The 57,671-nt window shown below is 41.6% G+C and carries 55 protein-coding genes, 1 tRNA gene and 1 pseudogene (2 of these 57 cut by a window edge); 37 read left to right on the top strand and 20 right to left on the bottom strand.

Annotated features, from left to right (window positions below):
- Positions 1-864: pseudogene (locus ACYVIL_RS04560) on the top strand (alginate lyase family protein) (it extends 1,334 nt beyond the left edge of the window).
- 258 nt (positions 865-1,122) lie between these two features.
- Positions 1,123-2,262 carry a serine hydrolase domain-containing protein gene (locus ACYVIL_RS04565; protein ID WP_460311734.1) on the top strand — a complete coding sequence of 380 codons (1,140 nt, stop codon included), beginning with the start codon at positions 1,123-1,125 and terminating at the stop codon, positions 2,260-2,262.
- Positions 2,263-2,682: 420 nt separating this feature from the next.
- Here ACYVIL_RS04565 and ACYVIL_RS04570 read toward each other — a convergent pair whose 3' ends face one another.
- Positions 2,683-3,243 carry a hypothetical protein gene (locus tag ACYVIL_RS04570; RefSeq protein ID WP_303476941.1) on the bottom strand — a complete coding sequence of 187 codons (561 nt, stop codon included), beginning with the start codon at positions 3,241-3,243 and terminating at the stop codon, positions 2,683-2,685.
- A gap of 480 nt (positions 3,244-3,723) precedes the next feature.
- A complete protein-coding gene (gene zapE / locus ACYVIL_RS04575; RefSeq protein ID WP_460311735.1) occupies positions 3,724-4,911 on the bottom strand; it encodes a cell division protein ZapE in 1,188 nt (395 codons plus the stop codon).
- 574 nt (positions 4,912-5,485) lie between these two features.
- On the opposite strand from zapE, the gene ACYVIL_RS04580 reads away from it, so the two are divergent.
- Positions 5,486-6,013, top strand: a complete 528-nt coding sequence (locus tag ACYVIL_RS04580; RefSeq protein WP_460311736.1) for a hypothetical protein — start codon at positions 5,486-5,488, stop codon at positions 6,011-6,013.
- 48 nt (positions 6,014-6,061) lie between these two features.
- On the opposite strand, the gene rlmF is transcribed toward ACYVIL_RS04580, so the two are convergent.
- The 4 genes from rlmF to ACYVIL_RS04600 all read right to left on the bottom strand — a co-directional run bounded on the left by rlmF (position 6,062) and on the right by ACYVIL_RS04600 (position 9,866).
- Positions 6,062-6,967 (bottom strand): 23S rRNA (adenine(1618)-N(6))-methyltransferase RlmF, encoded by a 906-nt coding sequence (gene rlmF / locus ACYVIL_RS04585; protein ID WP_460311737.1) that lies wholly within the window; start codon positions 6,965-6,967, stop codon positions 6,062-6,064.
- A gap of 351 nt (positions 6,968-7,318) precedes the next feature.
- Positions 7,319-7,747, bottom strand: a complete 429-nt coding sequence (locus ACYVIL_RS04590) for a hypothetical protein (protein WP_303476875.1) — start codon at positions 7,745-7,747, stop codon at positions 7,319-7,321.
- Positions 7,748-7,749: 2 nt separating this feature from the next.
- Complete coding sequence (locus ACYVIL_RS04595) at positions 7,750-8,832, bottom strand: hypothetical protein (RefSeq protein ID WP_460311738.1); 1,083 nt, start codon at positions 8,830-8,832, stop codon at positions 7,750-7,752.
- Positions 8,829-9,866: a hypothetical protein gene (locus ACYVIL_RS04600; protein WP_460311739.1), complete on the bottom strand. Its 1,038-nt coding sequence runs from the start codon at positions 9,864-9,866 to the stop codon at positions 8,829-8,831. Before ACYVIL_RS04600 ends, ACYVIL_RS04595 begins: the two co-directional genes overlap by 4 nt.
- A 449-nt stretch (positions 9,867-10,315) precedes the next feature.
- On the opposite strand from ACYVIL_RS04600, the gene ACYVIL_RS04605 reads away from it, so the two are divergent.
- On the top strand, positions 10,316-11,104 hold the full coding sequence (locus ACYVIL_RS04605; RefSeq protein ID WP_303476883.1) for a caspase family protein: 789 nt from the start codon (positions 10,316-10,318) through the stop codon (positions 11,102-11,104).
- A gap of 6 nt (positions 11,105-11,110) precedes the next feature.
- Here the strand turns inward: ACYVIL_RS04605 and ACYVIL_RS04610 are convergent, their stop codons facing one another.
- Positions 11,111-11,893: a hypothetical protein gene (locus tag ACYVIL_RS04610; protein ID WP_303476885.1), complete on the bottom strand. Its 783-nt coding sequence runs from the start codon at positions 11,891-11,893 to the stop codon at positions 11,111-11,113.
- A gap of 85 nt (positions 11,894-11,978) precedes the next feature.
- Here ACYVIL_RS04610 and ACYVIL_RS04615 point away from each other — a divergent pair, with 85 nt between their 5' ends.
- Together ACYVIL_RS04615 and ACYVIL_RS04620 are read left to right on the top strand one after the other, a co-directional pair.
- A complete protein-coding gene (locus ACYVIL_RS04615; protein WP_303476888.1) occupies positions 11,979-12,191 on the top strand; it encodes a hypothetical protein in 213 nt (70 codons plus the stop codon).
- Positions 12,191-12,748: a hypothetical protein gene (locus ACYVIL_RS04620; protein WP_303476890.1), complete on the top strand. Its 558-nt coding sequence runs from the start codon at positions 12,191-12,193 to the stop codon at positions 12,746-12,748. Before ACYVIL_RS04615 ends, ACYVIL_RS04620 begins: the two co-directional genes overlap by 1 nt.
- Before the next feature lie 61 nt (positions 12,749-12,809).
- Here ACYVIL_RS04620 and ACYVIL_RS04625 read toward each other — a convergent pair whose 3' ends face one another.
- Positions 12,810-13,808: an alpha/beta hydrolase gene (locus tag ACYVIL_RS04625; RefSeq protein ID WP_460311740.1), complete on the bottom strand. Its 999-nt coding sequence runs from the start codon at positions 13,806-13,808 to the stop codon at positions 12,810-12,812.
- Between the two features lie 277 nt (positions 13,809-14,085).
- On the opposite strand from ACYVIL_RS04625, the gene pilM reads away from it, so the two are divergent.
- The 26 genes from pilM (at position 14,086) to tldD (ending at position 43,464) form a co-directional block, all read left to right on the top strand.
- On the top strand, positions 14,086-15,021 hold the full coding sequence (gene pilM, locus ACYVIL_RS04630; protein WP_303476894.1) for a type IV pilus biogenesis protein PilM: 936 nt from the start codon (positions 14,086-14,088) through the stop codon (positions 15,019-15,021).
- Complete coding sequence (locus tag ACYVIL_RS04635) at positions 15,011-15,616, top strand: PilN domain-containing protein (RefSeq protein WP_460311741.1); 606 nt, start codon at positions 15,011-15,013, stop codon at positions 15,614-15,616. Before pilM ends, ACYVIL_RS04635 begins: the two co-directional genes overlap by 11 nt.
- Positions 15,613-16,293 (top strand): type II secretion system protein GspM, encoded by a 681-nt coding sequence (gene gspM, locus ACYVIL_RS04640; protein ID WP_303476899.1) that lies wholly within the window; start codon positions 15,613-15,615, stop codon positions 16,291-16,293. The genes ACYVIL_RS04635 and gspM overlap by 4 nt, the downstream gene beginning before the upstream one ends.
- Positions 16,283-16,627 (top strand): hypothetical protein, encoded by a 345-nt coding sequence (locus ACYVIL_RS04645; RefSeq protein ID WP_460311742.1) that lies wholly within the window; start codon positions 16,283-16,285, stop codon positions 16,625-16,627. Before gspM ends, ACYVIL_RS04645 begins: the two co-directional genes overlap by 11 nt.
- Positions 16,617-18,272: a pilus (MSHA type) biogenesis protein MshL gene (mshL, locus tag ACYVIL_RS04650; RefSeq protein WP_303476904.1), complete on the top strand. Its 1,656-nt coding sequence runs from the start codon at positions 16,617-16,619 to the stop codon at positions 18,270-18,272. Before ACYVIL_RS04645 ends, mshL begins: the two co-directional genes overlap by 11 nt.
- 4 nt (positions 18,273-18,276) lie before the next feature.
- Entirely contained in the window at positions 18,277-19,182 is a 906-nt protein-coding gene (locus ACYVIL_RS04655) for an ExeA family protein (RefSeq protein ID WP_303476906.1), read from the top strand.
- Positions 19,179-20,393 carry a tetratricopeptide repeat protein gene (locus ACYVIL_RS04660; RefSeq protein ID WP_460311743.1) on the top strand — a complete coding sequence of 405 codons (1,215 nt, stop codon included), beginning with the start codon at positions 19,179-19,181 and terminating at the stop codon, positions 20,391-20,393. Before ACYVIL_RS04655 ends, ACYVIL_RS04660 begins: the two co-directional genes overlap by 4 nt.
- Entirely contained in the window at positions 20,393-22,168 is a 1,776-nt protein-coding gene (locus ACYVIL_RS04665; protein ID WP_303476909.1) for a GspE/PulE family protein, read from the top strand. The genes ACYVIL_RS04660 and ACYVIL_RS04665 overlap by 1 nt, the downstream gene beginning before the upstream one ends.
- Positions 22,155-23,384 carry a type II secretion system F family protein gene (locus ACYVIL_RS04670; protein ID WP_303476913.1) on the top strand — a complete coding sequence of 410 codons (1,230 nt, stop codon included), beginning with the start codon at positions 22,155-22,157 and terminating at the stop codon, positions 23,382-23,384. The genes ACYVIL_RS04665 and ACYVIL_RS04670 overlap by 14 nt, the downstream gene beginning before the upstream one ends.
- 32 nt (positions 23,385-23,416) lie before the next feature.
- Positions 23,417-23,947, top strand: coding sequence for a hypothetical protein (locus ACYVIL_RS04675; protein ID WP_460311744.1), 531 nt, complete (start codon positions 23,417-23,419; stop codon positions 23,945-23,947).
- Positions 23,948-24,120: 173 nt separating this feature from the next.
- Entirely contained in the window at positions 24,121-24,714 is a 594-nt protein-coding gene (locus tag ACYVIL_RS04680) for a prepilin-type N-terminal cleavage/methylation domain-containing protein (RefSeq protein WP_303476918.1), read from the top strand.
- A gap of 112 nt (positions 24,715-24,826) precedes the next feature.
- A complete protein-coding gene (locus ACYVIL_RS04685) occupies positions 24,827-25,339 on the top strand; it encodes a prepilin-type N-terminal cleavage/methylation domain-containing protein (protein ID WP_303476920.1) in 513 nt (170 codons plus the stop codon).
- A gap of 43 nt (positions 25,340-25,382) precedes the next feature.
- Positions 25,383-25,916, top strand: coding sequence for a prepilin-type N-terminal cleavage/methylation domain-containing protein (locus tag ACYVIL_RS04690; protein ID WP_303476923.1), 534 nt, complete (start codon positions 25,383-25,385; stop codon positions 25,914-25,916).
- A complete protein-coding gene (locus tag ACYVIL_RS04695; protein ID WP_460311745.1) occupies positions 25,903-26,508 on the top strand; it encodes a type IV pilus modification PilV family protein in 606 nt (201 codons plus the stop codon). Before ACYVIL_RS04690 ends, ACYVIL_RS04695 begins: the two co-directional genes overlap by 14 nt.
- Positions 26,508-27,329: a prepilin-type N-terminal cleavage/methylation domain-containing protein gene (locus ACYVIL_RS04700; protein ID WP_460311746.1), complete on the top strand. Its 822-nt coding sequence runs from the start codon at positions 26,508-26,510 to the stop codon at positions 27,327-27,329. Before ACYVIL_RS04695 ends, ACYVIL_RS04700 begins: the two co-directional genes overlap by 1 nt.
- On the top strand, positions 27,319-27,753 hold the full coding sequence (locus ACYVIL_RS04705) for a pilus assembly PilX family protein (RefSeq protein WP_460311747.1): 435 nt from the start codon (positions 27,319-27,321) through the stop codon (positions 27,751-27,753). Before ACYVIL_RS04700 ends, ACYVIL_RS04705 begins: the two co-directional genes overlap by 11 nt.
- Positions 27,754-27,755: 2 nt before the next feature.
- A complete protein-coding gene (locus ACYVIL_RS04710; protein WP_460311748.1) occupies positions 27,756-30,764 on the top strand; it encodes a LamG domain-containing protein in 3,009 nt (1,002 codons plus the stop codon).
- Complete coding sequence (locus tag ACYVIL_RS04715; RefSeq protein WP_460311749.1) at positions 30,745-32,094, top strand: DUF6701 domain-containing protein; 1,350 nt, start codon at positions 30,745-30,747, stop codon at positions 32,092-32,094. Before ACYVIL_RS04710 ends, ACYVIL_RS04715 begins: the two co-directional genes overlap by 20 nt.
- A gap of 760 nt (positions 32,095-32,854) precedes the next feature.
- On the top strand, positions 32,855-33,898 hold the full coding sequence (locus ACYVIL_RS04720) for a rod shape-determining protein (protein WP_008843593.1): 1,044 nt from the start codon (positions 32,855-32,857) through the stop codon (positions 33,896-33,898).
- A 73-nt stretch (positions 33,899-33,971) separates the two neighbouring features.
- Entirely contained in the window at positions 33,972-34,844 is an 873-nt protein-coding gene (gene mreC, locus ACYVIL_RS04725) for a rod shape-determining protein MreC (protein ID WP_303477556.1), read from the top strand.
- Positions 34,841-35,317 (top strand): rod shape-determining protein MreD, encoded by a 477-nt coding sequence (gene mreD, locus ACYVIL_RS04730; RefSeq protein ID WP_303477559.1) that lies wholly within the window; start codon positions 34,841-34,843, stop codon positions 35,315-35,317. The genes mreC and mreD overlap by 4 nt, the downstream gene beginning before the upstream one ends.
- A gap of 8 nt (positions 35,318-35,325) precedes the next feature.
- Positions 35,326-35,910, top strand: coding sequence for a Maf family protein (locus tag ACYVIL_RS04735; protein WP_303477562.1), 585 nt, complete (start codon positions 35,326-35,328; stop codon positions 35,908-35,910).
- A complete protein-coding gene (gene rng / locus ACYVIL_RS04740; protein ID WP_303477564.1) occupies positions 35,900-37,366 on the top strand; it encodes a ribonuclease G in 1,467 nt (488 codons plus the stop codon). The genes ACYVIL_RS04735 and rng overlap by 11 nt, the downstream gene beginning before the upstream one ends.
- Positions 37,363-41,214 (top strand): YhdP family protein, encoded by a 3,852-nt coding sequence (locus ACYVIL_RS04745; RefSeq protein WP_460311750.1) that lies wholly within the window; start codon positions 37,363-37,365, stop codon positions 41,212-41,214. The genes rng and ACYVIL_RS04745 overlap by 4 nt, the downstream gene beginning before the upstream one ends.
- Positions 41,214-42,026, top strand: coding sequence for a carbon-nitrogen hydrolase family protein (locus tag ACYVIL_RS04750; RefSeq protein ID WP_303477569.1), 813 nt, complete (start codon positions 41,214-41,216; stop codon positions 42,024-42,026). Before ACYVIL_RS04745 ends, ACYVIL_RS04750 begins: the two co-directional genes overlap by 1 nt.
- Positions 42,019-43,464: a metalloprotease TldD gene (tldD, locus tag ACYVIL_RS04755; protein ID WP_303477572.1), complete on the top strand. Its 1,446-nt coding sequence runs from the start codon at positions 42,019-42,021 to the stop codon at positions 43,462-43,464. Before ACYVIL_RS04750 ends, tldD begins: the two co-directional genes overlap by 8 nt.
- Before the next feature lie 252 nt (positions 43,465-43,716).
- On the opposite strand, the gene yjgA is transcribed toward tldD, so the two are convergent.
- Complete coding sequence (gene yjgA, locus ACYVIL_RS04760) at positions 43,717-44,226, bottom strand: ribosome biogenesis factor YjgA (protein WP_303477574.1); 510 nt, start codon at positions 44,224-44,226, stop codon at positions 43,717-43,719.
- Positions 44,227-44,314: 88 nt separating this feature from the next.
- On the opposite strand from yjgA, the gene pmbA reads away from it, so the two are divergent.
- On the top strand, positions 44,315-45,646 hold the full coding sequence (pmbA, locus tag ACYVIL_RS04765) for a metalloprotease PmbA (protein WP_460311751.1): 1,332 nt from the start codon (positions 44,315-44,317) through the stop codon (positions 45,644-45,646).
- Positions 45,647-45,755: 109 nt separating this feature from the next.
- Here pmbA and arcA read toward each other — a convergent pair whose 3' ends face one another.
- From arcA to ACYVIL_RS04805, 8 genes are all read right to left on the bottom strand, one after another.
- Positions 45,756-46,460, bottom strand: a complete 705-nt coding sequence (gene arcA, locus ACYVIL_RS04770; RefSeq protein ID WP_303477578.1) for a two-component system response regulator ArcA — start codon at positions 46,458-46,460, stop codon at positions 45,756-45,758.
- Between the two features lie 62 nt (positions 46,461-46,522).
- A complete protein-coding gene (locus tag ACYVIL_RS04775; RefSeq protein ID WP_460311752.1) occupies positions 46,523-47,053 on the bottom strand; it encodes a YfiR family protein in 531 nt (176 codons plus the stop codon).
- Positions 47,054-48,697: an ATP-binding protein gene (locus tag ACYVIL_RS04780; protein ID WP_460311753.1), complete on the bottom strand. Its 1,644-nt coding sequence runs from the start codon at positions 48,695-48,697 to the stop codon at positions 47,054-47,056.
- Between the two features lie 129 nt (positions 48,698-48,826).
- Entirely contained in the window at positions 48,827-49,189 is a 363-nt protein-coding gene (locus tag ACYVIL_RS04785) for a hypothetical protein (protein ID WP_460311754.1), read from the bottom strand.
- A complete protein-coding gene (glgA, locus tag ACYVIL_RS04790) occupies positions 49,183-50,601 on the bottom strand; it encodes a glycogen synthase GlgA (RefSeq protein WP_303477588.1) in 1,419 nt (472 codons plus the stop codon). Before glgA ends, ACYVIL_RS04785 begins: the two co-directional genes overlap by 7 nt.
- 159 nt (positions 50,602-50,760) lie before the next feature.
- The gene (locus ACYVIL_RS04795; protein WP_460311755.1) at positions 50,761-51,789 is read right to left on the bottom strand and encodes a methyltransferase; all 1,029 of its coding nucleotides are present in this window, start codon (positions 51,787-51,789) and stop codon (positions 50,761-50,763) included.
- Complete coding sequence (gene trmB, locus ACYVIL_RS04800; RefSeq protein WP_303477593.1) at positions 51,789-52,508, bottom strand: tRNA (guanosine(46)-N7)-methyltransferase TrmB; 720 nt, start codon at positions 52,506-52,508, stop codon at positions 51,789-51,791. Before trmB ends, ACYVIL_RS04795 begins: the two co-directional genes overlap by 1 nt.
- A 142-nt stretch (positions 52,509-52,650) precedes the next feature.
- Entirely contained in the window at positions 52,651-53,361 is a 711-nt protein-coding gene (locus ACYVIL_RS04805) for an alpha/beta fold hydrolase (RefSeq protein WP_460311756.1), read from the bottom strand.
- A 77-nt stretch (positions 53,362-53,438) separates the two neighbouring features.
- Between ACYVIL_RS04805 and mutY the strand changes: the two genes are divergently transcribed.
- The 3 genes from mutY to ACYVIL_RS04820 all read left to right on the top strand — a co-directional run bounded on the left by mutY (position 53,439) and on the right by ACYVIL_RS04820 (position 55,049).
- A complete protein-coding gene (gene mutY, locus ACYVIL_RS04810; protein WP_460311757.1) occupies positions 53,439-54,500 on the top strand; it encodes an A/G-specific adenine glycosylase in 1,062 nt (353 codons plus the stop codon).
- Between the two features lie 24 nt (positions 54,501-54,524).
- Complete coding sequence (locus ACYVIL_RS04815) at positions 54,525-54,797, top strand: oxidative damage protection protein (protein ID WP_303477601.1); 273 nt, start codon at positions 54,525-54,527, stop codon at positions 54,795-54,797.
- A gap of 176 nt (positions 54,798-54,973) precedes the next feature.
- Positions 54,974-55,049: transfer RNA gene (locus tag ACYVIL_RS04820), tRNA-Phe, on the top strand.
- Positions 55,050-55,150: 101 nt separating this feature from the next.
- On the opposite strand, the gene ACYVIL_RS04825 is transcribed toward ACYVIL_RS04820, so the two are convergent.
- Positions 55,151-55,783, bottom strand: a complete 633-nt coding sequence (locus tag ACYVIL_RS04825) for an SDR family oxidoreductase (RefSeq protein WP_460311758.1) — start codon at positions 55,781-55,783, stop codon at positions 55,151-55,153.
- Positions 55,784-56,002: 219 nt separating this feature from the next.
- The gene (locus tag ACYVIL_RS04830) at positions 56,003-56,431 is read right to left on the bottom strand and encodes an organic hydroperoxide resistance protein (RefSeq protein ID WP_460311759.1); all 429 of its coding nucleotides are present in this window, start codon (positions 56,429-56,431) and stop codon (positions 56,003-56,005) included.
- Positions 56,432-56,568: 137 nt separating this feature from the next.
- Here ACYVIL_RS04830 and ACYVIL_RS04835 point away from each other — a divergent pair, with 137 nt between their 5' ends.
- A complete protein-coding gene (locus tag ACYVIL_RS04835) occupies positions 56,569-57,021 on the top strand; it encodes a MarR family winged helix-turn-helix transcriptional regulator (protein WP_460311760.1) in 453 nt (150 codons plus the stop codon).
- A 253-nt stretch (positions 57,022-57,274) separates the two neighbouring features.
- Here the strand turns inward: ACYVIL_RS04835 and ACYVIL_RS04840 are convergent, their stop codons facing one another.
- Positions 57,275-57,671 carry the end of a methyl-accepting chemotaxis protein gene (locus tag ACYVIL_RS04840; RefSeq protein ID WP_460311761.1) on the bottom strand. It continues 1,526 nt past the right edge of the window, so only the last 397 of its 1,923 coding nucleotides appear in the window; its start codon lies off the right edge, out of view; it ends in the stop codon at positions 57,275-57,277.

Genomic DNA, 57,671 nt, shown 5'->3' on the forward strand with positions numbered 1-57,671 from the left:
TTTACAGGATTACGGATTAGCCCGCTTTGTTAATATTGAACAAAAAGGCGGCGGTAACTATCTTAAAGAGAACACGACTTGGGCAAAAACAACCATTGCTCACAATACCTTATCTGTAAATGAGAAAAAGCACTTTAATGGTAGCTATGATATTGCCAGTCAACATCATTCTGAGTTGTTTACCTTCGATGCTGAAAAAGACAATGTTCAGGTGGTGAGTGCCACAGAAAGCAATGCTTACCCTGGCACATCTATGCATCGCACTATGGCAATGATTAAGGATGAAAGCTTTGAGAAAGCCTTTTTACTCGATATCATGCGTGTTAAATCAGATAGCAAAAATCAATATGATCTCCCGTATTACTTTATGGGACAGGTTTTGGATATGAACTTTGCTTATGACTCTCCTAAAGTCCTGCGTCCGTTAGGAGAAGATAATGGTTATCAACATCTTTTCGTTGAAGGCAAAGGCAATGGAGTGAACGGAAATTCAAAATTTTCATGGTTAGGTAATGGCAAGTATTACACCTTAACGGCCGTGACGGATAACGATGATGAGTTGCTTTTCACCCGCATTGGCGCTAATGATCCTGAATTTAACTTGCGCCGTGATGCCTCTTTGTTATTGAGCCCCATGGCTCCTACGGACCTGTGACTGAGTTATCACAAAATTCAAAAAGTAATATCGCAGATTTAAACGTAGTAGTGGATAACAAGAACTACACTGGAGTGACTATTACAGACTTGGCAGGTAATCAGCAGTTATTCATTATTGCCAACGATAATGCCTCAAAAACTGCCAAGCATAGCTTGAAAGTTAATGGCAAAAAATATAGTTGGACGGGGCCTTATTTCTACCAATAAAAAATAAGCATCAACCATATTAAACACCAGCCGTAGGATTCTCTGTTGCAATCCAGTGATATTGCAAAAATATGCACAGAGATGAAGACGGCTTTTTTAATTGAAATCGCCTTCTCCTCGTCTCTACCTCTATCAATACTCCTCTACTGTAAATCTACCGTGTTTTTTAGGCGCTTTTTTGGTATTTGTTTAAAAAATGACTTATCTTTGGTTCAGTGAAGTATCCATTTAATCGCAAAACATCCCAAGGAAGGCACTATGAACTTTATTTTACCTTTAACTATTGTCGTTTCCCTGTGCTTTTCTAGCTCATCTGTTGCTAACGAGTTTAATGATGCCATTGATTCCATTATGCAGGGGGCGATCGAAGATGGTGCGCCAGGGTGTAATCTGGGAGTTATCCACAAAGGAAGCTTTATCCATAAAAAAGGTTATGGATTGAGTAATCTTGAACTCGACACGCCCTTAGACGGGACACAAGTGCATCGAATGGCTTCTGTTTCTAAACAATTTACTGCCTTGGCTGTGCTACTACTTGCTGAAGAAGGCAAGATAGCCTTAGACGACGATATTCGTAAACATCTTCCATCTTTGCCCGATTACGGACACACAATAACCATTAACGGAATGCTGGGACACGTTTCTGGGATGGGAGACTATGATCTGATCAGCTCTTTTGACCAAGAAGAAAAAAATCCAAAGTCCATAGAATTGAAGTCTGCTGCTGGTGGCTTGTTTCGTCTTGGGAACGAGGATTATCTGACTATTGCGGAATTCTTCGAGGTTGTCAGCACTGTGCCCCTTGCTTTAGAGCCAGAAACTGAATTTAGTTATAGCAACCTGGCTTATTTTTTACTGTCGATGTTAGTGGAAAACGTTTCTGGACAGTCCCTTCGAGATTATTCCCATGAGCATATCTTTAAGCCCCTAGGTATGAAAAACACCTTCTTTAGTGATGACCCTGTAGAGATAGTGAAAAACCGTGCCTATGGTTACAAAAAACGTGAAGATGGCACCTATGTAACCGATATGACAAACTTATTCTGGGTAGGCGACGGCGGTTTACACACCAATTTAGATGATTTGTTGATATGGAATAGTTACTTTTATTCCCCGAAACTGGGTAAAGATCCCAAGCAATTGCTCGCGGATATGAACACTCCCAATAGCAAGTTTGAGGCCCGTGAGGGTATTTTGTATGCGAACGGGCAATTTGTTAGTGAAGAAAATGATCAGCTAGTATTCTTCCACTCTGGCGGTTGGCTGGGCACTTATACCTTTTTTAGCCGAATTCCAGACAAAGACCTTGCCATTGCTTGGATGTGCAATGATATTTCTAATCAAGAGTTGGCTGCTAGTCTGAAAAAAGTGTTGAAACTAGCGAAAAAGGCGTTTTAGTAAACAAAGCTTGGAAAAGATGCCAACCGGCATCTTTCCAGTCTACTCTCTGTCGACGTCTACGAGGTTCATGCATTGGGTGACCATAGTTTGAAATGCTAAACAGCAATCTAGTCTGCGCGCTTTAGTGTCGAACTATGATTTTTCCTCAAGTTAATCGTTGATTACAAATCAACGATTCCGCCATGGTCGAGTTCTTTATTACGCCAAATATTCTGGTAATGAGTGTCCTTAAACACCGCGCCTCCTTGCACAGTATAGTCAATCCATATATTTGGACAGTCAATCGGGCACAACCCCTTCACAATATCGGCAAAGGAGTTTGGTCGACAAGGCAAATTAAACCCAGTAATCGCTCCGGAATTGAGAAATACCCCCTTCGGCCTATGCACCTTGCCATATCTATTTGTTGGAGAATGTCTAGTCTTGATAACCCCATGGCGCGGGCGGCGTATCAATTTCTTGAGTTAAATCGAAATCCACCCTGAACTCTCTTCCCTCGCGGATCAAACGGTAAGTAAATACCTCAGGGTAGATATACATTTGCCAGATATTGGTGCTCGACTGGGGATTGCCCGCTTTTGCGAACAATTCTTTAGAATACTGATCAACAGGGAAGGATTGAGCCTGTGGCCAGCCGGCATCTTGAGTATGGCCGCCGTACATGGTTGATTCTGAATAAGAGCCATCAGCATGGCGATGGTCATGTTTCAAAGAGAGACCTGAGCCGGTTTTGGTGATTATCCAAGTGCGTGACGCGTCATCGCCTACGTGAAAGGGGATTTGCAATTGTTGTTCAGTACAGCGCCTTACGTGCATAACCAAAGGTTGCTCCGACATAGCGCTTGGACCTTGATTGTCGATGGTTACCTTACCAGAAAAGGCTTTTCCGCAAAGTGCTTTTAAACTGTTGAAAAAACTATCTTGAGTGGCTATGGATACTAAAGGGGCAGGTTGAATAACTTGTTTTGCGCTAACCATTGTACTAACCCAAAGAGAGTTGCCAAGCAGTAGGCTGGTGATTGTTAGGGGAGTTAGAATTCGCTTTATCATGGTGTTTCCTTTATTAAACGTCCATTTACTTATTGCTTAACGCTACCACATTAGTAGGTTTGTGCGCACCCTCCCATCAAATTGACGCTTTGCTGAGTTTGAATAGAAAGTTAAACATGGGAGAAAGTTAAACATGGGTGTCTCATTAGCATGGCTGTCTTCATAATGATTAACATGGGTGTCTCATTAGAGTTTTAGCGTCTCTAGCATGGGTGTCTCATTAGCGCTCTTTGCTTAACGCTACCACATTAGTGGGTTTGTGCGCACCCTCCCATCAAATTGACGCTTTGCTGAGTATGAATAGAAAGTTAAACATGGGTGTCTCATTAGAGTTATTAGAGTTAAGCATGGGTGTCTTCATAGCCTTTCATAGCCTTGGATTTAACATGTCCCTCGCGGATCTATAGGTTAGCCTCGACTCATTTCCATTAGGCGACTGTAAGTTCGGCGAAATTCAAATTTCAATGCGCCTTCTAAATACAACTCGGTAAGCGGCACATTTGTGCTCAAGTATATTTTGACGTCTTGGTCGTAAAACTCGTCAATTAAACTTATAAAGCGTCGTGCCATATCATCTTTTACAGCATAAGAAACCACGCGCTCACCTGTGCTAGCTGCTTGGTTGTCACCTATACCATCTTCGGTACCCCGGGCTTTAATCCAGCCTCGAACTTTACCGCCTAATTGAGGGACCTGGCTGATCATTACGGTATTAAATCGTGATGCGATTTCCATGTAATCGAGTTGCGAGCGAGGCCCTTCACATAAAGCATGAAAATCGAACCAGGCGACAGAATTTGTGACTGTCTCTATAGCGCGGACAACTGGGATCTGTCGATGGCAAATGGTGACATGAGTTTGATTTATTTCTGAGTTGGATACTTGCTCTGTTAATTGGTCAAAAATAGCAGAGAAGTTCATATCTGAGTTCATGCCGATATTATGTGATTTGGATGCAAAGTTAGCTATGTCCTTGAGTGACGGCACTGAACGTAACCGGTGATCTTGTTCTCCGGCGAGATGAATTGATTGGGTTTGTTGTTGAAGAAGGGCAATGCAGGGTAAAAACTTATGACGGGCTAAACCGTTTTCATATAAGCGATCGATGGGAATATTAGAGGTTGCCACTAACACAACGCCGAGTTCAAATAGGCTGGTAAATAAACCCGCTAAAATCATGGCGTCACCTATGTCTGATACAAAAAATTCATCAAAACACAAAATGTGATATTCATTAGCAAGGTCTTGAGCAACCTTGACTAAAGGATCTTGTTGTCCCTCATGTTCTTTCAAAGCCTGATGTATGCGAGCCATAAAGCGATGAAAATGAAGTCTTAATTTACCTTCTGACGGCAGACAATCGTAAAACAAATCCATTAAAAAAGTTTTGCCGCGCCCAACATCCCCCCACAGATAGATACCCTTAGGTTTAAGCCCTTGACTGTCTCGATAGGTTGGCAAACGCTCAAATAGATTATGAAGCGCATCTACTGCTTGAATTTGTGCTGGGTCTTCTACCAGGCTTGAGCCCAAAAGCGATTGATAACGACTTCGAGGGGAGTGCATCGCAAGTTTGAGTGTTGTGCCGTCAGGCATCGCAATCTATTCCTAGGTTGTATGAGGTGGCGTTACTTTACTTTTTTTGCCAGCGTAATCCAAGATCATATAGACCAACTCAAGATTAAAGCCGCTAAGTTATTTAAGGGCTGCAAGATAGCACTATCCTATCTTTCGTCTTTGAATTTTTCGGGTAAAAATTACACAGTGTGAAAATGTTTCACATTTTTATCTGCTCGCAGTTTTCTGCTTCCACTTCCACTGACAACGTGTAATTGCTTTCTAAGTTTACAAATTCTAAATGCCAGTGTTGATTCCAGCCACCATTTGAACATTGCTATAGCCTATTCTGAATTGATAAATTTAATGAGATACAAGTAGTTAGCCAGTCTGCTCACCCCATAAAGATGATAACTTTCTAAACTTTTTAATAGTTGCAGGGGTGATCTATCTCTCCTTTAGCTCGCAAACTTAACATCCTTTAAATGGATTCTGAGGGTTGGCATTCACCTTGCTCCTTTAAGTAACACAAGTCATAAAAAACACAGAATCAGGGAACTCAAAAATGTTTAGTTCCCGATGAAATCGTAGTTAATGCAGTAGGAGAATGATGATGAAACCGAATATTATTGAAGAGCAACATCCTAGTAAGATTGTCGCTGTGTATGAAAACGAATTTAAGGCGAAGCAGGCCGCAGAGAAGCTTATTAATACAGCTGAGATTTCAGAAGATCAGTTCAATATAGTCGCACCGGAAGATCGCCAATTTGAACGTAAAATAGAGCCAGAAACCCAGGCAGTTGGTAAAACGCTTCTCGCTTCTCATTTGATGCTGGGGTTAATTGGTATGGTTACAGGACTGCTCGTCGCCTCATCTTTAATCATAGCAGGAACACAGTTTGCTGTTTCCAGTCCGATAATGTTGATTATTGCCACAGGAACCCTAGGAACTTTTATGGGGCTTCTCGTTGCGGGTGCAGTTTCATTGCGTCCTGATCACGATTCAATGGTGAATAAGGCAAGAGATGCAACTCATCACAATAAATGGTCAGTGATAGTGCACGCAAAAGACAGACAGCAAATACAACAAGCTAAAAAGGTTATGAAAGACTCCGCGGTGAGGTTTGCAGAGACGTTTTAATACAAGGACAGGCTTCCCTTTAATTTAAAGACGTCTAAATCTGCGGATTTAAAATTGCCATGCAACGAAACGGCTCACTTTACTGCCTTGAGACATTTCAATAGTCTCAATCTGGTGAGCCTGAGCTTGCTTTAACTGCTGATAAATCTTGTTCAAATGCTCTTTTCTTGAGACTAAGCAGGTGAACCATTGCACTTGCTTGGCAAATTGCTGACTCTCAACAATCATCTTACTAATAAACGCGGATTCGCCGCCTTTACACCATAACTCGTTGTGTTGTCCGGCGAAATTAAGGTGCGTTTTACTGACTTCCTGTAATCGATGAGGACCGGCACTTTGCCTCTTCTGTTTATGTCGACCGAGGTTCCGGTTTTTACGCAGATTTCCTCCCCGGGCATCTTGTGCATTAGCATGAAAAGGCGGATTACACATGGTAAATGTGAATTTATCACCTCCTTGAATTATGCCCTTAAATATATGCTGACCATTAGCTTGTTTTCGAACCTTGATGTGCGTTTTTAGATTACTATTGTTGCTGATAATCCGTTTGGCAGATTGCAGTGAGGTATCGTTGATGTCACTTCCAACAAATTGCCACCCGTAGATTTGGCTACCAATAATCGGGTAAACCAAGTTCGCTCCCACACCCACATCCAGCCCAATTACATCATTTTGATTGTGATTGGGGATAGCGATTAAATCCGCAATATGATGAATGTAGTCTGCTCTTCCTGGTACAGGAGGGCACAAAAAGCCATCGGGAATATCCCAGTAGTTTAGGTTGTAATATTGTTTTAAAAGGGCTTGATTGAGGGTTTTTACTGCTTTGGCGTTAGCAAAGTCAATGGTACTGCGTCTACCTTCTTTTTTAACCACAAAGTTTTTGAGCTCTGGAGAGGATTGAACTAACTGGGCAAAATCATAGCCGTTTTTATGAAGGTTTCTTGTGTGCATTGTTGTTTGTTAACTCATGACTTAAGTGACAATTCGCAATATTTAGCGCCAACAATCATTTTAACATGATATTCATGGGGGCACTGTGATTGTTGTTTTTGCAGATGAAATGAGATTGAGCGCGGCTAGGCTTAGGCCTAGGATGGCAAATTATTGTCAACTTGCCGGCTGTGGAATTTTTGCATCACAGGAATTAGACTGTGCCCTTAAGGTTAGTCATCAAATGCGCATATTATTTGAAGTGGAAATTAGCCGATGCCCAAGCTTTAATTTTGTTTTGCTGGCCCTGCTGGCATAGCAATCGGCTAACTTTACTTGCGTATTCCCTAGTATTTCAGTAAAAAATATCAGTTATAAACTAAAGGGCACAACCTTGCCTACGGCACCTGAAACTTGCTCAACAATACCATTGCCTATGGCTCTCCATTTCGACTCTCGATTGGCTAATTCAGTTTTCACTTTTTCAACACTTTGCTGGGTTAACGCAATGGCGCTCTTAATTTCGGTACCATCACCCAACTCAATTTTCTGTTGGAGCCCAGTTAATTGCGCCAAAATAGAATCCATACTTTTACGGCTTTCGGCCAGTTCATTTTCGATTTCTGCAACCTGTGTTTGAAGTTGTTTCACGCCTTTACTTAACTCTTTGCCCATATCATCGGCCAATGCTTCAACTTTTTCATCAATCCATTCATCCATTTCCTGCCTGGCATTATCTGCAACGGTTTTCACATCCGGCGGAAGGGCATCAAAACTGGGGACTAATCTTCTGGTTCTCATTATTAAATTCCTTTTGACTCTGTGGTTTTTTGAGCGGCATGTTTATTGATTAGGTTGTTCACCTTGTTGGGAATTTCATCTAGTAGGTCGCTGAGTTTATTGTTGATATCTGTGGTTATGCGCGTTTCTACGCTATCTAAGTTTTGGGTTAACCCTCCCAAACTTTGAAATGCCGTACCTGATACTTTTGTTAAAAACTGATCGAATTGGCTGGATAATGGCCCTAAAAGACCTTGAACTTTTGTCGCGGCGGTATCTAGTTTCAGTTTTAGATTGTCGCTAGCGCCGGCTAAAATGAGCTTATAAATAGGCGTTTTATCAAGGTTATTCTGCAGGGTTAACAGGGTTTGTAATTGACTGTCGTTCAATGTATCTAATTGACCATGATGAGCCGCTAAACTGGCTTGCAATGTTAACAGCTCTGCGGCAATCTCTTGTGCTTGGCCAGTAAAGCCGTCACAGTTTATATTTGCCGGCAAGCTTATCGATGCATATTCTGAATTTATGTCATCAAAAAGCCTCGTTCTAGATTTAATTATCTCTGCAAAAAAATCATCACGTAACTCCAAATCATCTTTAGAGTGACGATCGGCGATAGCTAATATTTCGGTTTTTTTGACTAAAATCTTCTGCGTAATGTCGACATCCAAAGGTGCTAACGTTTGTTCATTTTCAAGTGCTTTTAATTGCGTTTGATAGATTTGAAATGAAGCTGCTAATGGCTCATAAGCGGTATTAAATTTTTGGGGATAATCTGTGTTTTGAAAAATAAATGTTTTTTCATAAAACAACTCCCTCATTTTGAGCTTGGAGTTGCTAATTAAAGCCTCTGCGTGTTTTTGAGTACTGCGGTTTATTATTTCACACTGTTTTGTCAATTCAGCGCCAACCAACTTTACCATCTCTGCTTCAGTTTTTAGTTGATTATCGAATGCGTTGGCAATGACATTCTGTTGCTGAGCCAGTAATTTTTGGTTTTCGACTGATTGATCGGTAAGATCTAATACCGCCTGGCTGGCACAACCACTAATAACACTCAGTGTTGATAAAATAATTGAAACTGTAAATAGATGTTGTATTTTCATTTGGACGGATCCTTTTTAGCCAATTGAGATTCTACTAACCCATTGGCAAGTTCTTTTGCCTGACTTTTTATTTCACTGAACCCTTTTGGTTCTGCAGCGCTTTTTAAGGCCCTAATTAATTTTGTGCGTTCTTCATAAAGTTTTTGGGGGCCTTCATTGATGCTTTTTTCAGCTTCCCCCAATACTTTTGCAATTAATTTATCGAAAAGCGTCGCAGTGCGCCTGGACGCATAGCCAAAAATGAAACCTATTAAGGGAAGTGTCCAAACCCTTGCTTTATAAGGACCTAAATCAAACCAGCCGAACATTATTGCCATCACCATAACTAGCGCGAGAATTGGCCCGTAAATCAGTTTGGTGTAGGCGACCCAGCGCTCGAGTGGATTGAAGTTTTGTTTGCGCAGGTATTCTGCCGAGTTCACTAATAAATTTGTGATTACCCCAAAAACAGCCCAAAACAGGATTTCTAACATGGATAAATTCGGAGATGTCCACATGAAGAGTTTATTAGGCGGTGACAACGTCTCGAGGTCATTCAGTTGTTGTTGCTTTAATCTGGCCAAAGCAAATAAATTCTCTTTAATAGTGTTTGGTAATAAGTTACTAGCTGACAATTTGGAACTAACCTCGGCGACCAAAAGGTAAGCGTTGTTATATTCCCCTTGATCCAATTGGGTTTCGATAGGGGTAATTTCTTTTAGATCGTTAACCCTTAGTTTTAACTGTAATATTTGTGCTTTGGTTTTAGTGAAGAGTTCAAATATGGAGGTTGACCGGTCGCGAATTTTGGCAATGGTATCTAGGCTTTGTTCTGCACCGATATACCAATCCAAATCGCCTAAATTTTTGAAATTGACTTCACCGGTACTCGATAACTGGGCAAAATATTTCCAGGATATTGCACCTTGTTCACCTGATTTAGTGTGCATTACTATTAGGTGTGATACTAAATAAACGAAAATAACCAAGGTTAGCAATACGATTAATTTGAGTATAAAAGATTGCCCGATAGTTCGGGTGGGGCGATTATCCATTATCATGTATCTCCAAAATTTCAATTCGCGTTAACGAATGAGTATTTAGTGTTAGTTGTCAATTCCCTTGAAACTACATGACAATATTTGGCGTAACGAGTGCGACTAAAACCGTACCTTTCACCTGTACCCATAAACATATAGACCAAAATAGCTTATGTTGCCAATAGCCAACATAAGAAAGTTGCCTAAAGGCGACTTGATTAAATAACTACTCATCTGAATTTTAATCTCAGTGCCGAACTTAATGCTCAATAACTTGCCACTAGAGGCTCAGGGTATTGTTACCTTTTAGCTCACCAAAAATCAGTTGCGGGGCTTTTCAAAAGACCTTGGTTTATTCTAACTGGCCGATAAATGAATAGCCTTAAACAGTTATCATGAGCAATTTTGAGTATTCCATGATAAAGCAGTATGCTTGAGATCTGGTTTCACTAGGTTGCTGCCCAATGCGCTGGATTGTCTTTCTTCTACTCACTGTTGCAAGTTTTTGCTCAGTTTTAGGTCGCGCCTATGCCGTCAACACTGAGCGTTTTGCGTTGGTGATTGGCAATCAAAATTATCAATTAGCGCCTTTGCAAAACACCCTGAATGACGCAGAAGCAATTTCTGACGCTTTTTTTGAACTTGGGTTTCGGGTGACAACCCTAACAGATGCTAATTTTCTGTCGTTGCAGCAGGGAATTAACAGGTTTTACGATGAGGTGGACCGGGCACCCGGCAGTCAAAAGCTCGCGGTTGTGTATTATGCTGGACATGCAATCCAAATTAACCACGCGAATTACCTAATTCCCCTCAATATTCAGTTTGAAAGCGAGCAAGAGTTTGTTGGTCAACTATATAATCTTTCACATTTATTTGAACTGATGAATAAGACTAAGAAATTACAAAACATTGTCATTCTAGACGCGTGTCGGAATAATCCATTTGAAGGCAGCGCTTTTTCGTCACAAGGACTAGCGCCGGTTAAAGCCCCTGCAGCTACGTTAATTGCTTTCGCTACAGAACCAGGCGGAGTAGCCTCAGATGGCAAAAGCGAAAACGGTGTTTATACTAAGCACTTACTCAAATATATTTCTGAGAGTATCTCAATTGAAGAAATCTTTAAAAAAGTCAGGTCTGCAGTGGCTAAAGAAACACGCAACAGGCAAATTCCGTGGGAACATTCATCGTTACTTGGGGAAGTCTATTTCAGCCCACCGAAAAACAAGGAAGTGCCCAATATAGTAGTGTTTTGAATGGGTTTAAAAAACATAAGCTAGTCCAATATGCAAAGAGGTGAACGATTCATCAATACCATTGAACTGCATATCGTTATAATTTATATCTTGCTGATAATCATTAATTTTAAAGCGGGTTTGAAATAACAAGTTGCTGGAAACCGGCATTGTCCAGCTTAAACTATAGCTAAACCCTTTTGTATCACCTGTTAGGTTACCCGTTAAATCATCAAATTCCGTTAGCTCTTCCTCTTCTTCTTCATCGGTATTTTCTGAAAACACATTGGTGGCATCCAGATCAGCAAAGGCAACAGATAAACTAAGACTGCCTGCTTTCTCAAAGTGCCAGTGATAACTGATACCAATAAATGGCCCTTTTTGCTTATATCTTTCATCGGTAACACTGAGTTGATCCTCTTCTTCAATATCCCGTGGGGTAAATTGGATTTTAGTATTGCCATATTTATAGCCGCCAAATAACGTCCAATTTTTATTCAAACGATAGCCTAATGTAATGTCTAGATCATCACGAGAGGCTTTACCTGTATCTTCTTCTTCGGATATATCCGCATCTTTTAATGTTGTTTGTAAGTTGGCAGACAACTGCCAGTTTTCAAGGGTCATGGCGAGGGGGATATTGATGCTGGGAAAGCTAATTTCATGGTCTAGCTTTTCAGAAAATGCAAAGTTGCTATACCCTAATGATGCACCGGTAACAAATCGAATGTCTTGTAAAGAAGAGCTTGCAAAGCTTAAAGGCGATGCTAAAAGCGTTAGAACGAATACTATGGAGTAGCGATTGTTCATTATTTGCCCTCTAATTGTTATTTTTTTGTGCAATTAAATAAGACTAATAGTATTGTTAATACATAGCAAAGAATAGGCCAAATAAATGAATACCAGCAAACGCTTAACGTCATACCTTCCTATCCTCTTTACCGTCGTGTGCTTATTTTTTATTGGCGGGTGCAATTCCACCGACGAGCCCATTGAAGAGCCGCAATGCCGTAGTGAAAAACAAGAAAGCTGTGATGCGGGTGACGAAACACAAAGAGGGTACGATCCCTGTTTGGTGAATAAAAACTTGCCGGTCTGCGAACCTTAATGGACCCACAAGAACTAAAACTCCAAATTGCTGAAGTTGCAGGAACATGGATTGCTGCACTGGCTGTGGTTATTGGCGGTATTTTTGGGGTATTTCAATATTTAGAGCACAAAGATGCGGTGAGAGTGGACCGAAGTATGGCATTTGTTGAACGTTACCATAGTGATGGTTTGTTGATGCAGGCTAGACTTAAAATTACCGACTCCATGACGGCCCATGTCGATGAAATCAATCAGGTATTAACCGATCCATCAATCCAACCAGACAACGTTGCTGGTCAGTACAAAGAGTTTATTAATAGACAAGTTGAAAACGACCAGTTATCAGGCCCTTTGGATCAAATTTTCACTTTTTATGAGCAGATTATACTGTGTAGAGATCTGACCTTATGTGATGATGCTGTTGCAGAACAATTTTTTGATACCGATGGTAGGGCGTTTATTCGTACGTTTTATCCATATATTTGTAATATTCGAGAGAAGTGGAATAACCCTGACAAATTTGATCGCTTATTAAATTTCTATGCAGGTAATGGAAAGAGTATCTGCGATTCCTAAGATAGACTGCACAGGGGCTCTGATTATGGGGGGCTGGTTTCAATAAGCACCCCTGGTGTCGTTATTCTCGCAACTGCTGAATAATTGATAATAGTTCAAAAGGGCGTTCAAATTGAAATAAATGCGCTTTGCTAGGCGTTGTCAGGTAACGGTTTTGGTCGGAAAGTCTAACAAGACGCTGATAATACTCAGTACCGTCCTTCTGCCACTTTATTAATCCAGCTTTTTGTTCTTGGTTGTCTGTTTGGGCAATGTAACTATCTTCAAACTGAGTGTCGATAATCACTGTGGGTATGTGTTGAGGCCAAACTAGTTTAGCTGCTTGTTGCAAATCCTGATGGTAATTGGCAACTTCAATAAATAAATTCTTTTGGTTATGAATTTCTAACCGCTTGTCCATCAACTTGGTCACATACTGCCAGTTTGTAGTCGCTAATGTTGATAATGACGTTAGCTTCTCTAAATCTGCTTGGTTTTTCTGTTTAACTCTAGCTGAATATTTGTGTTGTGAAATATACGTTAAGTACTTTTCTAAGTTGTTTTTAAACGGCAGTGCATCTTGGCTGTATCGGGCAATTGAAAATTCACTGAGCACGTCGGGATCGATTAACACCACGTTGGAAACTCGTTTTTCCCTATTGTCTTGCAAGGCTATTTGCGCGCTGATATTACTGCTGGCAAATGCCACTAGAGTGGCATTTTGTATATTGAAATGCTGTAAGGTTAAGTTTAAATCTAGTGCAAAGTGAGTATAGCCAACAGGTGCGTCTGCTAAGTTAACCACAGTCGCGGCGCGGTCAATGGCAATTACCCGGTAATGTTGGGCTAAAATTGGCGCACTTGCAGCAAACCAGGCTGAATCTGAATGCCAGCTATCAATGGGGCCAGAGATAAGAATCACCCAAGGCTTTTGAAGTGCATTTTTCTCACCCCAAAAAGATACGTGTAATGGGTGCTCGTCTATCTTAACTTCCATTGATTCAACACTAATTTCTGTTGCAAATAGCGGCATGGCTAGTATTGCAATCTGCCCTAAAAGAAGCGTTAAAACGCTTCTCATTAGTTGTTTCAAAAAGCACTTTCTCAACCTCATCATTAGGTTCCGGCATTAATATTTCATTAATCAATAGTGGCATGATTAAGCCGGTGATTCGCGGTTAAAATAGACAAAATGCTGAATTATAGAATTGAAAAGATGGATGATTATACAAATTGCTGGCTTAGTGGGAGGGAATGTTACCCAAAAGTTGAACTTAAAAAGGTTGAATTATTGTAGCGCTTTGCCCAAAAGTTTGCTGTAATAGATTGATAATAAATAAATTATAAAAACGTGAACTATGCATGCAGGTTGGCGCGAGTATCTAAAGCAACGGTTAAAAACATCTTCAAAGTTTTACTCAGTAGGGCTTGAATTTGGCGACGATTCAATTCAGGTTTCAGTACTAGCTGATGAAATGCAAAATATCACATGGGTGAAACAACATTTGCTCCCCATTCACGATTGGCAGAAGCATCTGCACAATTATGTTTCCCAAGAGTCCTTAACGAACACACCTTGTCATGTCGTTCTCAGTCCCAGTAATTACCAAATTCAGCAAGTAGAAAAACCCCAGGTAACTGAAAGTGAAATGGCTCAGGCTCTGGTTTGGAGCGTTAAAGACCTCATGCCAAATCAGGATGACATAGTCGTCGACTATTTTGAGTTACCCGTGCAAAGTGCAGGTGAGAATAAAGTTAATGTTGTTGCTCTGCCTAAAGATAAGGTTGAGGAGTTAACAAACGGCATAGAGCACACAGGTTTAGAGCTGAAAAGTATCGGTATACTAGAGCTGATCATGGCCGATTTAGTTGAGTCTGGTGATGATGCAATACTAACCCTTGTACAAGAATCGGGTCAGGAAATATGCCTTAACATTGTAAAACAAGGGCAGGTGTACTTTTCAAGACGATTGCGTGGCTATGAAAATCTACCTACATTCAGTGAAGAAGAGTTGCAAATGGGAGTAGGCGATAACTTGAGCGTCGAAATTCAACGTTCAATGGATTACTTTGAGAGCCAACTCAGACAAGCCCCAGTGAAGAAAATTTTGTTAGCAATTGAGTCTCCACACATAGAAAAATTAGCGCAAATGATGCAGCAATTAACCTTTATGACTGTAGAGGCTATGCATATTGATGTTACCCATAGCGAAGACTTAGCTTACCGGAGTAGTTTCATCGGAAGTTTAGGCGCGGCTTTTGTGCAGAAAAACGGAAGTGCCAATGAAAACTAGAATTAATTTTTATAGAGAAGATTTCAAATCAAAAATTATACTTCTCAATTTGAATTTTCTTTTAGTGCTGGCCACCTTGTCCATCATTTGCATTGTGATTGCCTGGTTTTGGGCGAGCAATTCATTAGGCGACGCAGAGAAGCAGACTGACTCCTTACTTTTCCAAATTGCACAAAAAAAGGACTTGTCTAAATCCTTGATCGAAGCAAAAGACACTCGGACTCAAAATGTGGCGATTGTGGCAGATGTGGAAAAACATCAGCAAGAACTCGTTATGAAGCGCACTATTTTAGATGAATTGGACAGTCGTCAAACTCAAAGAAGTCAAGGCTACTCAAGCTTAATGATAGACTTGGCAGAAAATCATAATGCCAATTTGTGGCTGACTAATATTTTGGTTTATGAGCGCCATATTTATTTAGAAGGTGCTGCCAGTGATTCTAAAGCTCTTCCTCAATGGCTTTCACAACTCAACCAAGCAAATTACTTTATCAATACCGACTTTGCTGGTGCGCGTATGTACCGCAATGAAGACCAACAATTGCAATTTATCCTAAGTTCTAAACTTGATGATATGAAGGGGAAAGGGCAATGAGTCAGTCTTTGGGAAATCAATACGCTGATATACTCGCGAAATTTTCGGCCCTGACCACCCGTGAGCGTGCCTTAACCATTATTGCAGTTGTGACCCTTATTTTAATAGGGGGTTATGTTACTTTGGTCGAACCTGTTTTAGACAAATGGGATCGAGAAAAAATGGAAATTCAAAGACAAAAGCATGAAGCCGCCAAATTAGATGGGAAAATTGCCGTATTACAGAAAACCTTACAAGAAGACCCTGATGCAGCGATTAAAGCGCGCCTCCAGTCTGTCAAACAGCGAATATCTGAAGCGGATGACAAACTCAAAGCACAGACGGAAAACTTAGTACCCGCCTCGCATATGCCTATACTATTAGAGCAAGTATTTGAACAATTTGAACAGCTTAAGTTAATCGCAATGCATTCAATTGCGCCAACACCTCTGCTTACTCTGGAAGAGGAACAAGCCCTTACTGATGTAAATTTGTACCAACATGGTGTGCAAATAACCTTGCAAGGTGGCTATTTTGAGATACAAAAGTACCTGCAAAAAGTGGAAGCACTGCCTTACCAGTTTTATTGGAAAAAGTTTGAATATAAGGTTGAGGATTATCCAGACGCTTCGGTTCAGATTGAAATTTATACCTTAAGCACCAGTCGCGCATTTATTGGAGTTCGCAATGATTCGTAAATTCACTTTATGCCTTGGTGTCATGCTTTGTTTTTCACTTGGTGCTAAACAGCTTGTTGATCCAACTAAGCCGAAAGGGGTTGGCTTGCTTGCTGCTAAAAGCGGCAAAGACGAAGGTGGTCCAGCACCTATTTTATTGACGGCTGTGTTTATTAAAGCTAATAGTAGAGTAGCGGTAATAAACGGTGAATCCGTTGCTGAGGGGGAAAGCTGGCGAGGAAACCAAGTGAAAAAGATAAATAAAGACGGAGTCGTTTTAATTGTAGACGGCCGTGAAACCGATTTGTTATTAAATCAATACTCAATTAAAAAAGATGCATCGAATGACTTCTAAGCAAACTGTACTTTTAGGATTGTCGCTAACCATGTTTGGCTGTCAATCAACATCAGAAACCGGGCCCGCTCAAAAGTCCATGGACCAAGCTATGGAATATCAAATTGAGTCTATGCAAGGTAAACAAAGCATGCCTCTAAACGACCTGCCAGATGCGGTAAGTCAGGCGTTGTTACCTGGTCAATCGTTAAGTGAAGAGCCACTTTTTGATGAAGAAAAATATGATATTAGCGCTAAAGCTGTTGATGCAGTCAGTTTTTTTGCAGGCTTAGTTGAGGGAACGCCATACAGCGTAGCGGTTCACCCAGAAGTTAAAGGCGCTATATCTTTGAGCTTAAAACAGGTGTCCTTAGATCAAGTGTTTGATTTAGTATCAGATCTTTACGGTTATGATGTTCAGAAATTCGACCAAATTTTTCGCGTCTTTCCTGCTGGTATGCGAACAGAAACGTTTCCTGTCAATTACCTATTGATGCAACGTGATGGTACAACCCAAACCAGTATCTCGTCTGGTGGTGTAACCCAAAGCGAAAATAATCAAAACTCTAATACCAGTAGCATTAATAACTATACGGGTAATTCTTCTACTGGCAACAATCTTGGCAGTAGTTCCAGTGGCAATAACATCAATGGCACCAATATTAGCACGCGAACAGAAACTGACTTCTGGACTGAATTAAAAGAGACGTTAACGTCTATGGTTGGGGCAGAAGAAGGTCGCATGGTAATGGTGACCCCTCAAGCTGGTTTGGTGACGGTACGTGCGATGCCAGGGGAAATCCGCAGTGTTAAAGAATATTTGAAAGTATCTGAAGAAATTATTAAACGACAAGTGGTGTTAGAAGCTCGAATCATTGAGGTGTCGTTAAGCGATGAGTATCAGCAAGGTATCAACTGGAATCAAATAGCGAATAGTAATAGCAGCACTCAAGTTAGTTTGTCTACTACTGCTGGTACGTTTGGTAATCAAATCAGTGCTGCACTGGGGAATGTCACCAGTTTATCTTTCTTAAATGAAGACTTTTCTGGCGTTTTAACTTTGCTTGAAACCCAAGGTAATGTGCAAGTTCTGTCGAGTCCTAGAGTGACAGCCACAAATAATCAAAAAGCGGTGATTAAAGTGGGTGATGATGAGTACTTCGTGACCGAAGTTTCCAATCAAAACACCATTACCTCGGGAACCACTACTGTAACCCCGAATATTGAGCTTACACCATTCTTTTCCGGTATCGCATTAGATGTGACACCCCAAATTGATGATAAAGGCGGCGTGTTATTGCATATTCATCCTTCCGTCATTGAGACCGATGAACAAGAAAAAGTCATTACCCTAAATGAAGAACGTTATGTGCTGCCTCTTGCCCAAAGTAACATTCGTGAATCGGACACGGTTATTCATGCGAACTCGGGTGAAATAGTTGTTATTGGTGGATTAATGCAATCCATAGTGTCTGAAACTGATTCAAAAACACCGTTATTAGGTGATATTCCGTTATTAGGAAATCTTTTCAAAAGTAAAAACGATATTGAAACCAAAAAAGAGTTGGTCATTTTGCTGAAGCCTACGGTGGTTGATGCAAATACCTGGAAGCAGCAATTGAAGCAAAGTCGTGATCAAATGGCTGATTGGTTATACGTGGAATAACACTATGTACCTGTACCATTACGGTATTAAGGAATTACCGTTTACATTAACGCCGAATACTAGCTACTTCTTTGGTCTCCCCAGTCACAAAGAAGCTCTGGCTGTGTTAATTACTGCCCTTAAAACCGGTGAAGGTTTTATTAAAGTGACAGGCGAGGTAGGTACAGGTAAAACACTCATATGCCGTAAGCTATTAAATGAATTGCCGGGGGATTTTGTCACTGCCTATATTCCCAATCCTTTTCTTAGCCCAGCAGAATTGCGCAGATCTGTCGCTAATGAGCTCAATGTTGCCTTAACTGACCATTCTGATCAGCAAGAGTTTACCCATCGTATTCAGCAACGCCTTATTCATATTCATCAACAAAACAAAGGTGTGGTATTGATTATCGATGAAGCTCAGGCTTTACCGATGGAAAGTATTGAAGCTCTTAGGTTAATGACGAATTTAGAGACCGAGTCTCGAAAATTATTACAAGTTGTGCTGTTTGGACAGCCAGAATTAGATCAAAAGCTCGCATTGCCTGAGTTAAGGCAGCTAAAACAACGAATTACGTTTTCGTATAATTTACGTTTAATGGATGCTGACCAGGTTTATCAGTATGTAAGGCACCGTATGGCCGTAGCTGGCTATAAGGGACAGGAGTTATTTAGTAAAAAATGCTGCGAACGTTTATTTAAAGCCAGTAAAGGGACGCCCCGGATTGTCAATGTATTATGCCACAAGGCATTGATGTTAGCCTATGGTGAAGGCAAGCATGAAGTCTCACTTCAGCATGTGAACTTGGCTATCAACGATACAGAAGCGGCATTTTTACCAAGCAGACATTTACGTCTTATCTTCATTATTGCCGGATTAATTTTATTGGCATTAGCAGCTACCTTTATTTATGAGAGTTGGTTGTTATGAGTGTCGTAAATAAAATGCTGCAGGATCTTGAGGAGCGTAAGGCGGAACCTGAATTGTCAGCAGATTACCGCCCGTCGACTGAACCCAAAAAGTCGTTTTTAAGTATTTATCTGATTCTGATGGTATCAGTAATAATTTTACTGGTGTGGCTTTTTAAAGACAATTTATTCAGCTCAAGTACATCAGCAATCGATGTGGTCAATACGCCAGAAAACCAAGAACAAAATACGCTACAACAGCTTGAGGAAACGCCAAATTCAGAACCTAGAGTGGTTTCAGAGCGGCTACAAACTGATGAATCAACAGTAACTGAGCTTGAACTGGTTGAACAATCTGAACCGCTAAACCCAGTGAATCAACAAGCAGACGATAACCCGTCGGTTGACACACAAAACCTAAAAAATGTTGAGCAACAAAGTGATTATCAACTAAGCCAAAATAACCTACAGCAGTCAGTTGATAACCAAAACATTGAAGTAGGTGAACAATTAGCGACTCAAGATAAAGAGGTAGAGGTACGCAAGGTTGAACAGAAACTGACTAAATTGAAGACTTCCTCTACCCAGCCCGAAGTACAAAAACTAGGTGAATCCGACACCGTTGACGGTGTCTTCGAAATGAAGTCGAGCCAAGCCGCTGTTGATAAAGCAACCTTAAAACAACAAATACAGGTGGCGTCAAAGCGCGGAGATGACCGCACGGCTGTTAAATTACTCCAAAAGCTGGTTAAAGTTGCGCCAGATAATACTGCTGCCAGAAAAAGGTTGGCATCAATGTTATTCGCCCAAGGTGAACATGAAAAAGCCACTATGAGCTTGCAAACAGGCATAGATTTGTACCCCGGCAACTTAGAGCTGCGTATTATGCAAGCAAGACTATATGAACAAATGAAAAAACCCGTTGAAGGTTTCGAAATACTCATGTCTCACGCAGTGTCAGCTTATCAAGCTCCCGATTATGTGGCCTATAGAGCAACATTGGCGCAAAAGGTAAACCGTTTTGAGCAAGCGAGAATAGATTATCAACAATTGGCTAAAAGCCAATCTGCAAACGCCAAATGGTGGTTAGGTTTGGCTGTGGTTGAAGAACGACTAGGTAACATGAGTGGGGCGTTAGATGCCTATCAGAATGTTAAACAACTATCCCAAATGTCCGTCGAGGTGGAAGAATTTGTTGAACAAAGAATACGCTATTTGGCAGGGGTTAACTAATGCAACCTAAAGCTAAAATCCGTCTCGGAGACTTGTTGGTTCAAAACAACATTATTACTGAAGAGCAACTTATGCAGGCGTTGTCAGCTCAACGCGAATCCGGTCGTAAATTGGGTGCTGTATTGGTTGAACAGGGGTTTGTTTCAGAGCACGACTTACTGACGTTCTTGTCACAGCATTTGAAAGTACCGCTTATTAGTATACCTGAGTATCGGGTCCAGCCAGAAAGTGTAAAACTATTGCCAGAGGTACAAGCGCGTCGCTACCGTGCAATTGTTTTAGATGATAAAGGCGACCATCTTTTGGTCGGGATGAGCGATCCTGCAGACATCAATGCGGTTGATGCCTTGTCTACTTTATTATCAAAACCATTAAAATTAGCGGTAGTTTCTCAATCTCAATTATTCGCAGCATACGATAGCTTCTATCGACGCACTGAAGAGATTGCATCCTTCGCCCAGGAGTTGGCGGAAGAATATCAAAACGAAGATGAGTTTGATTTTGCCAGTGGTCTGGAGTCTGAACAAGACACCGCGGTGGCTCGATTATTACAATCCATCTTTGAAGATGCATTACAAGCGAAAGCTTCAGATATTCACATTGAACCAGATGAAGGCTTATTGCGGATTCGGCAACGTGTAGATGGCTCTTTGCAAGAAACCATTATTAAAGAAAAGAACATTGCCTCAGCATTGGTGCTTCGCTTGAAATTGATGTCGGGACTGGATATTTCTGAGAAACGTTTGCCCCAAGATGGACGCACTCAAGTGCGCATTAAAGGGCACACCGTTGATGTGCGACTGTCGACTATGCCAGTGCAAAACGGTGAATCTGTGGTGATGCGTTTGCTTGATCAGTCCGCTGGATTGCTGACCCTTGAACAAACTGGCATGCCCGGCCCAATGCTGCGACGCCTAAGAGTTCTACTGCAACGTCCCCACGGTATGATTCTGGTTACAGGGCCAACCGGCTCAGGTAAAACAACCACTTTATATGGCGCGCTAAGTGAGCTGAACAAACCCGATACGAAAATTATTACGGTTGAAGACCCAGTTGAATATCGTTTACCACGAATCAATCAGGTTCAAATTAACAATAAGATAGACTTAACGTTTTCCAATATTCTTAGAACTACCCTTCGTCAAGATCCCGATATTATTATGGTTGGGGAGATGCGTGATGCAGAAACCGTAGAAATAGGCCTACGAGGCGCCTTAACCGGTCACTTGGTGCTGTCTACCTTGCACACAAATGACGCTATCAGTAGTGCAATCCGACTATTAGATATGGGCGCGCCAGGTTATCTGGTCGCGAGTTCACTCAGGGCAATTATCGCCCAACGATTGGTAAGAAGAGTTTGCGACAACTGTCAGGTTGATTACACCCCAAATGAAGAGGAAATGTTTTGGCTTAGTAATATTGATGCCAGTGCCAAAAGCGCCACCTTTAAAAAAGGCACTGGGTGTCAAAACTGCAATCAGAAAGGTTATCGCGGTCGCTTAGGGGTTTTTGAGCTACTTGAAATGACCGAAACTATGATGGATGCGTTGAAAAATGCAGATACTGTCGCATTTAGCCATGCTGCTCAAAACAGTCCTGGATATTCACCTTTAGCTAGTGTTGCCCTGTCATATGCAAAATTAGGCTTTACCACTGTGGAAGAGGTACTTCGACTTGTGGAAATGGTTGCAGAAAGTGACGATAAGGGAGTTCAACAACAGGATTCAGAACATAGCAGTTCAAATCATGAAGGTGAGGTAGATGGCTCAGTTTAATTACACTGGACGCACATCTAATGGTGAGCTAACTAGCGGCTTAATCGAAGCCGTGGATCAGTCTACTGCGGCTAAAATTTTAGTTGGACGCAATGTTACTCCCCTTAATATTTATGAAAGTAGTGAACAAAGTGGTGCTAAGCAACAAAGTAGTGAAATAAACTTCTTTACGCCAAAAGTCAGTTTAGAAGATTTAGTCATTTTTTCGCGGCAAATGTATTCCCTTACTCGTGCGGGTATTCCCATATTACGAGCGGTAAATGGTTTAGCCGATTCCACTAATTCGAAACGGATGGAATTGGCATTAAAGGATGTTGCAGAACAATTAGAACGAGGCAGAACATTTTCGTCTGCTTTGCATCAACATCCCGAAATTTTTAACCAATTGTTTGTTTCTGTTGTGCATGTTGGGGAGAACACCGGTAAATTAGACGATGCTTTTTTGCAGCTATCTGATTATTTGATTCGTGAACAAGAAACCCGTAAACAGATTAAATCGGCCATGCGTTACCCCTTTTTCGTGATATTAGCCTTAATTGCTGCTCTGATCGTGATGAACATATTTGTTATCCCAGTATTTGCAGATATGTTTAAAAAATTCGACGCTGAACTGCCATTAATGACTCGCTTTTTGATTGGCATGTCAGATATGTTTGTAACCAAATGGCCCTTTATGCTAATTATTGTTGGCGGTGTTATTTACGGGATTAGACGTTATTTGAACACTGATGTAGGCCGATATAAATGGGATAAACGTAAACTAGGCTTACCGGTTATTGGTGGTGTGTTAGAGCGCACACTATTAGGACGTTTTGCTAGAAGTTTTTCGATGATGTTAGTATCAGGGGTTCCCCTGACCGCAGCCCTTAATTTAGTGGCTGATGCGGTCGATAATCGTTTTATGTCGGAAAGAATTTTGAATATGCGGCGCAGCATCGAAAAAGGCGAAAGTTTGTCTCGTGTGGCCCATGCAAGTGAATTATTCACTCCCCTGGTGATGCAAATGATCACGGTAGGCGAAGAAACTGGACGCGTAGATGAACTACTCGCAGAGGTAGCCGATTATTACGAACGTGAAGTGGATTATGACTTAAAGAGTTTAACGTCTAAAATTGAACCTATACTCATCGTCATTGTTGCAGTGATGGTGTTGATTTTAGCGCTAGGTATATTTACTCCCATGTGGGAAATGATGGGCGCGTACAAAGGTCGTTAGTGTGGCCTAAAAGTGTATGATTAGGAATTGAATTGGATAAAAATCAGGCGGGACAAGAAAGTAGCAGCCAGTTATTCGGCAAAATTGTAGTGTTAATCGTGTTTATCACTATTCTCACTAGTTTTGTGCTGTATTTTAATACTAGCTCCCCTGATATGAAGTACGTTGCGATGGAAAACTTACAGCAGAGGTTTTCACAAAGTGTGACAAATTCACATTGGCAATGGCAGGCTGAAGGTCGGCCAAGAATAATTATTTTAGTACATTACGAATCACAACCTGACGGAAATAACCAAGCGGTAGAAAAAGACCGACGACCCATTGAAATGGGTTTAAATGGTTACCCAAAAACCGCGCCAAGTACTAAGGGGTGTGAAAAATTATGGCAAACCATTCTCAATGTTTCTATGAGCGTTGAAGGCTTTAAGGTTTACCCGGAATATTTTGCTGACACGGATCCTGAAGATGCGGTAAATGATGCTAAATGTCGTTTTAGGTTATCCGTAGGGCCCTATTTCGAATACCAAATTGCAAGTGGGCAAGTCAGTCCCTTGTTGGATTAGCAAACTAAATTCTAGTTTGAAATGGTAAAGCGAATGTAGGTTATTGACAAAATTACTGTTAACAAAGTTAGATAGTTACAAACGAATTATATAAATTGAAATTGGGTATAAAGAAGGGGTCGCTTTTGAATTTTTCAACTGGTACCTCTCATCAGCTAAAAGGTAGGTTAATCATGCAAACTAAACAACGGGGTTTTACCCTTATCGAACTAGTCGTAGTGGTCATCGTTCTGGGGCTACTTGCTGCAACAGCGTTGCCACGAATGTTGGATATTACAAAAGACGCCGAAGATGCCACTGTTGAAGGTGTTGCTGGTGGCTTTGCGACGGGTGTTGGTTTAGTACGTGCAGCCTGGGAATTGGAAGGTCGTCCAGAAGAAAACTTTGGCACAAACACCACATCCGTAGAGATTGACGGTGTGCAAGTGGGAATTGACAAAGACACCGGGTATCCCACGGGGCAACTTAGCAACGATTCTAGTACTGAAGATGACAATATAAATAACCTTGATTGTGAAAGTACATTTAACTTAATCATGCAAAGCGCACCTACGATTTCTTCTGATTGGAATGATTTACCCTTTGAAGATTACCGTTATTTCACTAATTCAAGTGATGGACAAGGCTCTGGTGGCAACGATTTGTGTTTTTATTATCTTACTCAAACCATTAAAAACTTAACCGTTGAGCCCACGGATAGAAATTCCGGAAACGGCTTTATCTATGATCCTAGAATTGGTCAGGTAATTGTTTTTAGTAACAATTAGGCTGTAAAAAATACGATACAAAAGTATCGTTAGGCATACCCAAATTTACTATTTTGCTATTTTATATAATTTAAAAACTTGAGATTATAAAACTTAAACTGAGGAAACTACCATGCAACAACAACGCGGATTTACATTAATAGAATTGATCATAGTTATAGTGATCTTAGGTATTTTAGCGGTAACCGCCGCTCCAAGATTTATCGACTTAAGCAGTGATGCTACAGCTAGTACCCTGAAAGGTGTGAAAGCTGCTATGCAAAGTGGTGCACAGTTGGTATACGCAAAATCAGCTATTGCTGGTCAACAAACTGTAGCCAACGCAGGGGATGATACCTCTGAAGTGTCGGTAAGTGGTGTTGATGTTCAGACTGACTTTGGATACCCAGATGCAGAAGAAATGACAGAAGCAATGTTAGCTGGCTGGGTACAATTGGATATTGGTACCGATTTCAACTTTGTATTAGGTACTGCTGATGCGACCACTCCTGATGCTGGAACTTTTGGTATAGCACCGGGTGGAACAGCGACAGATTATACCGATGACGCATGCCACGTAATTTATACCGATGCGGCTGACGCAAATAGTGCTCCAGTCATTACCGTGGTTGATACTGGCTGTTAATTAGCAAAGCCAATTAAAACTGGTTTTTTGCAGATGAATAACGGTGAGAATATCATCTAATATTACGCATACCAAAGGCTTCACTATAGTGGAGCTTATTGTGGTGGTTATTATACTGGGTATTCTTGCCGTAGTTGTTGCCCCTCGCTTCCAAGGAACAGGAGGGGTAGCAGAATACACTTATCAAGCTCGTCTAATATCTTCTCTTCGCACTATGCAACAACGCGCAATGAACGATACTCGCGAAGACTATTGTTTCCAGGTGAACATATTTACTGGCGCAAATTCTTCGTTTGGTCCACCGACGCTTATTTACAAAAATAGTACCCGTGCATTGTCTTGCTCAACTACCATTGATAGCTCCGAAGAGGCAGCCTACATGGTCGCCAACATCGATGAAATGGAAGCCGATAATGTGACTATTACCAGTGGAGGTGGCAGCATATTGTTTAATCGATTTGGTTGTCCTGATAACGGCAGTGGCTTTTGTGCAAATGCTATAGAAATTACCTTTCAGGGTGATACTGAGGTATCGGTTTGTATTGAGTCCCAGGGATATATACATGCCTGTGACTAATTCTAAAGCTCAAGCAGGGTTTACGTTAATAGAAATGATTATTGGCATTGTGGTTTTCGCAATTGCCTTAACGTTCATTACCACGTTGATATTCCCTCAAGCTGGAAAGAGTGTTGACCCCATTATGCAAGTTAGAGCCACCGAATTAGCGAATACTATTATTAGTGAAATTACCGCAATGGGGTATGACGAAAATAGTCAAAACAGTGTTCGCTGTAACGATGACTTGAATGATGATGGTGATTTAGATGACGCAGGGGAGATTAGTTGCACGCCTATTGGCAACTTTGGCCCTGATAGTTCAGAGTTTCGCAACAATACAAATTCGAACTTCGATGACGTTGATGACTACCATGGGCTACAGCAGGGCGCCGGTTTTTCTGATGCTATCATTCGTAATTCCTTAGGCGAAATATTGTTAGTGGACGGTCAAAATCTGTACGCTGGTTTTAGTATTTCGGTTTTGGTGACTTACGACGGGAATATGGATGGCGTAACCGATAGTGATCAGTCATCTAAACTGATCCTCGTTTATGTAACTACGCCAGGGGGGGAAACCATTGAGTTTTCCGCTTACCGGAGTAATTACTAATGCAACGGATTAAACAAGGCGGTTTTACTTTAGTTGAAATGATAACAGTGCTGGTGGTATTAAGTGTGGTTTCAGTGGGCATTGCCGGCTTTATACGCACAAGCACAGAAATTTATGTGGATGTAGTAGAGCGAGACAAGTTGTTAAGTCAAGGACGGTTTGCAATACAGCGCATGAACCTGGAAATTAGTAACGCCCTACCAAACAGCTTACGAATTGCAGGGGATAGCAGCATACAATGCCTGGAATTTACTCCCATACTATTTAGTAGTTTCTATTTTGATATACCCGTTGCTCCAGAGCCTGCAAGTGACGAAATTAAACTGATTGCAACAGATGCGGCTGTAAATGATTATAGCTTTGAAGATGACCAATCTATCATCGTCTATCCCACCTCAGTGGATCACGTTTATGGAGAGTCTTCTCGGCGTTTTTACCTTGGAAGTGAGCCGGAACTAGATTCCGAAGACTCTAAAAAGTTAGTCGTGAGATTGGCAACAGAGGAGCAATTTGAAACGGATTCGCCCAGTTCTAGGGCATATGTTACCGGGGCACCTGTTAGTTTCTGTGTCACTGATAACAAATTATATCGTAAGCAGCAGTACCCCACGTCGCCTTTTCAATCGACGTCCATTAGTGGCGCGGTGCTTATGGCTGAAAATATTCAAAATGATTTAACCGGTTCAACTCAAGATATGCCATTTCGAATTGCAGAGGCAAGTTTAACCCGCAATGCCTTTGTTATTACACTTTTACGCTTTGAATTGAATGAGGAGCTCGTCGTTTTTAACAACGAGATACATATTCCAAATGTCCCCTAAGCCTTTTCAAAAAACCATGCATCAACAATCTGGCAGCATGCTCATTATTGCCTTGTTTGTGATTGTCATTATGACCCTATTAGGTCTGACTATGGTTAAGCTACTGAGTTCATCTTCCGATTCCATCATCCATGAAGTCTACGGTGCTAGAGCTTTACATGCTGCTCAATCATCTATGGAGCGCAATGTTAAAGACGCATTTCCTTTAACTCAAGACGGTTCTGGTAGTTGCGATAGCTTAAGTACGTTTTCCTTCGCTTCTGTGCCAGGACTACAGAACTGTCTCACTGTCTCAAGTTGCACCTTAACCACTGGATATGAAGATGAGACCACCCAATACTACCATTTTGAAAGTACTGGAATTTGCCAATCAGGAAGGATAGTTGCTAGTCGAACTGTGGCAGTTGATGCAATTGTGGAGTGAAGATGAGAATTCTATATGCAGTTGTTTTTTTACTGTTGGCAAGCTGGGCTGTTGACGCTGATGAGGTTGAAGGGTTTTATCAATTTAATCAGTTGGAATGGACAGGTAGTGATTCTGTCTTAGATAGTTCAGATAAGAACAACCATGGTAGTCCAGTAGGCGATGTTTCACCTGTCTCGTATTCAGCTGGCTCATGCCGTTTATTAAATGTTCCTCGCAATACAAGTTCTTCTGAGCAAGACGCAGTGGATACGCAAGTTGATTTAAACCAGGTTGGTAATGACGGTAGTATCGCCTTTTGGTATCGCAGCAATTTGTCTTGGTCTAACTCAACTAAACGGCAGTTACTCGATGCATCAAACCAAGCACCTAGCCAGGATAAGTATTTTTATCTCTCATTGGGGGGAGGAACTTTACAGTTTGGCATAGAAGACGACAATGATTACGATATTACTGCCGAGCGCACCGGATTATCCTATGCTGCAGATGAATGGGTTCACATTACCGTTACATGGGACTTATCAAATAAGCGGATTCAAATTTATGAAATTTCTGGTGGATCTGGAACGGTTTTAACAAGAACCGATGGTAGCTTACGCAATTTTCTTGGCGATATGGATACTCTCTATATCGGTGATAATCGCAGCAATTATATTGTTAACCAAGGTACGGGTAACTCAGCAAATGGACAATTTGAAGACGTTTATATCTATGACTTTAAACTTTCAAATTCACAAGTGCTTAGTTTGGCTAGTACAGAACCAGATTGCGAAGAATTAGACGCAGTTTTAGTCTCCCATTGGCCAATGGATGTTTGCTCATTAGATGGCACCAGTGGCGAAGTTATCGATATTGTTGCTGGTAAAAATGGTACCGCAATTGACGGTGCTAACATTGATATCAACGGTAAGCTATGTCAAGCCAGTGAATATGCCGGTAACGGCGAACATATCAATATTCCCCACGATGCTAATTTTGAATTGAGCGATGGCAGTATCGCCATGTGGTTTCGACTTGATGATTTAGACCCTCCAAGTAATTCATACTTTAATGGACGAGCCCTATTTTCAAAAGATTCTACGGGGTTTGATAGCGGCGGTGGACACTTAACGATATACGTTGGGTCAAATGGAGCCATCAAGGCCAGGCACCAGTCGACCTCAAAGAACTACAACCTTAGTTCGAGCGCAAACTTAATTTCTGAAAACCAATGGCATCATTTGGTGTACACATTTGGCAGCTCTGGGGTAAAAGTTTATATTGATAAACAATTGGTTGCGACCAATACCTACACAGGCGGTATTGACGGAAACCCTGAGCCAATAATATTAGGTGCTGGAGCATCCCACACCGGTGATAATGAATCTGCCCCTGATGATTTAAAAGACTACTTTATGGGTGAAATAGATGATGTGCGTCTATACCAAGGGCAGATGAGTCAAGAGGAAGTGAATGACCTGTTTGCGGAGTCAGAAAGTGTTTGTATTACCTGTGAAACGGATATTCTAGTTGCTCAATATCAATTTGAGCAAAGTGAATGGCTAGGCGCCAACGCAGTCACGGATTCCTCCAGTAATGGCTATCATGCAACGGCGTTAGGTGCGGCAATCCCCATTAATCCATCGGAACAAGTTGCCTGTCGTGCTATGGAAATACCTGCTAATGCTAGCTTAGACAGCCAGTTTAATGGGATTGACACAGGTATCGATGTTAATGTCATAGGCAACAAAGGAAGTATTTCATTTTGGTATCGCAGTAATGAGGCTTGGAATTCAGGCAATTCCCGTCAGCTATTCGATGCATCAACCGATGTAGGAGGTGATGTGGGTAACTCTCGGTTCTTTTACTTTGCGATTTTAAGCGGTGGCCAGCTTGATTTTAAACTAGAAGATGAAAACGACCTTAATTTTGGTGCACAAACTAAATTGAGCCTTTCCTATGCAGCCGATACTTGGGTGCATGTTGCAGTAACTTATGATTTAGAGTCAAAAACAAGTGCAATCTATTTAGATGGCGTTAAGCAAAGTGTTTCTATTACTGCGCAATCGGGATTAAGTACTGAAATAGGCGATTTTGACACTTTATACATAGGTGATAATCGCAGTGCCTATCTCTCCAATGGCAGTACTCAAAATTCTGCAAATGGCGAATTTGATGAAGTTCGTATTTATAACTATGTGCAAACTAGCACAGAGGTGAATTTCGACAAAGATGCCCTAAGTACTTGTTCGTTTGTGTATAAATACCTAATTGATCATGATGGCAATGGTTTAACCTGCGACCCTGAGCCTGTCACTATAAAAGCCTGTGCTAATGAAAGTTGTAGTGAGCTTTATGATCAAGATATTACCGTTAAGGTGAGCCCTAATACTGGTTGGCCTGATGGTGAAACGGTAACTATTTTAGCGGATACTCCAGCCAGTTTAACCTTGAGTAAACCTGATCCTGGTACTGTGACCTTAGATGTGGTGGATGAAAATGTTGAATGTACCGGGGTCTCAGGTGGAAGTTGTGATTTAACCTTCAGTGATGCTGGTTTTCAGTTTATCGGTGCTAGCAAAACAGACACTTTCCCTGATCAGATAGCCGAGAGTAACTTTACTTCGGCTCAACTACGGGCAATTCAAACGGATGATTCCAGTGGCAGTAATCAATGTGTCGCAGCCCTTGTGGGGGCCCAAGATTTAACCTTTAATTTAAGTTGTGATGATCCGAGTAGCTGTTTAACGCCAGTACAAACCGGAAGTGTCACTATTAACTCAGGCTCAGACGCTACCGTGTCATTGACTTTCGATAGTAATGGTTACGCCTCTTTAGGGGCTTTCTCTTATGCAGACGCAGGACAAATAAGTCTATCTGTGCAAAGTGAAATTGATGATGCCACTTACTTAAGTGGGTCTACTCAATTTGTGGTTTACCCTGACAGAATAGACATACAATCTACTTCAACTACGTCTTTGAGTCGTGCAGGGGGGGGAGTTTGGCTTAGAGGTGACAGCGCGGGGAAGTGATAACGGGATTTTACCTAACTATCAGCCACAGCAAATTGAATTGTGGCTACAGCGAGCTCTTCCAACAAGTATCAGCGGTGATAGCGGTGTGCTGACGTATGCGCAAAGCGGTACTATTGTCGCCTCTGAAACCGGCAGCTTTAAGTCAAGTGTCATTTCTGCCAGTAATACAAATATTGCCAGCAGTAATGGTGTGTATAGTTTTACCGCCGATTATGCTGAGTATGGGACGGTTAATTTGGATATTCGTGATGCAGATTATTTCGGTCATACGATAGGCTCCACTTCTGCCGGCGGCGGCAGCCCTATTACTTTGGGCCTCTTTATACCCGCATATTTTGATGTGGATGCAAACTCGCCCCAGTTAGCGGATAACTGTGCGGTAACATCTGGTTTTACATATTTAGGTCAGAACACGGCTTTTGCGACACCTCCGCAATTCGTTGTGACCGCAATGAATGCAAAAGGAAACATTACCACCCACTATCAACTAGATAGTTTATGGTCGTGGTTAGGTTCTTCGAGTGAAGATTATATAATTATGTCTGATAGTGGACATGTTGGCAGTATCAACTTTTATGGTTCTCCAGATATGGATGTGACCGATCAAGGCGTTGCAGGTAGCAGAGCCTTAACAATAAATAATGCATATATAAATTATTCTAAATCAACTACGCCTTATGGTCCTTTTTCGGCGAGTTTGGAAATGAACATTTTACCGAGTTTCTTCACTGACAGCACTTATGCTAGTGCGCCGGTCTGTTACCATCAAAGTTATGACATAAATGATGACTGTGATGCTGTCTCTTCAGTTGTTGCTTTGGATGATACTAATAATATGCTTAATTTAGTGGCTATTGGCGGAACTGAATATCGTTGGGGACGGATTGTTATAGATAACGGGTTTGGCCCAGAGACAGAAAACATTCTGCTACCCGTTTCAACTGAGTATTTTAATGGAACTGATTTTATTCAAAACACCGATGATACTTGTACCTTACTAACCTTAACTGCGAGTGATTTCAGTATCACAGATTCCAGTGGTTCGAGTACTTCAGCAATTAGCGTGTTAACCAGCGATTTTGGTATGACCAGCGGCAAAACCCTCGGTTTTGAGGGCATTGACGTCAAAAATGCAGATATTTCAGTTATGGGCGAGTATCGGATTGAGTTGTTACCTGTCGGGGATGCCTCAATTACTTGGGATGATTTTTTGCAGTATGACTGGAATGGAAGCGATAGTGGGATTGGCAATCCATCGGCGATTGTTTCCTTTGGCCAGTTTCGCGGAAACGACCGAATTATACATTGGCGCGAAACCGGAAATTAATCTTCCACGATAATGTAGCATGGTCTTCAGGCCATGGATGTTTAGGGGCTGCACGGTATGTGTAGCATGGTCTTTAGGCCATGGGCATAATGCATGTTCCGCTGATCTTGCGCGGGGCTAAAGCACCCGCCTACAGGTGTTCTTGTAGCATGGTCTTTAGGCCATGGGCATAATGCATGTTCCCCTGATCTTGTACGGGGCTAAAGCAACCGCCTACAGGTTTTTTTGTAGCATGGTCTTCAGGCCATGGGCATATCGCATGTTCCGCTGATCTTGTGCGGGGCTTGTAGCATGGTCTTTAGGCCATGGGCATATCGCATGTTCCCCTGATCTTGTACGGGGCTAAAGCCGCCGCCTACAGGTTTTTTTGTAGCATGGTCTTTAGGCCATGGGCATATTGCATGTTCCGTCGATCTTGTACGGGGCTAAAGCACCCGCCTACAGGTGTTCTTGTAGCATGGTCTTTAGGCCATGGGCATATTGCATGTTCCGCCGATCTTGTACGGGGCTAAAGCACCCGCCTACAGTTTTTTGTAGCATGGTCTTTAGGCCATGGGCATATTGCATGTTCCGCTGATCTTGTGCGGGGCTAAAGCACCCGCCTACAGGTTTTTTCGCCAATTTTTTCCCTAAACCTGCAAAAAGTAAAATTCTTTTGCTCTTAAGGGGCTATAAACCTATTCTTTACTTGCTGATTTAAAGGGGCATTGGTAAAGTTAGCGGATCATTATGTCTATCTCCAACAGGGTGCGGTCTGTTCATGTTTAAAAAGCTTCGAGGAATGTTTTCAAACGATTTATCAATCGACCTCGGTACTGCAAATACGCTAATTTACGTTAAAGGTCAGGGGATCGTTTTGAACGAGCCCTCAGTAGTTGCAATTCGTCAGGAGCGCGCTGGCGGTCCAAAAAGTGTTGCTGCGGTGGGTACTGCTGCAAAACAAATGCTAGGTCGAACACCTGGAAATATTAAAGCGATTCGTCCTATGAAAGACGGTGTGATTGCCGACTTCTACGTGACCGAAAAAATGCTTCAACACTTTATTAAACAAGTGCATGACAATAATTTTCTTAAGCCCAGCCCGCGCGTATTAGTTTGTGTGCCTTGTGGTTCAACTCAAGTAGAACGTCGAGCTATTCGTGAGTCTGCTTTGGGTGCAGGTGCTAGAGACGTATACCTCATTGATGAGCCTATGGCTGCCGCAATCGGTTCAGGTTTGCCAGTATCTGAAGCTACCGGTTCCATGGTGGTTGATATTGGTGGTGGTACTACTGAAGTCGCCATTATCTCATTAAATGGTGTGGTTTATTCTTCATCAGTTCGCATCGGTGGTGATAAGTTTGATGAAGCCATCATTAATTATATTCGTCGTAATTTTGGTTCACTAATTGGTGAAGCAACGGCAGAAAGAATTAAACACGAAATTGGCGCTGCCTACCCAGGCGAAGAAGTTCGTGAAATAGAGGTTCGGGGCCGTAACCTAGCTGAAGGCGTACCTAGAGGGTTCATGCTCAACAGCAATGAAATTCTAGAAGCACTACAAGAACCCCTTACTGGGATCGTGTCGGCAGTCATGGTTGCTCTGGAACAATCACCTCCTGAATTAGCATCTGATATTTCTGAACGTGGAATGGTCTTAACTGGCGGTGGCGCATTGTTAAAAGATCTTGATCGCTTACTTATGGAAGAGACGGGTATCCCTGTTGTCATCGCTGATGATCCGCTTACCTGTGTTGCTCGTGGCGGAGGTAAAGCGTTTGAGATGATAGACATTCATGGTGGTGACCTGTTTAGTTACGAATAATCTGGGTAAGGGGTTATTTGTGCTGGACGTCGTTAATTTTATACAAACACTATCAAGCAGGTATTTAGCCTAAATGAATACCATGTTTACAAGAGGGCCATCACTTGTCAGTCGACTCGCGTTGGCCTTATTCGTTTCTGTTATCTTCATTTTTGTCGACCACAAATATGATGGTTTCGCCTCAGTCAAAGTGTATTTAAACTCCATCGTTAGTCCTCTTCAGTATATTGCCAGCTTACCTGGGCAAATGTTGAGTTCAGGTGCTGAGAAGTTCTCTACCCATCAAAAGTTACTAGAAGATAATCAGAATTTAACCTTGCAAGCAATGAAAATGTCAGAGAAATTGCAAAGGTTCGATTTGTTAGAAGCTGAAAACGATCGTTTACGCACACTCCTTGGAGCGCCAGTTTCAGCGCCTATCCAAAAAATGGTAACCGAGTTAATGGCGGTGGATAATAATCCGTTTAGCCTGCAAATTATCATAGATAAAGGCGCGATTAACGGAGTTTATGAGGGGCAAACTGTACTAGACGACAAAGGCATTGTCGGACAAATTATGGAAGTGGGGACAACTAACAGTCGAGTACTGTTATTGGCCGATATTACCCATGCTATTCCCCTGCGTAATGCGCGAAACAATGTTCAGCTTATCGCCAGTGGTTCAGGTCAGTTTGATGAACTTGTGTTGGAACATGTAGCGCACAGTGCTGACATTCAGGTGGGGGATCTATTGGTATCCTCAGGGCTGGGCAATGTGTTCCCAGAAGGTTATCCCACAGCAACTATTACCTCCATTGTTCGTGATGAAAGTCGTCCTTTTGCCCTTGTAACCGCTACTCCTATCGCTCAACTCGACAGGTTGAGATACCTATTGTTGTTGTGGCCAGCGGATGCACCAACGCAACCCATCATGCCGCAACCTGCAACTCCGGCGGACTCCAAATGAAGCTGCGTAATTATGCTATTTTCTTAAGTATTATTATCGCGTTGATTCTGCAAATTGTACCAATGCCAATAACCGTTGAGCAGTTTCGACCCGATTGGGTCTTACTGGTTTTGTCATACTGGGCGTTAGCCCTTCCAAGCAGAGTGAATGTGGGGGTCGCCTTCATTGTCGGCTTGGTTTTAGATATTTTAATGGGCACAAGTTTGGGCGTGCATAGCTTCGCTATGAGTATTAATATTTTTGTCTTGGTGTCGAATTATCAACGTTTGCGCAATTATTCTTTGTGGCAACAGGCTTTTATCATTGGCACCTTATCTGCCTTGTATCACTTGGTGGTATTTTGGTTACAACACTTACAAACTGACGTGATCTTCTTGTTTACTTACCTTTGGCCTGTATTGACCTCTATGCTTATGTGGCCATGGATATTTGGTTTGTTGCGTAAAGTCAGACGGCAATTCAGAATCACTTAAGGTCCTACATGTTATTGCTAGCATCTCAATCACCGAGGCGAAAAGCGCTTTTAAGTCAACTTGGCGTAAAATTTACTACACTTAATGTAGATATAAATGAAACTCAATTAGCCAATGAGGACTCTAACAGTTACGTTGTGCGTTTGGCCATTGAAAAAGCCCAGCAAGGTTGGCTTCAATATGGTCAGATTGATGCTGTATTAGGTGCTGATACCATTGTCGTTGTGGGCAGTGGTAGTGAAGAACAAGTATTAGGAAAGCCTGAGAGTTTTGAACATGCTCGACAAATGTGGCTGCAACTCAGCAACACGCAGCACCGAGTAATGACTGCTGTAGCATTAAAAACCGCTGACGGTACTGACCACCTAGTGGTGAAAACAGAGGTTCGTTTTAAATTACTAACTGAAGCGGAAATGCAATGGTATTGGCAAACTGGCGAGCCACAAGATAAAGCGGGCGCTTATGGTATTCAAGGTTTTGCAGGGAATTTTGTGAAACACATCAATGGCAGTTACAGTGCCGTGGTTGGATTACCTTTGTACGAGACCAGTGAATTAATTAAACAGGTAGGTATTAAGCTGTATGAGTGCTGAATTACTGATAAATGTAACCCCTTCTGAATCAAGAGTCGCCTTGATTGAGAATGGTATTTTGCAAGAGATTCATATTGAGCGTCACACCAAACGTGGGTTGGTGGGGAATATCTATCGTGGCAAAGTAAGTCGAGTTTTGCCGGGTATGCAGGCAGCTTTCGTTGATATAGGTTTAGATAAGGCTGCATTTCTGCATGCTTCTGATATTGCCTTTCACAATGAAGTTAGCGACGAGATGTCCACCACATCCATTGCCAAGAAAGACATTCGTGATCTGTTGCGAGATGGGCAAGACATAGTTGTGCAAGTAGTGAAAGACCCCATCGGAACAAAAGGCGCAAGGCTTACCACCGATATTACCATTCCTTCCCGTTATTTAGTGTTTATGCCCAGTGTTGACCATGTAGGTGTATCACAGCGCATTGAAGATGAAGCAGAACGAGAAAGACTCAAGTCATTAGTTCAGGAATATTGTAGTGATGACGGTGGATTTATTCTGCGTACTGCTGCTGAAGGCGTTCAGGAAAAAGAGCTTATTTCAGATGCGGAGTTTTTAAAACGCTTGTGGGCGAAGATCCAATCGCGTATGAAAGGCCGAAAAGGCAATGTCTTGTACGAAGATTTACCCTTAGCAAGACGAGTACTGCGGGATTTTGTAGGTACCCAGCTAGATCGCATAAGAATAGATTCTAAATTGTCATTTCAAGAGCTACAGCATTTTACCCAAGAGTATGTGCCCGAGCTAAATAAACTACTTGAGTATTATCAAGGCGAACGACCCATATTCGACTTATATGACGTTGAAAATGAAGCTCAACGCTCACTAGAGCGCCGTGTGGACTTAAAATCTGGTGGTTATTTAATTATCGACCAAACCGAAGCGATGACTACCATAGATATTAATACTGGTGCCTTTGTTGGTCATCGGAATCTAGAAGAAACCATTTTTAATACCAATATTGAAGCCACCCAAGCCATAGCCCGTCAACTTAGATTGAGAAATCTTGGTGGCATGATTCTAATCGACTTTATCGATATGACCGATGAAGATCATAAGCGCCGCGTTTTACACAGCTTAGAATCGGCTACAAGTAAAGACAGAGCAAAATCAAATATTCATGGTTTTACAGCCCTGGGTCTAATCGAAATGACGCGCAAGCGCACCCGTGAAAGTTTAGAGCATATTCTTTGTGGTGAATGCCCAGCGTGCAAGGGCAGGGGGTCAATTAAAACAGTGGAAACCACCTGCTTTGAGGTGATGCGAGAAATCGTGCGGGTTAATCGTGCTTATGACGCAGATAAATTTGTCGTCTATGCCTCTCAAGCCGTAGCCGAAGCATTGTTGGGGGAAGAATCTCATATGTTAGCTGAATTAGAGGTGTTCGTTTCTAAGCAAATAAAAGTGCAAACTGAATTGTTATATAACCAAGATAAGTTCGATGTGGTAATGATGTGAAACCCGCCTCATTCTATGCCGCCTACCTAGTCAGAAAACTATGGACGCTAGCCGCTGTGCTGCTAGTGCTGGTGGCCGTAGGCCTAAGTATTGTGCGTTTCTCGTTGCCCTATCTAGATGGCAACAAACAGCAAATTGAAACTTGGCTGAGTAATCGTTATGGCATTAACTTAACCATTGGCGAGTTAACCGCTAATTGGGCCAAAAGTGGTCCATCATTGGTTCTCAAAAATATTAAGCTGCAACAAGATGCACAGTCTCCCATTGGCCTAGAAATTGAAGACACACAAATTGAAATCGACTTTTGGAGCACTCTTGTAGCTCGACAAATTCAGTCTCGTCGGTTCGAATTAAGTGGCTTAGCACTTTCAGTGAACTTAGCACGTATTCAAACCTCAGAAAGCAAATTTCCCGTGGTAGATGCGTTAGAAGATTTGTTTTTACAGCAATTACAACGCTTTTCAATTAGTAACAGTGTCATTGATGTGACCACTCAATATGATCAACAACTGATTCAAATACAACAATTACGCTGGCTGAACAAAGACAACCGCCACCAAGGGGAAGGTTTGTTGCGAGTGGTGGAGTTGGCCAATAACTCTGCTACCTTTAGTCTTGATTTGACTGGGGACAAAGACAATCTTAGTGGCACATTTTACGCCCGCGGCGAAGAGGTGGATTTGTCGCCTTGGCTAAATCAATTGATTCGCACTCAAAATCAACTGACTCAAAGTAGAGGAAATTTTACATTCTGGGCCGAGGTGAATAAAAACAGCATTAAAAATGTGCAGATGATTTTGAATAAAAGCGAGTTTTCCTGGACCTCACCGGAAAGTCAGGTGGATGCAGCTATCGTAGGCGGCAGAATAAGTGGCGTGCCAGATGATCAGGGATGGCAATTTAATATTGATGATCTGATTTTAGAATCTAAACAACAAAGCTTATTAACCAGCTGGACTGGGCATATTGGGCGTAACGGGTTAACCCATTTTCAAATGACCACACCGGTTAATATTCGTTCATTGTTACCAGTTTTGCCACTGGCATTTGATAAGAAAACCATTGATTTTATCGAACAGCTTAAGCCCAATGCCCGTATTGATGAACTGGCTATATTGCTAGGAGAGCAATTTTCAACCACTGCGAATTTCTCTAATGTTAGTTGGAATCAGGTGGATGGCTTGCCGGGGGTGGATCATGTTGCTGGTAGCTTCCATATGTTCGACAACTTGGGTAAGTTGTCGATAAATGGTCGCCAGGGAGAATTCGCTGCGAACAATACACTAGACGAAAATATAAATTATCAGTCGATAGATTTTGACGTTTTCCTCGATTGGCAGCCTCGAGGTGTGCAGGTTGATATACCCAACTTTTCCCTAGTTGGTAATGAGCTAAATATCGATCTTCAAATGGCGTTTGATAGTAAAGATAACGAACTCAATTTGTTTGCTAATATCGGCAAAATCGATGTTGAACAAGCTAAAAAACTACTCCCTGACCATTATATGGGCGCCCAAACAAAGGCCTACTTACAAGGCGCTATGTTAAGTGGTGAATTGGCGTCTACGCAGGTACTTTGGCAAGGTTCTGTTAATCAATTTCCGTTTGAGAGTCACCAGGGAATATTTCAGATCAGTATTGATGTGAATGATAGCGAATTTAAGTTTGCCCCTGATTGGCCACAGTTAACCGATATGGATGTTGACCTGCTGTTTGAAAACAAGAGCCTGTCAATGATCGCCCACGAAGGTAAATTAAAAAATGTCGCTTTTTCTGATCTTTCCGCTCAGATCCCACAACTAAATAATAGCGCGGTACTAAATATTGAGGCGGATATTAGTGCTCAAAGTACGGATGTGACGGAACTGATCTTAGATAGCTTTCTAGCGAACACCTTAGGTACAGTGTTAACCGAAGGGGTAAATGTTAGCGGCACCCTTGAAACTAAGCTGGATTTGCACATTCCTTTGACAGGTAAAAATGTGTTAGCAACGGGGCAAGTCAAGTTGAAGGGAAACCCAGTTTACTTGCCTAGCCTCAATTTAAATTTTGAAAACATGCAGGGTGACGTATCCTTTGCCAACGAAAAAGTTCAATTTAACGGGCTTAAAGGAGAGTTGTTTAATCAACAAATTACCGCTAATTTTGACGGCTTCTCTGATCCAAGCGGTGCCTATAAAGCGGATATTGAACTTCAAGGTGATTGGCAAGTACAACCATTATTGCAGATGCATCAGCCGAGCTTGAATATATACCTTGACGGACATAGCGCTTGGCAAGCAAACACCCAGTTAACTTTGAATAAAAGTAGTTACGACTACGAATTTGAATTAGTCAGTAATTTACAAGGAGTGAGTTCCAGTCTGCCAGCACCCTTTAATAAAAGAAGTGATCAAGCAAAGCAGTTGTTTGTAACAGGTAATGGCAGTAATCATGCTTCTAATTTCAGTTTGCTGCTGGGGGATTCTATTTCTTTTGAAGGGGTGTTACCCCACGATACAATGCAATTTTCTCGTGCCCATTTAGCCATAGGCGAAAGTGAATCTATAGCCATGGGACTTGGGTTTAGCATTTCTGCAAGTGTAAAAGACGCAGATTTTGACGCTTGGTATCAAGCCATCGCAAATTTGATCGGAGATATCCCTCGGAACAATGAACGCCCCATTTTAGCAGCGCCTCAGCGGGTTCATGTCAATGCAGAAAATATGCTAGTAGCGGGGCAAAAAATCAATCAATTGGAATTGGTGGCGAAACACTTAAACGATGACTGGTTATTGGAGTTTAACGCCGAACAGATTCGTGCAAAAGTCACATTATATGACGATTGGTTGAACCGTGGTGTAGATATTGATGCGGATTTTATCGACTTAGCCCAGTGGCATGAAACCGAAAATAATCCTGCCATACAGGGGCAAGATTTACAAAACTTACCGCCAATTAATTTCGACTGCAAAAGTTGCAAACTCTTCGGTAAAAATCTTGGTAAAGTTGACTTTTCTTTATCAAGAGCGCCCACGGGGATGCAGATTGATAGCCTAAGGTTTAACAACAATAACGGTATATTGTATGCCAGCGGAGACTGGTTTATCAGCGAGCAAGGCTCCAGTACGCGTTTGACGGGTGAGCTTAGTAGTCCAGATTTTGGAGCATTGATTAAAGGCTTGGGTTTTGATTCTGGGATTAAAGATTCGAAAGCGAATTTTAACTTTGATTTAAATTGGCAGGATGCTCCCCATAAATTTTCAGTTGCTAGTTTAGGAGGAAATATCGACTGGCGATTAACTGACGGCTATTTATCAGAAGTGAGTGATAAAGGTTCCCGAATTTTTAGTTTCCTAAGTTTACAATCGTTGGTGCGCAAATTAAGTTTGGATTTTAGGGATGTATTCGCTAAAGGCTTCTTCTACGACAAAATGGATGGTTCTTTACAAATTGTGAATGGCAAAGCTGAAACCCAAGACATGGTGATTGACGGCGCCGCTGGTGAGATGTTGATTGCGGGTTATACCGACTTATCCAGTAAAGAGTTAAATTACCGTATCGAATTTACCCCTAACGTGACTTCTAGTTTGCCACTGTTAGTGTATTGGATGGTTAACCCTGCCACAGCCATTGCTGCTCTGGCAATTGATCAGGTACTGACTGAGGCAAAAGTTATTTCAAATGTAAAATATTCAGTTACCGGCACCTTAGATGAGCCAATACTCACAGAGTTGGACAGAAAAAGTAAAGAAGTTGCGTTGCCCGCACGAAATACGCCTGTTGAACTGGATGAAGACGATGTCCCACTTCAGGTGCTTCCCGATGAGAGAGTGAATTTACAAATAGATGATACGAGAGGGTATTAATGGCCAATTTAGTCGCATGTCAGCTAGTTTCAAGTCCAGATGTATCGGTTAACCTTCAACATGTTGAAGAATATGTTTCTCAGCAACAGCCGGGAGACCTAATTGTATTGCCCGAGTGTTTTGCGTGTTTCGGCGCAGGAGACTCAGCCTTGCTGTTAATTGCTGAAGAACTAGGAGAAGGTCCAATTCAAGAGGCTTTGTCGGCCATGGCGAAGAAATATAAAGTGTGGATAATTGCCGGAACTATTCCTATTTCTACCTCCACTTCGGGAAAGTATAGTGCGACCTGTTTAGTATTTGATGACGCTGGAAGACGTGTAGATGATTATCAAAAAATCCACTTGTTTGATGTACAAGTGGAAGATGGAACTCGCAACTATTTAGAGTCTAAATATACTCAAGCTGGCGATAAACTCGTAGTCGTTGATTCACCTTTCGGCAAAATAGGTGTGGCTGTGTGTTATGATGTGCGCTTTGCAAGCATGTTCACAGCTATGGGCGACATTGATGTATTAGTGTTGCCAAGTGCATTTACCCGTGCAACAGGAAAAGCCCACTGGGAGCCTCTGTTAAAAGCCAGAGCAATAGAAAAGCAATGTTATCTAGTTGCAGCTAACCAAGGTGGCATTCATGCTAATGGGCGGGAAACTTACGGCCATTCTTGCGTCATCTCTCCTTGGGGCGACACCTTGTGTGAGATAGAAACTGGTAGTGGTGCCGTTAGCGCTAAATTTGATGCTAACGAAATAAGTCGAATTCGCACTAACATGCCAGTTCAGCAACATAATCAATTCAGGAGTTACCTTGTCTAATTTGGTCGAAGAAAATTTATTAAATGCAGCAGATTTGGATCCCAATAAGGTTGTATCCGCTTTAAACTTAATTTGTCAGCATCAAAATGATTTTGCCGATATTTATTTTCAATCTAGTCAGCATGAAAGTTGGGTATTGGAAGACGGAATAATCAAAGACGGTAGCTATAATATAGAAAAAGGCGTAGGTGTACGTGCTGTTAGCGGTGAAAAGACCGGTTTCGCGTATTCAGATGATATTAGCCAAGAGGCTTTAAGCAAAGCGGCAAAAGCATCGAGAAGCATCGCGGCTTCTGGAGGGACCTTTAAAGTTGCTGCTAGTGCGCCAAAACAATCTTCTGCACGATATTTTGCTGAGAACCCTATTCTTGGTATGCAAGAACATCAAAAAATTACTTTATTGCAAGACGTAGATAAATATATTCGTGATCAAGAACCCTTAGCCACGCAGGTGGTGGTCAGCATTAGTGGAGTTTACGAAGAAGTGCTGATTGCGGCGACCGATGGCACTTTTACTACCGACATACGCCCCCTTATACGTCTCAATTGTTCCATCTTAATTGAGAATGATGGACGCAGAGAGCGCGGCAGTGCTGGGATGGGGGGACGTTACGGTTATGAATATTTTTTACAAGTCGAAGGGAATAAAACTCGCTACCAATTGCTAGCTGATGAAGCGATTCATATGGCACGAGTAAATATGCAGGCCATTGACGCCCCTGCCGGATTGATGCCTGTTGTACTAGGAGCCGGTTGGCCGGGAGTGTTATTGCATGAAGCCGTGGGGCATGGCCTAGAAGGTGATTTTAATCGCAAAGGTGCCTCAACCTTTAGCGGTAAAATGGGTCAGCAAGTAGCGGCTAAAGGGGTAACTGTTGTGGATGACGGCACGTTAACAGACCGCCGTGGCTCATTGTCAGTTGACGATGAAGGCACGACCACGCAGCGTAACGTGTTAATCGAAGATGGTGTGTTAACTGGATATATGCAAGATAAACTAAATGCACGTTTAATGGGAGTTAACCCAACCGGTAATGGCCGTAGAGAGTCATATGCACATCTGCCAATGCCAAGGATGACCAATACCTTTATGTTAGAAGGGCAATATAGCCCCGAAGAAATTATAAGTAGTATTGATAAAGGTGTTTACGCACCGAATTTTGGTGGCGGCCAAGTTGATATCACATCGGGCAAGTTCGTTTTTTCAACTTCCGAAGCGTACTTAATTGAGAATGGAAAAATTACCACTCCAATCAAAGGTGCAACCTTGATCGGCAACGGTCCCGAAGTCATGAAAAAGATTTCAATGATTGGTAATAATCTGAGCCTAGATAAAGGTGTTGGCGTATGCGGTAAAGACGGGCAAAGCGTACCTGTGGGCGTTGGTCAGCCAACCCTTAAAGTCGACGAGCTAACCGTGGGCGGAACCGCACTCTAACACGGCCAGGGCCTGTAGCATGGCCTTTAGGCCATGGATGTTTAGGGGTTGCACGGTATGTGTAGCATGGTCTTTAGGCCATGGATGTCAGGCCATGGGCATATTGCATGTTCCGCCGATCTTGTGCGGGGCTAAAGCACCCGCCTACAGTTTTTTGTAGCATGGCCTTTAGGCCATGGATGTTTAGGGGTTGCACGGTATGTGTAGCATGGTCTTTAGGCCATGGGCATCTCTCGGGGCTAAAGCACCCGCCTACATGAATTCTTTTAAATATTGAAACAAATCTCGGGCGGCTTTTGGGGGCTTGTTCAATTCTTGCTGTTTTTTGGCTTGGCGAGATAATTGCCTTAATTTTTGGCGATCTAATTCCGGATGTTCGTTAAGCAAAGCTTCAATGCCTCTATCACCTTGAAGTACTTTATCTCTTGCTTCTTCGACGTGATGAAACTTGCTGGTTTGTTGCCGGTGAGCTAACTGCAGTTGATCAAGGGCTAACTGAATAGGTTGAGTATCGCGGTGGCGCATCAACTTGCCAATTAATTGTAATTGACGGCGGTAACCGTCTTTTTTCTTATTAATTTTGCGGGCTAACTCAACTGCTTCAGCGAGCTCTTCATCCATGGGAATTTTAGCTAACGACGCCGCGCCTAGCTCAACGAGAGCTTCTCCCAATTTTTGAATAGCAAGACTTTCCTGCTTAAGTTGGGTTTTGCTTTTAAATTCTTGTTCTGGACCGTTTTCGGTGAAATTCGTATCGCTCATGATAATGTCTTTAATGTTACACTATGCCAATTGTAACCCAGCTAATACCTCACAGCATTAAAAGTTGTGAAAAGAAAGTGAGTCTTATATGCAAATGGAGCAACAATTAGCCCAAATTCAACAAGCAGTTGAAGATGTATTGGCATTGGCCAAGCAAAAAGGGGCCAGTCATGCGGAAGCTAGCATGTCTAAAGTCGAGGGGATTTCGGTATCGACTCGATTAAAAGAAGTGGAAACCGTTGAGTTTACCAATGACGGTGGTTTGGGCATTAGTGTCTATTTTGGCCAACGTAAAGGCAGTGCGTCCACTGCAGATTTAAGTATTAATGCCCTAACCCTAGCCGTGGAAAAAGCCTGTGAAATTGCCAAGTATACCAGTGAAGATCCTTTTTCGGGTCCGGCTGATGAGTCCTTAATGGCATATGATTATCCCGATTTGGATATGTATCACCCTATTGAGCTGGATACCGAAAATGGCATACAGCAAGCTATATTAGCTGAAGAGGCAGCCTTGGATTTTGACCCGCGAATAACAAATTCAGACGGTGCCTCCTATAATGCAAATATTGGTATGAAGGTGTATGGCAATAGTCACGGTTTCATAGGGGGTTATCCAAGTACCCGTTACAGTCTAAGTTGTGTTGTTATTGGAGAAGATAACGGTGATATGCAGCGCGACTATAGTTACACGGTAAGCCGTCAAAGAGATTTGTTAACTTCCGCCGCACAAGTTGGAAAAGAAGCCGCTGAATTTACCCTTAGCAGACTAAATGCACGTAAACTGAAAACGGCTAAAATCCCCGTTATTTTTCATCGCGACGTGGCGGCAGGTTTACTGGGGCATTTTGTTAGTGCGATTAGCGGTGGTAGTTTATTCCGTAAGTCATCCTTCTTACTAAACAGTTTAGGAACGCAAGTTTTACCCAGTTGGTTTGAAATCTTAGAGCGTCCTCATATTAAGTCAGGACTTGCCAGCTCACCTTTTGATAACGAAGGGGTTAAAACCGAAGACATGACCATAGTGAACAAAGGTGTGTTAGATCATTATTTGTTAACTAGCTATTCCGCTCGTAAGTTAGGAATGCAGACCAATGGTCATGCCGGAGGTATACATAATTGGTTAGTTAAGCACACGGGTCATAGTGATGAAGCTCTACTTAAAGAAATGGGGACAGGATTGCTAGTAACCGAACTGATGGGTCAAGGTGTGAATATTGTAACTGGTGACTATTCTCGCGGTGCTGCAGGATTTTGGGTCGAAAATGGCGTCATTCAATACCCTGTTCATGAAATCACTATTGCCGGTAATTTAAAAGATATGCTGATGAATATTTCTGCCATTGGAGCAGTAGCTGAAACCCGGGGTAGCATCCATACAGGTTCTATATTAGTAAGTGAAATGCAACTGGCAGGTAGTTAATCAAAAAATTCACTATATAGACTTTGCCCCCTTTTAGGGGCGCAGAAACCATAAAAAAGGGCTTTGAAAGCCCTTTTTTGGTTTAACTTGTTTATTGGGTCTGGAGAGATTACATATCTACAGAGCCGCAGAAACGGTAACCTTCACCGTGAATGGTGACGATTAAGTCTTCTGAGTTTACTTCTGATTCGAAATGTTTACGTATACGACGAATGGTTACATCAACGGTACGGTCATTAGGACGCAATTCACGACCTGTCATTTCCATAATCAACTGTTCTCTAGTCAATATTTTGCCAGGGTTACTTAAAAATAAATGTAAGGCTCGGAATTCACTGCGAGGAAGACGGAATTCATTTTGACTCGGAGAAATTAAGCTACGACTATCGCCATCTAAAATCCAACCATTAAAGCTTACGCGACTTGGAAGATCGTCGTCCTCATGATTGCTTAGGGTTCTATTTAATAGGTTTCGTGCACGTATAGTTAACTCTCTAGGGTTGAATGGTTTAGTTAAATAATCATCTGCACCAATTTCCAATCCTAAAATCCGGTCAACATCGTTGTCTCTTCCTGTTAAGAATATTAAACCGACATTTTTGCGGTCTCTCACTTCCCGTGCGAGTATCAAACCATTCTTACCTGGTAAATTAATATCCATAACAACTAAGTTAATGTTGTTGTTTTCGAAAAAGTCATGCATTTCGCTGCCGTCTTCAGCTTCGAATACGTTATAACCTTCGGCTTCAAATAAGCTTTTTAAAGTAGTCCTTGTTACTACTTCATCTTCAACGATTAGTATATTGGGCGTCATTGTTTTTATCCGTTTTATTTCAATATAGTTAGTTTAACAGAAAATATCGTTTAATCAGGCTATTATCCAGTGAAATTTGCATACTTTAGTAGTCTAGCGCTAAATTTTACAGGTGAATTAGCATACTGTTGTTTATTAATATAGATTTTTATCTTGCCATTCTCTTCTACTAGGCTAACCAACCCCCCATTTCTGAGAAAAGCGATAGTTTCACCAATAGTGACAATAGATAAGCTAGTTTGTTTCAAATCTTTATACAAAAGTTTAGACTCTTGGGATTTATCAATAAAAATGTAGTTACAGCGCTGCTCAATTGCATCTGAAAACGTGTTTACGAGCTGTAAATCTATCTTTAAATTGTTTTTAGTCACTAAATCTGATTTTTGCAGTATTTGATAGTGCTGTTGAGGTGCTTGCTCCATTGAACAAAATTTCAAACTTGTGAATCTTTGTTGCCATTGGGAGTAATTTACAACATGCAGAAAGAAAGTAGAGCGTATTGATGTTGGTGTCACTTCAAAATCATTATTGTGTGCATAAACAATAGCACTCCAGGTGACAATAATGAAAATGGCAAGCCTGCTGATCATCATTCAAATCCCGTTTGGCAAATTTGCAGAATCAACCCTTTTTACAGGAAAAAGAATTATAAATTCAACACCTTTACCTTCTTCACTGGTAATGGTGATAGAGCCATTCAAAGCTTGCGTAATTAAGTTATAAACTAAATGCATCCCCAAGCCACTGCCACCTTGGCCTCGTTTGGTGGTTACAAAGGGATCGAAAATACGTTTTCTAAGGGCTTCGGGGATACCTTTACCATCATCAACATAGCGTATTCTTATTTTATTTTCTGAAGGCATATCTATATAGATATCAATTCTGCCTTTGTCGGTAAATTCAAAACCATGAATGATAGAGTTCATTACTAAATTCATAATAATCTGGTTAATTGGGCCCGCTTTTGTTTCTATATACAGGTCCTCAGGGCAGTGGATATCTATCACGTGATGATATTTTTTCAACTTAGGTCGCATAGACATCAATATTTCATCTAGTAATTGTGCAACGGAAAATATACGGTTTCTTTCACTTGATTGGTCAACCGCTACTTGTTTAAAACTGGAAATGAGCTCAGCCGCACGGTTTAAATTACGATAAATGATGTTAAGGTTTTCTTGCCCTTCGGTTATGAATTTGGATAAGGTACTGGCTTTTAACGCTTTCGCTTCGAATTCAGTTTCAATGTGTTTAAGTCTATCTAGCATCATTGTTGAAGCCGTCACACCTAAACCAATTGGCGTATTAACTTCGTGGGCAACACCGGCCACCATATCGCCAAGGGATGCCATTTTTTCGTTTTGAACCATCTGTCGTTGGAATTGATGCAATTTTTCCAATGTCTCTATGAGTTCTTGATTGGCTTTTTTCAACGCCATAGTTCTAAGATGTACTTTTTCCTCTAAGCTTGCATGCAGCTTCTGTTGTTCTTCCTCTGCAGAGTCTCGTTCTTTCAAATAGTGTTGGGTGCGATCTAGCATGTCATTAAAGGCAGCCCCTAAAATGTCGAGTTCTTTAATGTTGGTGGTTTCTGCTCGACCTTTATAATCTCGTTGTCTGGAAACACGCTGTACTAATGCCGCGAGGTTAATTATTGGCGTGGCTAAGGTTTTTTGTAAACGTAAGGTCAGTAAATAGCAAATTACAAGTATTACTAACAACACTGCGCAAGTAGTTAAAATTGAGCTGGCAATTAAATCATTTAATATTTTTGCGGAAACACGCAAGTACACATAACCAATCACTTCATCGTTTATTTCAATGGTTTTAATGTATTCAAATGCATTGTCTGTTTGAGTGGGGGTTTTTAAACTGTCAAGTCGATCCCACATTTTCGGTGTTGGGGCTTGGCTGGGGCGATTATAGCTGGTGAAGTAAATTGGCTCTTGCCCTTCTACTTTTTTGTATATATAGACGGCCTCAATGAAGTCTGCGGATGCTAGGGTTTGTAAATTCTCATCTTCATTTAACTTATCATCAAACTCTAAACTGGCCGCTGCATTGTTGCTGATAATGTCCGCGTACACCTTAACTTGTTGTGTGAGCTCATTTTTATAATTATTAATTTGGTTGATTAAAGAAATGCTAGAGGTAACCACAAGGGCCAAGGTTGTGATGGCCATAACCATCCATACAATCAAGGTTTTTAAAGATAAATTTTTTGCGCCAGTTAGCATAAAGTTAATCTGTCTTTGTTTGTGGCAATGTTACCACTAAGGATTATAGTGATATAAATTGTTTAAAAAGAAAACATTTAATCCAATAATAGTGGAAAGATTTAAATCTGGTTAATCGGATTCAACTCATTACTTTCGAATGACTTCAAGCAGTGTTTTTTCATCGATATTTAGTTTTACTGATACTTTAGTTAATTCTATTATTTGCGCTACCTTTCCGGCATCATCACTTGCCGCAATGCGTAACGTTTTAAAATCAGCCATACAGATACACAGCATCTCTCCTTCTTTTATCTCGAATTGCGGGATATCAACAGGAGAGCGCTTGTATAAAATATTTGGACAGACGCTAGAACGTTCAGGTAGTTGAATACATTTATCGGGCAAATTTTCTTGAGCGTTAACTGCAAAAGTTAAGCTGCAAGAAAATACTATTGCCAGCAACACATCAGTGAAGTTACCTAAAACACATAGGCGCTTATTCTTCAGCATGACTGATAAAGTGCCTCATATTCCAAAGCCGCTTGATGCCAGGTAAATCGGGTGTTCATTGCTCTTAATTTCATAGCGTTGAAGCTGTCTGGGTATTCATAAAAATGAAGTAGCGCTCGATAAATGCATCCAAGCAGTGCTGAACTGTCTGGGTGCTCGAATACAAACCCTGTAGCTATGTCAGGCTGGTGAATAACGTCAACAACCGTATCTTTCAATCCACCCACTGCGCGCACTATGGGCAAGGTTCCATAGGCTAGACTGTACATCTGATTTAAGCCGCAGGGTTCAAATAGCGAAGGCATTAAAAAGAAGTCGCTTCCCGCTTCCAGCAAATGCGCTAACTCAACACTAAAGGTTTCAATAAAAATGAATTTATCTGGGTGTATTTGCGCGTGTCTGTGCAACACTTCACTTATTGACGGATCGCCTGTGCCGACAATTAGAAGTTGCACATTATGTTGTAAAAGATCTTCAAGAATGGGCAATATATAACCGAAGCCTTTTTGTTCGGTTAAACGGCAAACCATACCAATTAAAGGAACTTCGTTTTTTTGTACGAACCCTGCAGTTTCTTGCAGTTTACGTTTACATTCTGCTTTACCCGCTGGATTATTTACATCGAAGTTGGCGGGAATATGTTTATCTGTAGCAGGATCCCACTGACTGTAATCACAACCATTCAGAATTCCTGATACATCGTTTCGTCTGGCAGAAAATTCGTTATACAACATGTGGCTACCTAAGGTTGTCAGTAGCTCCTGGGCATAGTTAGGACTGACGGTATTAATCTTATCAGCGTAGCGGATCCCGATTCGTAGAAAGTTTAACGCATCCCCGTCTAATTGGTTATGCAGCGCACTATGATTGCTAACGTAGGGGATTTCATCTAAGCGATGAGTGCCATGGAAAGCACCATTGTGAATAGTTAATACAGACTTACTGTGGGCGAAAAATCCACTGTTATCAGTTTTCAGGAAGTAGGGGGTCAAGGCAGTATGCCAATCATTGCAATGCACAATGTCGGGTTGGAAATGGATTGCACGGCTGGTTGCTAAAGCGGCATCTGCGAAAAATGCGAAGCGTTGGGCGTTGTCAGCGAAAGCGTGATATCCGTCAGTATAAAATCCATCACGATGAAAATACTCAGGAAAATCCACACAAAAAACTGGTACATCTTGAATCTGAATTTGGCGAACATTAAATGAGTAGGTCTTGTTACTAGAGACAATACCTTCGGAGGCAACTATTGGAGCATCAAATTTATCTGCTAAAAGTTTGTAATAGGGCATCACTATGACGACATCATGCCCGAGCTTTTTTAATTCGATGGGGAGCGCTTTTGCCACATCAGCTAATCCCCCTGTTTTAGCTAAATCTTCTACTTCTGAAACTACAAAAAGAATCTTCAATATTTATCTCTCCAATTCGTAAACTTGGCAGTAAAGTCATTGCGACTGCAACTAGAATAGCAGATTACATGACCACCTAACTGAGTAGCAAGCGGCACGCCTAAAATAGCTAGTCACTTCAGTTACTTTAAATAAATTGTTTATACAAATAACTCTATTCTATTTTTGCGCCCTGTAAAGGTTAAATTTAGAAGTTTGTGCCAGTGTTGAAAGCATAGGGAGTGAACCCTTAATAATATCTGGATAAGGTAAGAACCGATTGGCTACTAACATCAATGTGCCTTTAGGTAGTAAAGCAAACTTCACTTCTTTAATAAACTTGTCGGTGACACTGTAATCCGTTTTTATGCCAGTATGAAACGGAGGGTTGGTTAACACTGCATCGAATTTGTGGTTAACCTCGGAAAGCCCGTTTGACGCCACCACTGTTCCTTTAAGGTTATTGGCAGCCAAACTGCGTTGACTACAAAAGATTGCAATGGCACTAACGTCGCTTAGGGTAAGGATAATATCAGGGTGATTCTTTGCAGCAAAACAGCCAATCACGCCTGAGCCACATGCAAAGTCTAGCACTCTTCCCGTTAATTTCTCAGGTAAATTCTCGATTAAAAGTTGTGTGGCAGGATCGAGGGCGCCAGCATTAAATATGCCTGGCAGAAAAGCGATTTTACATAAAGTGTCTTTGACTTGAATTTCTTTGTATTGAACAAACTTTTCAACGTCAAAAGTAAAGCTTCGTTCTATTAAAGCGCAAAATAAGCTGCAATGACGTGCTGAGTCGATTTTGTTTACTCGCTGGGAAATGTTGGTAAACAATTTGTCGGCGCTTTTAATACCCGACTTGTTTTCTCCAACTAAATAAATATTGCCACCTGATTTAACGCATGCTGCCATATTAGCAATTAGAAATGCCGCCTGTTCTTTCGACTTAGGCATGTAAATCACTGCGCCATCAAACAGGTCTGAATTTGGGGTATTGGCTTGAGTAACTGGGTAGTGCGCAGAAAATACATGTTTGTCATTTTTGGGACACTGTTGAAAGACATCATAAAATTGATGAAATCCAAATATTTCTGAATTACTCAACGCCGAGAAAATATCAGCTTCAGGAGGGTTAACAAAGATCCACTTTCCTTGCTCAAATATCTCTTTATTACGCACCAGAACTTGGCTGGTGGGTGACAACATTAGTTTACCCTCGCGAACATCAGATCCCATACACCATGGCCAAGACGATGACCACGCTGCTCAAATTTAGTGAGGGGGCGGTTGTCTGGTCGCGGCACATAATCTTGATTTTCGGACAAGTTTTTAAATCCCTCTGCTGCTTGCATTACTTCAAGCATATGTTCAGCGTAGTTTTCCCAATCCGTCGCCATATGGAATACACCCTCGATTTTCAGCTTAGAGCGAAGTTTCTGTACAAATTCGGGTTGTACAATTCTACGTTTGTGATGGCGTTTTTTGTGCCAAGGGTCGGGAAAGAAAAGTTGCAGTCTATCTAGGCTTTCATCGGCAATACAATCAGCCAATACCTCTACTGCGTCGTGTTCAAATACCCGTAAATTAGTGACACCTTGTTCGTTGGCGTCTGCCATACAGGTACCTACACCGGGCCTGTGAACTTCAATGCCAATAAAATCTTTTTCTGGTTCATTGGCCGCCATTTCTACCAGGGACTTGCCCATACCAAAGCCAATTTCTAAAACAACGGGGGCGCTGCGTCCAAAGACTTCTGCGAAGTCGAGCTTTCCATCTGCATGTAATAACCCCATGGTTGGCCAAAACTCTTCTAAGGCTTTAGCTTGCCCCTTAGTCAAACGACCTTCGCGCTTAACAAAGCTGCGTACTTTTTGAACGTATACGCCTGCTGCTTCGGCTTCTTCTTGAGTTTTAAATTGGCTCATGCAAATGTTATCTCTTATATATAAAATGATTATCTAGAAAGTGTGTGCTAAAAACGCGCAGTATTTTACCTTATATCGAACAGCTGCACTAGCTGAAACCTTGTATTTACGCAGGTTCAAGCAATTTACTAGTGTATCCAGTTTAGCTTAGTCGTTTGTAAAGCTGATCTGCCACTGCTTTAGGTTGGGCTAGGAGCATCATATGTCCTGTTCCATCGATCTGACTATAATCCGCGGTCGCTATTCTAGACGTTAATTCTTGTATTGGTTTAGCTGGCGCGATTTGGTCTAACTCGCCGGCAATAAAGTGCAGTGGAAAGTTGCTAGATTTCAGTCTTGCAGATAGGTCCGGTCTGGGAGTTGTGGATTGCACATGGGCTTTCAACACGCTTGGGCCTAAATCGCTTTCCATCTCTTTGACGATATTCACTAAGTCAGCATTTTGCATTTCCAATTGAGTGAAAAAACGTGCGAGTCTGGCTTGGTTCATGGTCACTGGCTTTTTAGCGTCGATCATTTTTACCAGCATTTGACGTTGTTGCACTTCCTGTTCACTGAGCCCGTTAGGACAGTATCCAACTAAGGTTAGTGAAGCAATTTTATCTGGGAATTGCAGGGCCGTTAATGCCGCTATATAGCCGCCCATAGAAAACCCGACTAAATGCACTTTTTGTTCAAAGCTATTAATACGGTCAGCGCTCAAGGCTTGCATTTGCTCTAAAGTATCAGCCCATTGCAAAGGGACATAGCTGCGCTGGGCAATATTAAGTTGTTTCCATACTGGAATCCAAATACGCTCATCGCACAAAGTACCGGGAAAAAATATAATAGGCGTGGTTATTTCAAGCATCATTAATCTATTTCAATAAAATTCTTGTATGATCATAACAAACCCAGTGCGTGAAAACCGCTAAATCAATTAAAGATAATATGCAAAGTCCAACAACTGACACAACTTTTAGTCAAAAACTACTTACCTGGTATCATCAATATGGTCGCAAAGATCTACCTTGGCAGCAGGATAAAACGCCTTATCGAGTTTGGGTGTCAGAAATCATGCTGCAACAAACTCAGGTGAAAACCGTGATCCCTTTTTATCATCGCTTTATGCAACGGTTCCCGGATGTGCTCGCGTTAGCCAATGCCCCAGTTGATGATGTTTTGCATCTTTGGACTGGCCTGGGTTATTACGCAAGGGCAAGGAACCTACATAAAGCTGCTCAAACTGTCCGAGATCAGTATGCTGGTAAGTTTCCAGATACATTGGAAGGCATGGTAGCTTTATCGGGCATAGGGCGCTCAACTGCTGGTGCTGTGCTGTCTATAGCCAGTGGTAAACCTATCAGTATTCTTGATGGCAACGTGAAACGTGTGCTTACCCGCTACTTTGGAATTCATGGCTGGCCAGGCAGTAAGGTAATAGAACAACAGTTGTGGCAATACGCTGATGACTTGACGCCAAGTACCGATACTGGGCTGTATACACAGGCGATAATGGATTTAGGAGCGACACTATGTACCCGCTCTAAACCTAACTGTGATGCCTGTCCAGTGCAAACAACATGCTTGGCTTATGCCCAAGGGACTCAAGCCGAATTACCAACTAAAAAACCGAAGAAAAGTACACCAGTACGAACCACGGTTATGCTTCTACCCATTTGGCAGGATCAGGTTCTTGTTTATAAACGTCCAGCTTCGGGCATCTGGGGAGGGCTGTTTGGTTTATATGAAGCGGAATCATTGCAAGATGCCCAAAGCAAAGCCTGTAATTTGCAATTAGGTGATATCCAAATTGAGCAGCTACAAGAGTTCCGCCACACTTTTAGCCACTTTCATCTAGATATAAAACCGCTGTTGATGCACCTTAATAAACCACCGACTTTGAAAGTCGAAGAGCAAGAAACCCTTTGGTATGATTTAAAATCTCCTGCAAAAGTAGGATTAGCTGCGCCAACGATTAAACTTTTTAGTACACTACGCAAAAATCTTTAATAGAACATTTGGGATACCTTAATTATGAGCAGAACGGTTTTTTGTCAAAAACTACAAAAAGAAGGCGATGGGCTGGACTTTCAATTATATCCGGGAGAAGTGGGTAAGAAAATATTTGATAACATAAGTAAGGAAGCTTGGGCCGATTGGCAAAAAAAACAAACCATGCTGATCAATGAAAATAAATTGAATCTGATGGAACCAGAAGCTCGAAAGTTTTTAGAAGAGCAAATGGTTGGATATTTGTTTGAAGGAAAAGAGCCAGATATTGAAGGATATGTTCCACCTTCGGCTTAAATTAAACTAGAATACTGAACAAATAGGGGCCTATTTGCTGGGTTTTCGAGCAAACAGACCTTAAAACTAAAAATTTATTAAAAATCGGTTGACTTGATAGCCAAGAATCCGTTTAATACGCACCCACGGCGCTACCAAGTATACTTTTTAGTGTTGTGATTAGACGTAAAGTCAGTGCCTCGATAGCTCAGTTGGTAGAGCAGCGGATTGAAAATCCGCGTGTCCCTGGTTCGATCCCGGGTCGAGGCACCATTTATTCCAAAAGCCCTGAACAGCAATGTTCGGGGTTTTGTCGTTTTAGGGCTGAAATCGAACCAGTGCCACGCGTCGTGTTCTGCGCAGGATAAAAAACTTTAAAGAATCTCTTCAATGGATTTTTCACCATTAAACAGTTCTATTATGGTGCTTTTATTAGGTGGGTTGGAAACACAATATTGTAACGCTTTTGCCACATCTGTTCTGGTAATTTTTGCCTCATCTTTGTTGCTTGGACGTTGTGATGAAAATTGGCCTGTAGGCTCATCGTTTGTCAAAGTCCCAGGGCGAATAATCGAATACTGTAAACCGCTGTGCATTAGATGTTCATCTGCCATGTGTTTTGCTACCAAATACGGCTGCATTTCACCTGATATCTGTGAAGGGTCGTCTGCACCAATGGAGCTAACCATAATAAAATGCGAGAGTCCGGTATTTTTGGCGTAGTCTGCAGCGCGGCAAGCTGCCCATAAATCGATTAACAACGTTTTATCCGCGCCTGTGTGCCCGCCTGAACCCGCTACAAATACAACTTGATTGCAGTTTTCGAATGCCTGTTCAAAGTTTTTTGTGAGATCGCCTTCAAATATGGTCAAATTATCACTGTTCACATCTGACAATTTTTCTTTATCGCGAACCAGAGCGACCACTTTTTGTCCCGCATCTAACATTAGTGATGTGAGTTGTTTACCGATTTGCCCACTTGCGCCAATAATTAATGTTCTATTCATTTTTGCTTACCTCATTTCAGTAGTTGCGTGTTTAAAGACTAGGAAGCAATTACCGATCCTACCCCTGAAAAGGCAGTGAGGCCCAGTGATAGCCAAAGTTTGCTACCCATCGCATAACCTATTTTTTAGGTTATTCATGTAAGTTTTTTACAACCGATAAGTAAATTTTTCTGGTTGTGAGGTTGTACGGTCGAATCACTGGCCTTTGTTTTGATGTTGCTAAATAACCGTTAGTTCTACTTCAATATTACCGCGCGTTGCATTTGAGTATGGGCAGACTTGGTGTGCTTTATTTACTAGTTCTAAGGCTGCTGCTTTATCCATATCACCCAGTGATACCGCTAGTTTTACGGCAATTCCAAAACCACCGTCGATTGCGCCAATGGATACTTCGGAATTAATGGAAGTATCACTAGGTAAAGAGATTTTTGCACTTCCTGCGACTACTTTAAGTGCGCCTATAAAACATGCGGCATAACCGGCAGCAAATAATTGCTCTGGGTTAGTACCTTGGCCGTCATCACCTCCTAATCCTTTAGGTGTTGATAGGTTAACTTCTAAACGGCCATCGTCAGATTTAGCTGTACCTTCACGGCCTCCGGTGGCTGTTGCTTTTGCTGTGTAGGCTGCGCTTTTTAATACTTTCATAGTGAACTCCAAAGTTTTCAATTAATCATTATTTAGTTTGCATGCAAAATAATAGATTAAATGTTTTTCAATTGCAAATATTTTGCATGCAAATTATAATTAATTTGAAGTTTGGCTTTATAAGGTTGGGAGCGATTATGTCGTTTGAGCAATTAAAATTAGAAAATCAGTTGTGCCATCGGCTATATATGGCGTCCAACAGCATTGCTCGGGCCTACCGCGAGCCTTTAGCTGCCCTTAATTTAACCTATCCTCAGTATGTTGTGATGATGGCGCTGTGGGAGGAAGATGCAATAACCATAGCTGAGCTGGTGGACAAAACCGCGATTGATGGTGGAGCCATGACTCAAATTCTCAAGAAAATGGCCGAAAAATCATTGCTTGAGGTTATAAAAGACAAACACGACAAACGTAAACGCCTAGTGCAACTTACGCAAAATGGACAACAACTAAAAATTGCTGCCGCTCATATTCCAAAAAGTATTTTATGCAAATTTGAGAGTGTAGATACCACACAAGCCAGCCAGCTTATGCAGTTACTAGACTTAATTGTGGGGGATTTAAATACTCAATATGACGACCAGGCATAATTGATTAACACTGCCAATTTTTATTGAATAGATTTCTAACCATTGAAGTTAAACAGAAACAGGGGATGACGGACCGCAATCAATAAACTAAAGAATACTTACGTACTGTTTGTTAAAGCCGTTCAAAGTATTTGACCTTTAGATTAAGCTTAATTGTTTAGCAAAAATCCTTATCATGCTTGGTTTCAGTGCTCTAATAAAACGGTCAAATCAAGTCTATGGTGGTAAATAGCATCATTGATCGTGAATCTTATTATTTATGATTATAACCCACTAATTTCTCACTCATATTATTGGCTAAAGCCGATAATTCATCAGACATTGACTTCATGTTGTTGGCGCTATTGGAGTTTTCAACACTGATGAGATTAATTACATCGACTCTTTGTTTAATATCCATAGATACGTTCTTTTGCTGACTCGCCATACTCTGGGTTGCGCCGTTTAATACTTTAATTTCATCTACTGCATTTAAAGCTTGTTGCAGGACAGCTTCTGTTTTAGACGTCGATTCGACGGTTTCTAAGGCTGATATTTTATTGGTTGCCATGGCGGTCGAAGCTTCTTTACTGCCTGCTTGCAGTTTTTCGATCATGTTCTTAATTTCTTCAGTTGATCTTTGCGTTCTACTTGCTAGGGATCTTACTTCA

It is taken from the genome of Aliiglaciecola aliphaticivorans (assembly GCF_054782055.1).

Excerpts from the sequence above, each read along its gene's own strand:
- ACYVIL_RS04565 (WP_460311734.1), top strand. The coding sequence starts at position 1,123 with ATGAACTTTATTTTACCTTTAACTATTGTCGTTTCCCTGTGCTTTTCT.
- ACYVIL_RS04570 (WP_303476941.1), bottom strand. The coding sequence starts at position 3,243 with ATGGTTAGCGCAAAACAAGTTATTCAACCTGCCCCTTTAGTATCCATA.
- zapE (WP_460311735.1), bottom strand. The coding sequence starts at position 4,911 with ATGCCTGACGGCACAACACTCAAACTTGCGATGCACTCCCCTCGAAGT.
- ACYVIL_RS04580 (WP_460311736.1), top strand. The coding sequence starts at position 5,486 with ATGAAACCGAATATTATTGAAGAGCAACATCCTAGTAAGATTGTCGCT.
- rlmF (WP_460311737.1), bottom strand. The coding sequence starts at position 6,967 with ATGCACACAAGAAACCTTCATAAAAACGGCTATGATTTTGCCCAGTTA.
- ACYVIL_RS04590 (WP_303476875.1), bottom strand. The coding sequence starts at position 7,747 with ATGAGAACCAGAAGATTAGTCCCCAGTTTTGATGCCCTTCCGCCGGAT.
- ACYVIL_RS04595 (WP_460311738.1), bottom strand. The coding sequence starts at position 8,832 with ATGAAAATACAACATCTATTTACAGTTTCAATTATTTTATCAACACTG.
- ACYVIL_RS04600 (WP_460311739.1), bottom strand. The coding sequence starts at position 9,866 with ATGGATAATCGCCCCACCCGAACTATCGGGCAATCTTTTATACTCAAA.
- ACYVIL_RS04605 (WP_303476883.1), top strand. The coding sequence starts at position 10,316 with ATGCGCTGGATTGTCTTTCTTCTACTCACTGTTGCAAGTTTTTGCTCA.
- ACYVIL_RS04610 (WP_303476885.1), bottom strand. The coding sequence starts at position 11,893 with ATGAACAATCGCTACTCCATAGTATTCGTTCTAACGCTTTTAGCATCG.
- ACYVIL_RS04615 (WP_303476888.1), top strand. The coding sequence starts at position 11,979 with ATGAATACCAGCAAACGCTTAACGTCATACCTTCCTATCCTCTTTACC.
- ACYVIL_RS04620 (WP_303476890.1), top strand. The coding sequence starts at position 12,191 with ATGGACCCACAAGAACTAAAACTCCAAATTGCTGAAGTTGCAGGAACA.
- ACYVIL_RS04625 (WP_460311740.1), bottom strand. The coding sequence starts at position 13,808 with ATGAGAAGCGTTTTAACGCTTCTTTTAGGGCAGATTGCAATACTAGCC.
- pilM (WP_303476894.1), top strand. The coding sequence starts at position 14,086 with ATGCATGCAGGTTGGCGCGAGTATCTAAAGCAACGGTTAAAAACATCT.
- ACYVIL_RS04635 (WP_460311741.1), top strand. The coding sequence starts at position 15,011 with ATGAAAACTAGAATTAATTTTTATAGAGAAGATTTCAAATCAAAAATT.
- gspM (WP_303476899.1), top strand. The coding sequence starts at position 15,613 with ATGAGTCAGTCTTTGGGAAATCAATACGCTGATATACTCGCGAAATTT.
- ACYVIL_RS04645 (WP_460311742.1), top strand. The coding sequence starts at position 16,283 with ATGATTCGTAAATTCACTTTATGCCTTGGTGTCATGCTTTGTTTTTCA.
- mshL (WP_303476904.1), top strand. The coding sequence starts at position 16,617 with ATGACTTCTAAGCAAACTGTACTTTTAGGATTGTCGCTAACCATGTTT.
- ACYVIL_RS04655 (WP_303476906.1), top strand. The coding sequence starts at position 18,277 with ATGTACCTGTACCATTACGGTATTAAGGAATTACCGTTTACATTAACG.
- ACYVIL_RS04660 (WP_460311743.1), top strand. The coding sequence starts at position 19,179 with ATGAGTGTCGTAAATAAAATGCTGCAGGATCTTGAGGAGCGTAAGGCG.
- ACYVIL_RS04665 (WP_303476909.1), top strand. The coding sequence starts at position 20,393 with ATGCAACCTAAAGCTAAAATCCGTCTCGGAGACTTGTTGGTTCAAAAC.
- ACYVIL_RS04670 (WP_303476913.1), top strand. The coding sequence starts at position 22,155 with ATGGCTCAGTTTAATTACACTGGACGCACATCTAATGGTGAGCTAACT.
- ACYVIL_RS04680 (WP_303476918.1), top strand. The coding sequence starts at position 24,121 with ATGCAAACTAAACAACGGGGTTTTACCCTTATCGAACTAGTCGTAGTG.
- ACYVIL_RS04685 (WP_303476920.1), top strand. The coding sequence starts at position 24,827 with ATGCAACAACAACGCGGATTTACATTAATAGAATTGATCATAGTTATA.
- ACYVIL_RS04695 (WP_460311745.1), top strand. The coding sequence starts at position 25,903 with ATGCCTGTGACTAATTCTAAAGCTCAAGCAGGGTTTACGTTAATAGAA.
- ACYVIL_RS04700 (WP_460311746.1), top strand. The coding sequence starts at position 26,508 with ATGCAACGGATTAAACAAGGCGGTTTTACTTTAGTTGAAATGATAACA.
- ACYVIL_RS04705 (WP_460311747.1), top strand. The coding sequence starts at position 27,319 with ATGTCCCCTAAGCCTTTTCAAAAAACCATGCATCAACAATCTGGCAGC.
- ACYVIL_RS04710 (WP_460311748.1), top strand. The coding sequence starts at position 27,756 with ATGAGAATTCTATATGCAGTTGTTTTTTTACTGTTGGCAAGCTGGGCT.
- ACYVIL_RS04720 (WP_008843593.1), top strand. The coding sequence starts at position 32,855 with ATGTTTAAAAAGCTTCGAGGAATGTTTTCAAACGATTTATCAATCGAC.
- mreC (WP_303477556.1), top strand. The coding sequence starts at position 33,972 with ATGAATACCATGTTTACAAGAGGGCCATCACTTGTCAGTCGACTCGCG.
- mreD (WP_303477559.1), top strand. The coding sequence starts at position 34,841 with ATGAAGCTGCGTAATTATGCTATTTTCTTAAGTATTATTATCGCGTTG.
- ACYVIL_RS04735 (WP_303477562.1), top strand. The coding sequence starts at position 35,326 with ATGTTATTGCTAGCATCTCAATCACCGAGGCGAAAAGCGCTTTTAAGT.
- rng (WP_303477564.1), top strand. The coding sequence starts at position 35,900 with ATGAGTGCTGAATTACTGATAAATGTAACCCCTTCTGAATCAAGAGTC.
- ACYVIL_RS04750 (WP_303477569.1), top strand. The coding sequence starts at position 41,214 with ATGGCCAATTTAGTCGCATGTCAGCTAGTTTCAAGTCCAGATGTATCG.
- yjgA (WP_303477574.1), bottom strand. The coding sequence starts at position 44,226 with ATGAGCGATACGAATTTCACCGAAAACGGTCCAGAACAAGAATTTAAA.
- pmbA (WP_460311751.1), top strand. The coding sequence starts at position 44,315 with ATGCAAATGGAGCAACAATTAGCCCAAATTCAACAAGCAGTTGAAGAT.
- arcA (WP_303477578.1), bottom strand. The coding sequence starts at position 46,460 with ATGACGCCCAATATACTAATCGTTGAAGATGAAGTAGTAACAAGGACT.
- ACYVIL_RS04775 (WP_460311752.1), bottom strand. The coding sequence starts at position 47,053 with ATGATGATCAGCAGGCTTGCCATTTTCATTATTGTCACCTGGAGTGCT.
- ACYVIL_RS04780 (WP_460311753.1), bottom strand. The coding sequence starts at position 48,697 with ATGCTAACTGGCGCAAAAAATTTATCTTTAAAAACCTTGATTGTATGG.
- ACYVIL_RS04785 (WP_460311754.1), bottom strand. The coding sequence starts at position 49,189 with ATGCTGAAGAATAAGCGCCTATGTGTTTTAGGTAACTTCACTGATGTG.
- ACYVIL_RS04795 (WP_460311755.1), bottom strand. The coding sequence starts at position 51,789 with ATGTTGTCACCCACCAGCCAAGTTCTGGTGCGTAATAAAGAGATATTT.
- trmB (WP_303477593.1), bottom strand. The coding sequence starts at position 52,508 with ATGAGCCAATTTAAAACTCAAGAAGAAGCCGAAGCAGCAGGCGTATAC.
- ACYVIL_RS04805 (WP_460311756.1), bottom strand. The coding sequence starts at position 53,361 with ATGATGCTTGAAATAACCACGCCTATTATATTTTTTCCCGGTACTTTG.
- mutY (WP_460311757.1), top strand. The coding sequence starts at position 53,439 with ATGCAAAGTCCAACAACTGACACAACTTTTAGTCAAAAACTACTTACC.
- ACYVIL_RS04815 (WP_303477601.1), top strand. The coding sequence starts at position 54,525 with ATGAGCAGAACGGTTTTTTGTCAAAAACTACAAAAAGAAGGCGATGGG.
- ACYVIL_RS04825 (WP_460311758.1), bottom strand. The coding sequence starts at position 55,783 with ATGAATAGAACATTAATTATTGGCGCAAGTGGGCAAATCGGTAAACAA.
- ACYVIL_RS04830 (WP_460311759.1), bottom strand. The coding sequence starts at position 56,431 with ATGAAAGTATTAAAAAGCGCAGCCTACACAGCAAAAGCAACAGCCACC.
- ACYVIL_RS04835 (WP_460311760.1), top strand. The coding sequence starts at position 56,569 with ATGTCGTTTGAGCAATTAAAATTAGAAAATCAGTTGTGCCATCGGCTA.